General features: G+C 50.7%; 54 protein-coding genes, 1 other RNA gene, 1 riboswitch and 1 other annotated feature (2 of these 57 cut by a window edge). Of the genes, 35 read left to right on the top strand and 20 right to left on the bottom strand.

All coding sequences use genetic code 11. The features are described 5' to 3' along the window. From EDM59_RS09320 to EDM59_RS09310, 3 genes are all read left to right on the top strand, one after another. Positions 1 to 353, top strand: partial view of a DUF3109 family protein gene (locus EDM59_RS09320; protein WP_246010952.1) — the 3' portion only. 334 nt of this gene lie to the left of the window's left edge; the window shows 353 of its 687 coding nt (coding positions 335-687); its start codon lies off the left edge, out of view; the stop codon is at positions 351 to 353. 68 nt (positions 354 to 421) lie between these two features. Then, a complete protein-coding gene (locus EDM59_RS09315; RefSeq protein WP_092267970.1) occupies positions 422 to 931 on the top strand; it encodes an acyl-CoA thioesterase in 510 nt (169 codons plus the stop codon). A gap of 33 nt (positions 932 to 964) precedes the next feature. Next, positions 965 to 1888 (top strand): aldo/keto reductase, encoded by a 924-nt coding sequence (locus tag EDM59_RS09310; protein ID WP_122923296.1) that lies wholly within the window; start codon positions 965 to 967, stop codon positions 1886 to 1888. Positions 1889 to 1957: 69 nt separating this feature from the next. Here EDM59_RS09310 and EDM59_RS09305 read toward each other — a convergent pair whose 3' ends face one another. From EDM59_RS09305 to uvsE, 5 genes are all read right to left on the bottom strand, one after another. Further along, positions 1958 to 2380 carry a thiol-disulfide oxidoreductase DCC family protein gene (locus EDM59_RS09305; protein WP_122923295.1) on the bottom strand — a complete coding sequence of 141 codons (423 nt, stop codon included), beginning with the start codon at positions 2378 to 2380 and terminating at the stop codon, positions 1958 to 1960. A gap of 98 nt (positions 2381 to 2478) precedes the next feature. Continuing rightward, a complete protein-coding gene (gene hutH / locus EDM59_RS09300; protein ID WP_122923294.1) occupies positions 2479 to 3987 on the bottom strand; it encodes a histidine ammonia-lyase in 1509 nt (502 codons plus the stop codon). A 256-nt stretch (positions 3988 to 4243) separates the two neighbouring features. Further along, complete coding sequence (locus EDM59_RS09295) at positions 4244 to 4630, bottom strand: hypothetical protein (RefSeq protein ID WP_148040827.1); 387 nt, start codon at positions 4628 to 4630, stop codon at positions 4244 to 4246. A 30-nt stretch (positions 4631 to 4660) separates the two neighbouring features. Continuing rightward, complete coding sequence (locus EDM59_RS09290; protein WP_148040826.1) at positions 4661 to 4996, bottom strand: hypothetical protein; 336 nt, start codon at positions 4994 to 4996, stop codon at positions 4661 to 4663. A gap of 463 nt (positions 4997 to 5459) precedes the next feature. Beyond that, positions 5460 to 6392, bottom strand: a complete 933-nt coding sequence (uvsE, locus tag EDM59_RS09285) for a UV DNA damage repair endonuclease UvsE (protein WP_122923291.1) — start codon at positions 6390 to 6392, stop codon at positions 5460 to 5462. Positions 6393 to 6772: 380 nt separating this feature from the next. Here uvsE and EDM59_RS09280 point away from each other — a divergent pair, with 380 nt between their 5' ends. The 9 genes from EDM59_RS09280 (at position 6773) to EDM59_RS09245 (ending at position 16065) form a co-directional block, all read left to right on the top strand. Further along, on the top strand, positions 6773 to 9040 hold the full coding sequence (locus tag EDM59_RS09280) for a bifunctional diguanylate cyclase/phosphodiesterase (protein ID WP_246010951.1): 2268 nt from the start codon (positions 6773 to 6775) through the stop codon (positions 9038 to 9040). A gap of 163 nt (positions 9041 to 9203) precedes the next feature. Continuing rightward, complete coding sequence (locus EDM59_RS31015; RefSeq protein WP_170184315.1) at positions 9204 to 9341, top strand: hypothetical protein; 138 nt, start codon at positions 9204 to 9206, stop codon at positions 9339 to 9341. A 17-nt stretch (positions 9342 to 9358) separates the two neighbouring features. Next, positions 9359 to 10891 carry an amino acid permease gene (locus tag EDM59_RS09275; protein ID WP_122923289.1) on the top strand — a complete coding sequence of 511 codons (1533 nt, stop codon included), beginning with the start codon at positions 9359 to 9361 and terminating at the stop codon, positions 10889 to 10891. 156 nt (positions 10892 to 11047) lie between these two features. Further along, complete coding sequence (locus tag EDM59_RS09270) at positions 11048 to 11467, top strand: hypothetical protein (RefSeq protein ID WP_246010950.1); 420 nt, start codon at positions 11048 to 11050, stop codon at positions 11465 to 11467. Positions 11468 to 11804: 337 nt separating this feature from the next. Beyond that, positions 11805 to 12980 carry an amidohydrolase gene (locus EDM59_RS09265; protein ID WP_183192848.1) on the top strand — a complete coding sequence of 392 codons (1176 nt, stop codon included), beginning with the start codon at positions 11805 to 11807 and terminating at the stop codon, positions 12978 to 12980. A 27-nt stretch (positions 12981 to 13007) separates the two neighbouring features. Next, complete coding sequence (locus EDM59_RS09260; RefSeq protein WP_122923286.1) at positions 13008 to 13835, top strand: DUF3100 domain-containing protein; 828 nt, start codon at positions 13008 to 13010, stop codon at positions 13833 to 13835. Then, positions 13832 to 14269, top strand: a complete 438-nt coding sequence (locus EDM59_RS09255; protein WP_092267982.1) for a hypothetical protein — start codon at positions 13832 to 13834, stop codon at positions 14267 to 14269. The genes EDM59_RS09260 and EDM59_RS09255 overlap by 4 nt, the downstream gene beginning before the upstream one ends. A 230-nt stretch (positions 14270 to 14499) precedes the next feature. Beyond that, complete coding sequence (locus EDM59_RS09250) at positions 14500 to 15291, top strand: ABC transporter ATP-binding protein (RefSeq protein ID WP_122923285.1); 792 nt, start codon at positions 14500 to 14502, stop codon at positions 15289 to 15291. Between the two features lie 84 nt (positions 15292 to 15375). Further along, positions 15376 to 16065 carry an MBL fold metallo-hydrolase gene (locus EDM59_RS09245; protein WP_122923284.1) on the top strand — a complete coding sequence of 230 codons (690 nt, stop codon included), beginning with the start codon at positions 15376 to 15378 and terminating at the stop codon, positions 16063 to 16065. Between the two features lie 62 nt (positions 16066 to 16127). Here the strand turns inward: EDM59_RS09245 and EDM59_RS09240 are convergent, their stop codons facing one another. The 3 genes from EDM59_RS09240 to EDM59_RS09230 all read right to left on the bottom strand — a co-directional run bounded on the left by EDM59_RS09240 (position 16128) and on the right by EDM59_RS09230 (position 19660). Next, positions 16128 to 16754: a peptidylprolyl isomerase gene (locus tag EDM59_RS09240; RefSeq protein ID WP_122923283.1), complete on the bottom strand. Its 627-nt coding sequence runs from the start codon at positions 16752 to 16754 to the stop codon at positions 16128 to 16130. Between the two features lie 207 nt (positions 16755 to 16961). Further along, a complete protein-coding gene (locus EDM59_RS09235; protein ID WP_092267986.1) occupies positions 16962 to 17651 on the bottom strand; it encodes a tetratricopeptide repeat protein in 690 nt (229 codons plus the stop codon). Between the two features lie 80 nt (positions 17652 to 17731). Next, positions 17732 to 19660 (bottom strand): beta-propeller domain-containing protein, encoded by a 1929-nt coding sequence (locus EDM59_RS09230; protein ID WP_122923282.1) that lies wholly within the window; start codon positions 19658 to 19660, stop codon positions 17732 to 17734. Positions 19661 to 19837: 177 nt separating this feature from the next. Between EDM59_RS09230 and EDM59_RS09225 the strand changes: the two genes are divergently transcribed. From EDM59_RS09225 to EDM59_RS09215, 3 genes are all read left to right on the top strand, one after another. Next, positions 19838 to 21370, top strand: coding sequence for a fumarate hydratase (locus tag EDM59_RS09225; protein ID WP_122923281.1), 1533 nt, complete (start codon positions 19838 to 19840; stop codon positions 21368 to 21370). 197 nt (positions 21371 to 21567) lie between these two features. Continuing rightward, on the top strand, positions 21568 to 21945 hold the full coding sequence (locus tag EDM59_RS09220) for a LysM peptidoglycan-binding domain-containing protein (protein ID WP_122923280.1): 378 nt from the start codon (positions 21568 to 21570) through the stop codon (positions 21943 to 21945). 138 nt (positions 21946 to 22083) lie between these two features. Further along, the gene (locus tag EDM59_RS09215) at positions 22084 to 22272 is read left to right on the top strand and encodes a hypothetical protein (protein ID WP_092267990.1); all 189 of its coding nucleotides are present in this window, start codon (positions 22084 to 22086) and stop codon (positions 22270 to 22272) included. A gap of 79 nt (positions 22273 to 22351) precedes the next feature. Here the strand turns inward: EDM59_RS09215 and EDM59_RS09210 are convergent, their stop codons facing one another. Both EDM59_RS09210 and yfkAB read right to left on the bottom strand, forming a co-directional pair. Next, positions 22352 to 22612, bottom strand: a complete 261-nt coding sequence (locus EDM59_RS09210) for a small, acid-soluble spore protein, alpha/beta type (protein ID WP_122923279.1) — start codon at positions 22610 to 22612, stop codon at positions 22352 to 22354. 32 nt (positions 22613 to 22644) lie between these two features. After that, on the bottom strand, positions 22645 to 23760 hold the full coding sequence (gene yfkAB / locus EDM59_RS09205) for a radical SAM/CxCxxxxC motif protein YfkAB (RefSeq protein ID WP_122923278.1): 1116 nt from the start codon (positions 23758 to 23760) through the stop codon (positions 22645 to 22647). A 76-nt stretch (positions 23761 to 23836) separates the two neighbouring features. On the opposite strand from yfkAB, the gene EDM59_RS09200 reads away from it, so the two are divergent. The 3 genes from EDM59_RS09200 to EDM59_RS09190 all read left to right on the top strand — a co-directional run bounded on the left by EDM59_RS09200 (position 23837) and on the right by EDM59_RS09190 (position 25567). Beyond that, positions 23837 to 24514 carry a DUF1385 domain-containing protein gene (locus tag EDM59_RS09200; RefSeq protein ID WP_122923277.1) on the top strand — a complete coding sequence of 226 codons (678 nt, stop codon included), beginning with the start codon at positions 23837 to 23839 and terminating at the stop codon, positions 24512 to 24514. Positions 24515 to 24679: 165 nt separating this feature from the next. Next, positions 24680 to 25039: an ArsR/SmtB family transcription factor gene (locus tag EDM59_RS09195; RefSeq protein ID WP_122923276.1), complete on the top strand. Its 360-nt coding sequence runs from the start codon at positions 24680 to 24682 to the stop codon at positions 25037 to 25039. A 12-nt stretch (positions 25040 to 25051) separates the two neighbouring features. Continuing rightward, positions 25052 to 25567, top strand: a complete 516-nt coding sequence (locus tag EDM59_RS09190) for an SRPBCC domain-containing protein (RefSeq protein WP_122923275.1) — start codon at positions 25052 to 25054, stop codon at positions 25565 to 25567. Positions 25568 to 25621: 54 nt separating this feature from the next. Here EDM59_RS09190 and EDM59_RS09185 read toward each other — a convergent pair whose 3' ends face one another. Both EDM59_RS09185 and EDM59_RS09180 read right to left on the bottom strand, forming a co-directional pair. Continuing rightward, positions 25622 to 26512: a GNAT family N-acetyltransferase gene (locus tag EDM59_RS09185; protein WP_122923274.1), complete on the bottom strand. Its 891-nt coding sequence runs from the start codon at positions 26510 to 26512 to the stop codon at positions 25622 to 25624. Positions 26513 to 26723: 211 nt separating this feature from the next. Continuing rightward, on the bottom strand, positions 26724 to 27653 hold the full coding sequence (locus tag EDM59_RS09180; RefSeq protein ID WP_122923273.1) for a DMT family transporter: 930 nt from the start codon (positions 27651 to 27653) through the stop codon (positions 26724 to 26726). A 112-nt stretch (positions 27654 to 27765) separates the two neighbouring features. Between EDM59_RS09180 and EDM59_RS09175 the strand changes: the two genes are divergently transcribed. Continuing rightward, on the top strand, positions 27766 to 29202 hold the full coding sequence (locus EDM59_RS09175; protein WP_122923272.1) for an aminotransferase-like domain-containing protein: 1437 nt from the start codon (positions 27766 to 27768) through the stop codon (positions 29200 to 29202). Between the two features lie 105 nt (positions 29203 to 29307). On the opposite strand, the gene EDM59_RS09170 is transcribed toward EDM59_RS09175, so the two are convergent. Together EDM59_RS09170 and EDM59_RS09165 are read right to left on the bottom strand one after the other, a co-directional pair. Continuing rightward, complete coding sequence (locus EDM59_RS09170) at positions 29308 to 29841, bottom strand: gamma carbonic anhydrase (RefSeq protein WP_122923271.1); 534 nt, start codon at positions 29839 to 29841, stop codon at positions 29308 to 29310. A gap of 9 nt (positions 29842 to 29850) precedes the next feature. Further along, positions 29851 to 30162 carry an iron-sulfur cluster biosynthesis family protein gene (locus EDM59_RS09165; protein ID WP_092268000.1) on the bottom strand — a complete coding sequence of 104 codons (312 nt, stop codon included), beginning with the start codon at positions 30160 to 30162 and terminating at the stop codon, positions 29851 to 29853. Between the two features lie 138 nt (positions 30163 to 30300). Here EDM59_RS09165 and rnpB point away from each other — a divergent pair. The 3 genes from rnpB (at position 30301) to EDM59_RS09150 (ending at position 34018) form a co-directional block, all read left to right on the top strand. Beyond that, positions 30301 to 30682, top strand: an RNA gene (gene rnpB, locus EDM59_RS09160) — RNase P RNA component class B. A 267-nt stretch (positions 30683 to 30949) separates the two neighbouring features. Further along, positions 30950 to 33289 carry an S-layer homology domain-containing protein gene (locus EDM59_RS09155; protein WP_246010949.1) on the top strand — a complete coding sequence of 780 codons (2340 nt, stop codon included), beginning with the start codon at positions 30950 to 30952 and terminating at the stop codon, positions 33287 to 33289. A gap of 132 nt (positions 33290 to 33421) precedes the next feature. Beyond that, positions 33422 to 34018, top strand: coding sequence for an IseA DL-endopeptidase inhibitor family protein (locus EDM59_RS09150; RefSeq protein ID WP_246010948.1), 597 nt, complete (start codon positions 33422 to 33424; stop codon positions 34016 to 34018). Positions 34019 to 34060: 42 nt separating this feature from the next. Here the strand turns inward: EDM59_RS09150 and asnB are convergent, their stop codons facing one another. Next, positions 34061 to 35908: an asparagine synthase (glutamine-hydrolyzing) gene (gene asnB, locus EDM59_RS09145; protein WP_122923268.1), complete on the bottom strand. Its 1848-nt coding sequence runs from the start codon at positions 35906 to 35908 to the stop codon at positions 34061 to 34063. 132 nt (positions 35909 to 36040) lie between these two features. On the opposite strand from asnB, the gene EDM59_RS09140 reads away from it, so the two are divergent. The 10 genes from EDM59_RS09140 to EDM59_RS09095 all read left to right on the top strand — a co-directional run bounded on the left by EDM59_RS09140 (position 36041) and on the right by EDM59_RS09095 (position 46193). Beyond that, the gene (locus tag EDM59_RS09140) at positions 36041 to 37792 is read left to right on the top strand and encodes a LytS/YhcK type 5TM receptor domain-containing protein (protein ID WP_122923267.1); all 1752 of its coding nucleotides are present in this window, start codon (positions 36041 to 36043) and stop codon (positions 37790 to 37792) included. Then, positions 37792 to 38523, top strand: a complete 732-nt coding sequence (locus EDM59_RS09135) for a LytR/AlgR family response regulator transcription factor (RefSeq protein WP_122923266.1) — start codon at positions 37792 to 37794, stop codon at positions 38521 to 38523. The genes EDM59_RS09140 and EDM59_RS09135 overlap by 1 nt, the downstream gene beginning before the upstream one ends. Positions 38524 to 38668: 145 nt before the next feature. Next, on the top strand, positions 38669 to 39019 hold the full coding sequence (locus EDM59_RS09130; RefSeq protein WP_122923265.1) for a DUF485 domain-containing protein: 351 nt from the start codon (positions 38669 to 38671) through the stop codon (positions 39017 to 39019). Further along, the gene (locus tag EDM59_RS09125) at positions 39016 to 40542 is read left to right on the top strand and encodes a solute symporter family protein (RefSeq protein ID WP_122923264.1); all 1527 of its coding nucleotides are present in this window, start codon (positions 39016 to 39018) and stop codon (positions 40540 to 40542) included. The genes EDM59_RS09130 and EDM59_RS09125 overlap by 4 nt, the downstream gene beginning before the upstream one ends. 93 nt (positions 40543 to 40635) lie before the next feature. Beyond that, positions 40636 to 42198, top strand: coding sequence for a solute symporter family protein (locus EDM59_RS09120; protein ID WP_246010946.1), 1563 nt, complete (start codon positions 40636 to 40638; stop codon positions 42196 to 42198). 46 nt (positions 42199 to 42244) lie between these two features. Beyond that, on the top strand, positions 42245 to 42556 hold the full coding sequence (locus EDM59_RS09115; protein ID WP_122923262.1) for a hypothetical protein: 312 nt from the start codon (positions 42245 to 42247) through the stop codon (positions 42554 to 42556). Between the two features lie 170 nt (positions 42557 to 42726). Then, complete coding sequence (locus EDM59_RS09110; RefSeq protein WP_122923261.1) at positions 42727 to 43788, top strand: HD-GYP domain-containing protein; 1062 nt, start codon at positions 42727 to 42729, stop codon at positions 43786 to 43788. A 130-nt stretch (positions 43789 to 43918) separates the two neighbouring features. Further along, positions 43919 to 44782, top strand: a complete 864-nt coding sequence (locus EDM59_RS09105; protein ID WP_122923260.1) for a universal stress protein — start codon at positions 43919 to 43921, stop codon at positions 44780 to 44782. Between the two features lie 111 nt (positions 44783 to 44893). Next, positions 44894 to 45736 carry a deoxyribonuclease IV gene (locus EDM59_RS09100; protein WP_122923259.1) on the top strand — a complete coding sequence of 281 codons (843 nt, stop codon included), beginning with the start codon at positions 44894 to 44896 and terminating at the stop codon, positions 45734 to 45736. A 52-nt stretch (positions 45737 to 45788) separates the two neighbouring features. Further along, positions 45789 to 46193, top strand: coding sequence for a hypothetical protein (locus EDM59_RS09095; protein ID WP_122923258.1), 405 nt, complete (start codon positions 45789 to 45791; stop codon positions 46191 to 46193). 90 nt (positions 46194 to 46283) lie between these two features. Here EDM59_RS09095 and EDM59_RS09090 read toward each other — a convergent pair whose 3' ends face one another. Further along, entirely contained in the window at positions 46284 to 46835 is a 552-nt protein-coding gene (locus EDM59_RS09090; protein WP_122923257.1) for a dihydrofolate reductase family protein, read from the bottom strand. Positions 46836 to 47004: 169 nt separating this feature from the next. On the opposite strand from EDM59_RS09090, the gene EDM59_RS09085 reads away from it, so the two are divergent. Next, on the top strand, positions 47005 to 48261 hold the full coding sequence (locus EDM59_RS09085; RefSeq protein WP_122923256.1) for a hypothetical protein: 1257 nt from the start codon (positions 47005 to 47007) through the stop codon (positions 48259 to 48261). Between the two features lie 527 nt (positions 48262 to 48788). Here EDM59_RS09085 and argS read toward each other — a convergent pair. The 3 genes from argS to EDM59_RS09065 all read right to left on the bottom strand — a co-directional run bounded on the left by argS (position 48789) and on the right by EDM59_RS09065 (position 51603). Further along, on the bottom strand, positions 48789 to 50501 hold the full coding sequence (gene argS / locus EDM59_RS09075; protein ID WP_122923254.1) for an arginine--tRNA ligase: 1713 nt from the start codon (positions 50499 to 50501) through the stop codon (positions 48789 to 48791). Between the two features lie 68 nt (positions 50502 to 50569). Beyond that, positions 50570 to 50807 (bottom strand) — a binding site (T-box leader). Positions 50808 to 50850: 43 nt separating this feature from the next. Next, a complete protein-coding gene (locus tag EDM59_RS09070) occupies positions 50851 to 51345 on the bottom strand; it encodes a hypothetical protein (protein ID WP_122923253.1) in 495 nt (164 codons plus the stop codon). Between the two features lie 156 nt (positions 51346 to 51501). Next, positions 51502 to 51603: a YjcZ family sporulation protein gene (locus tag EDM59_RS09065; RefSeq protein WP_092268017.1), complete on the bottom strand. Its 102-nt coding sequence runs from the start codon at positions 51601 to 51603 to the stop codon at positions 51502 to 51504. A 212-nt stretch (positions 51604 to 51815) separates the two neighbouring features. Then, positions 51816 to 51916, top strand: a riboswitch (SAM riboswitch). A gap of 188 nt (positions 51917 to 52104) precedes the next feature. Between EDM59_RS09065 and metH the strand changes: the two genes are divergently transcribed. Further along, positions 52105 to 55551 carry a methionine synthase gene (gene metH / locus EDM59_RS09060; RefSeq protein ID WP_122923252.1) on the top strand — a complete coding sequence of 1149 codons (3447 nt, stop codon included), beginning with the start codon at positions 52105 to 52107 and terminating at the stop codon, positions 55549 to 55551. Between the two features lie 29 nt (positions 55552 to 55580). Further along, positions 55581 to 57449 carry a bifunctional homocysteine S-methyltransferase/methylenetetrahydrofolate reductase gene (locus EDM59_RS09055; RefSeq protein ID WP_122923429.1) on the top strand — a complete coding sequence of 623 codons (1869 nt, stop codon included), beginning with the start codon at positions 55581 to 55583 and terminating at the stop codon, positions 57447 to 57449. Between the two features lie 58 nt (positions 57450 to 57507). Here EDM59_RS09055 and EDM59_RS09050 read toward each other — a convergent pair whose 3' ends face one another. After that, positions 57508 to 57671, bottom strand: partial view of a phosphotransferase gene (locus tag EDM59_RS09050; RefSeq protein WP_122923251.1) — the end only. The gene runs 823 nt beyond the window's last position; the window shows 164 of its 987 coding nt (coding positions 824-987); its start codon lies off the right edge, out of view; the stop codon is at positions 57508 to 57510.

Genomic DNA, 57671 nt, shown 5'->3' with positions numbered 1-57671 from the left:
CGATCCACGCCTATGCTGAAAGGACGGGGAAAGAGCTGTTTCCCCTCAAGCCATTTAGCTGTCAGCTGTATCCGCTAGATCTCATCGATACAGAAGATGCTATCTTACTCACCGCCGTGACGCCAGAGACCTCTTCCTTTTCACGCTGGGGAACAGATTATTTGGAGCATTTCTATTGTGCGAGCAAGGAACGCAGGCAGCAGGCGGACCATGTAAACGCTGAGCTGTTTTCGCTGGATGGCTACCGCCCGGCTTATGAATGGAATATGCCTTTGCTGCGCTACTTGCTGAAGGGACATGCCGAACAGATCGAAGGCCTCTTGGCACAACGTTCTGTGAATGTGCCTTGCTAATTGGAACGTGCGACCCCTTGTGTTATGATGGGTACGGCATGTAGTAGATTCGCAAAGGAGTATCAGCTATGAATATCAAGACAATGCAAGATTCTCGTACGATCCAGGCTTCTCTGGTTCAACCATCCGATACGAACTATCACGGTACGATCTTCGGGGGCTCCATGATGGCGTACATCGATGAGGTCGCAGCCATCGCCGCGATGCGTCATTCACGCCGCCCTGTCGTGACCGCTTCTATAGACTCCATCGACTTTTTGGCTCCCGTAAAAATGGGACATTCCATTTGTTTGGAAGCCATTGTAACCTCTACGGGACGCACCTCGATGGAAGTATTTGTAAAAGTCATTTCCGAAAATTTGCAAACGGGTGAGCGTATTTTGACGGCCACCTCCTTCCTGACGTTCGTTGCGCTGGATGAAGCGGGCAACCCTACTGAGGTGCCAGGCATCGTAGCCGAAACAGATGAAGAAAAACGTCTGATGGCATCCGCCGAGGAACGCAAGAAAATGCGCAAAGAGCGCAAGGCGAATACGCAAGCGTTTATCAGCGAGTTGACGATTGAGAAAACCATTTGATCAAAGTGGCTTTTGAGAAGAGGAGGGACTGGCATGAAGTACCGCAGACTGGGGAAAACAGAACTGAAAGTATCTGTAGTGGGAGTAGGTACGTGGCAGTTTGGTGGAGAATGGGGAATGGACTTTACCCAGCAGGAAGTCGACCAGATTCTCGATAAGGCAAAGGAACTCGGGATCAATCTGATCGATACGGCAGAATGCTATGGAGATCACCTGTCCGAGCGTTTGATCGGCGGCTATCTGCAACAGGACCGCCGAGAAGACTGGATCGTCGCTACCAAATTCGGTCATCAATTTCATGACAAGTTTTCCCGAACCGATCAGTACGGCGCAGCAGAGGTACTGCAGCAGCTGGATCAATCCTTGGCTGCTCTGCAAACGGATTACATTGACCTGTATCAATTCCACTCGGGTCCTGATTCGGCATTTGATAACGACGCTCTGTGGACCATGCTCGATAAACAGGTACAGGCCGGAAAGATCAGACATCTGGGTCTTTCCATCTCGAAAAACGGCAATCTGTATCAGACGAGCAAAGCATCGTCTATCAACGCCAAGACCATTCAGGCGGTTTACAACCGACTGGATCGCATTCCAGAAGAAGGGGTGTTTGCTTCCTGCGAAGAGCAAGATCTCGGGGTTTTGGCACGTGTTCCTCTGGCAAGCGGATATTTGAGCGGGAAATACAAGCCAGGCTCTGTTTTTGCCGGAAATGATGTGCGTCACAGACACGATCAGCAGCACGTGGCGAATCTGCTGAAGCAGGTGGAGGATATCAAGCAAAACGAGGTGCCAGAAGGAATGGACATGGCACAGTGGGCTTTGGCATGGTGCCTCAAGCATCCTGCGGTAACTACCGTGATCCCGGGTAGCAAGAGCCCTGCTCAGGTCGAAGCGAATGCCAAAGCGGCAGAATTCGTGAGTGACGATCATCCACAAGCGGTTCAGCTCTCATAACGGATTAGGAAGCATGGTAAAGGGGCCGTATCAAAGGATACGGCCCCTTTCTATGAGCGAAGCGTACGATTACTCTAAAAAACGAGAGCGGATGTCAGGGGTGGGAAGCATACAATGCTCGGCCTTGCCCATCCAGCGGTATCGATTCCGTGCGATAAAATCATACCCTATGTCGCGCACGCTTCTAGGAAGCAGCCCCGCCACGAAGGACAAAGCTGGCCATCCACCACGAAGCTTGCGTCCGACGCGTAAAATGGCATCAGATTTCGTGTAAAGGGTGCCGTTTTCAATCAGTACGACGGATTGCAGGTGATTCTCATGATGAAAAGCAGCCAGCAGCTCGCGGCCCTTCTCCGATTGCAAAGAAGCGAAATGGATGCGCCCTTTTGGATCGCGCTGCAAAATGAATTGGACAGCGCCGTGACATAAATGACAAACGCCATCGAAGAGCAGGATCGATGCAGGCTCGCCTGAAGCGTGGGTTGGTTTCATAGACGCAGCCCTCCCAGTTCCATGAGAATAATCTTTACGCCTCCATCATATCAAACACACGCTGGAAAAAGAATGGGGAGCATACTCGCTCCTCGCTCCTATTCCCAAAAAAGAGTCCCCTCGCGAACGAGCTGCTCTGCTTTCGCAAGGTCCGGGTGCATTTCCCGGTCTTCCGTAAGGCGAGGAATGACATTGCGCAGCTGCTGATAAGCGCGCCCCGTACCCGCACCGAGTTCACCTGTACCAAACTCGATAGCTTGGGCGGCCGCCAAATATTCGATAGCGAGTACCTTCGCTGTATTGCCAACGACGGTTCGCAGCTTTCGAGTGGCTGTCGTCCCCATGCTCACGTGATCCTCCTGATTGGCAGAAGAAGGGATGGAGTCGACGGAAGCTGGATGGCACAGAACTTTGTTTTCAGAGACGATGGATGCTGCTACGTATTGCGTAATCATGAAGCCAGAGTGGAGGCCGCCGTTCTCTGTCAGAAAGCCAGGGAGACCGCTTAGCTGTGGATTCACCAGTCTCTCCGTACGACGCTCCGAAATGTTGGCGAGCTCGGCTATGGCAATCGCCATGAAATCGGCAGCGAAGGCCATCGGCTGCCCGTGGAAGTTTCCACCGGAGATAACATCGCCCGTTTCGGAGAACAGAATCGGATTATCCGTTACGCTGTTGCATTCCCGTGTGACGGTTTGCCATACGTACTCGAGTGTATCGCGGGTTGCGCCATGGACTTGCGGGATGCAGCGCAGGCTGTACGGATCTTGTACCCGCAACTCTCCTTGGGAGGAGATGCGCTCGCTGCCTGCCAGATGGAGCAAAAGCTTGCGAGCAGATTCCTGCTGACCTGGATGAGGGCGCACGAGATGCAGCTGCGGATCAAAGGCTTTGGGAATGCCGCGCAGAGCTTCTACGGTCATGGCAGAAATGACCTCGGCACTTTCCAGGACAATTCTAGCGTCGTACAGAGCAAGGCAAAGCTGTGCCGTCATGGCCTGTGTGCCATTGATCAGGGCGAGACCTTCCTTTGCCTGCAGACGTATCGGAGCAAGCCCTACCTGTTCGAGAGCGTCTTTTCCGGAAAGCCGTTGACCGTTTACCTCCGCTTCCCCTTTGCCCAGCATGACGAGTACCATATGCGCGAGGGGAGCGAGATCTCCGCTGGCGCCAAGAGAGCCTTGCTGAGGGATGATGGGATGAACGCCGCGGTTGCAAAGCTCCACGAGATGCAGGAGCGTTTCCTCCCGAATGCCGGAGTAGCCTTTTGCCAATGCGTTGATCCGCAAGGCCATGATCCCGCGTACGACCTCTACTGGGTAGGGATCACCCATTCCGCACGCATGACTCATGATGAGATTTTCTTGAAGCTTGCTCACGTCTTCCCCAGAGATCATCACATCAGAGAATTTGCCGAAGCCGGTAGTGATCCCGTAGATAACGCGCTGTTCTTCCACCATTCGGTCTACCATGGACCTGGAACGGCGCACGTTTTCGAGCGCTTCCTTCGTTAATTCAATGTGCGCACCACCCCTTGCGATCGCGACCACATCTTCAATTCGCAAGTGATTCCCATCCATTTTCATTCCATTTGCTTGTTGATTCATGTCCTGATTTTCCTCCTTTAGCTTAGCAGAGAACGAAAAGAAAGAGGGGTTAGGATACTAGATCCTAACCCCTCTTCCTGGGCATCTATGTGATTGGCAGACCGTTGAAGCCTTATTTCCCGGCATATGTCTTCCTCACTTTCGTTCAAATGCGGCTGTCTGATTATTTTAAGAAGTACCTCAATTGTAGCGTATGCATGCGCATAGTCAAGTGGTACATTGTCACGGCGACTACACTATTTTCGAAAAAACGGGCTTAGTCCATTTTCCTGATATAGGCGAGTGTCGTTTCTCGATCGGGATAAATGTCATACCATGTACTGTGTGATTTCACTTGAAAGGACGTGTTCCATTCCGTGGAAAGACGACGTAGAGTCCCTCCAAGCATGGCTCCAATGCCTCCCGCATTGCCGCGCAGACCGAAAGAAATGCCGAAGCCGCCTTCGATGATGCCATCGCCGAACGTACCGTCGCCAAATTTGCCATCGCCAAACGTCCCGTCACCGAATGTTCCTTCACCGAATTTGCCATCTCCCAATATCCCATCACCAAACCTGCCATCGCCAAATCGTCCATCCCCTAATTTGCCATCGCCGAATATGGAGGCACCAAGGCCGAAGCCAATCAAGCCACTTCGACCCATGCCGCAAAGACCGATCCTGCCCAAGCCGAATCAGTCGCTTCCCAATACACCGAACCGGATGCCAGCCAATCCAATGCCTCCAAACCGGATGCCAGCCAACCCAATGCCACCCAATCGGATGCCAGCGAATCCAATGCCTCCGAACCGGATGCCGGCCAACCCAATGCCACCCAATATGGGAATGCCAATGCCAAATCGCCGGCCGCCGAACGTTTCTCCTAACATGCCGCACAGAAGACCAAATTCCTCGCCAAATCGGATGCCGCTGCCAAACAGGAGACCACCGAATTCCTCTGCTAACAATATGCCACCAAACTGGGGATCTCCGAACAATCGTCCGCCGCAAGCGCATGGCGGTGTAGACATTGAGCTGTATCTGTTCAAATTCCAGTTCCACATGGATCGGATGCAATACTATCATCACAAATGCGAGCAACACCGCGACAACCGCCGAAAGTACAGTGAATATCGCAAGCATTATAAGCACCACCAGCGCAGGATGAAGCATTACCACGATCGATGCCAGACATGGGATCATCGGGGAAGCAGCTCAGCAGGCAGAGGTTCTTCCTCCCATGGCCATAGGGGATCCTCTTCTGGCTGCGGATGCGGTTGTGGTTGTTCCCATTAGAAAGTGCAACAGACGCCGCTTGGACAGTGGCGTCTGTTTTGTTAACGTATAGGAATTTATAAGCGTTTACGTTTAGAAATTCCGGAGCGCATGACGAAGTGCCTCAGCGTCCGCGTCGGGCATTCCCTCGGTAAAACTTTTCACTAAAACGCGGTCGCTCCACTATGGAAGAGCTCGATAGAGGTTTTCTTATGTGATTCAGGAAAGAGAAGCTGTTGCTTCAACGTCCATTCCACGCTTTTGTAATTCGCGGCGCAGTGTGAAGAGGGCATCATCCTTGTTTTTGCATTCCAAGATAATATCAACATGGTAATGGGCGAGCGGAGAAATCAATTCGATAAATTGATCTGGGTCGATGTTGTCCGCGTGGGCACGAAAGTCTTTTTCTGATTTTGGCGAGGACATATGCATTTTTGGCGTTCGCGTTCCCCACGTCTGAATGATGCGCGGCACGTAATCGACCCAATTCTCTCCGTCGTTGAGGCATTTGTGATGGTGGTAATCAAAAACCATCGGAATGCCAAGGCGTTCGCATAGCGTGAGTACATCCACCATGGAAAAGGAAGAATCGTCGTTTTCGACCACAAGCCGTTTTTTTACTTCCTCCGGGAGCTGTTCGAAATGGGCTGCAAATCGTTCAAGAGCCGAGGCCTTATCATCGATGATGCCGCCAACATGGGTAACCAGAACGGAGTTGTCATCCAATCCCAGCAGATCAAATACACGGGCGTGATATTGAAAATCTTTGATCGTGGACGCAACGACGGATGGCTTGTCACTGTTTAGTATGCTGAAATGACCGGGATGCGCTGTCATACGGATGCCGTTGTTGCGAATAAACTCGCCTGCTTTTTGAAAATCCCAGGCGAATTCCTTTGCCCAGTCCCACCTTTCGGCTACTGCGTGGGTAGCTAATGGGACAAATTCCGAAGGCAAGCGATACAAAAAAATATGGTTATCCACATTGTAGGCGAGCAGATCCATCAAATTGAAAAAGTTGGTCTGCAGGATCTGTCTCAATTTCTTCAGGCGTGCCTGTGGTTCAAGCTTGTTCAGCTGGGCGACAGTCGTTTTCTTGTTCGGGTTGTTTTTCGTTTTTACACTGATGCAGGCATAACCCAAACGAATCAAGGAACTCCCTCCCTTTATACGGCGTCGTCTATGCTGTAGTATCCCCGTGCAAACCGAGATTTAGCGGGCTGAAAAGTTCCCAGTAAAACCAGTCGCACCAGCAGACTGAGTTCTTGTCAGTTGAAAACAAAACGGATAAGATAGGGGAATATTACCATACCGGTCCGGCTACTGCCATGAGTGCCGCGATTCCGAGCTAGACTCCGAACAAAAAGGGGAGTGTAATGAACACGCTCAGTTATTCTTATAATTTTGCCCTCGTTATCTTTTCTTATCTCCTTGCGGTATTGGCGTCTTACACGGCATTGAGCCTGAGTACGCGCATCCATGGCTCTCAAAAAAGGGGACGGATTTTCTGGCTCTGCGCTGGAGCAATCTCTATGGGGTTCGGCATTTGGGCCATGCATTTTGTCGCCATGCTAGCCCTCCATCTGCCGGTTGAGGTTCAGTACGATGTGGCGATCGTTGTTCTGTCGATCGTTTTTGCCATGATTGCTTCCGGGATCGCTTTATGGGTGATCAATACCAAGACCATGACGAAGAAAAGGCTTGTCATCGGTGCTCTTTTTATGGGAGTGGGAATCGCTTCCATGCATTATACGGGAATGGCTGCCATGAAAATGGATGCCGTTATCGAGTATGACTGGTTCTTTTTCGGACTGTCGATCCTGGTGGCGATCGCTGTTTCCTTGGTTGCACTTTTGTTGACGTTTCGCTTGCGCTATGCCTCAGATGCCAAAGGTGTCGGACTCAAGCTGGCTGCTGGACTGCTCATGGGAGCTGCTGTCGTAGGAATGCACTACACGGGAATGTACGCAACGACTTTTGTAGGCGGGAATCACTTATCAGGACATCCGGCGGGGGTCATGTCAGCTGATATGAGGCTGATTGCTTATTCAGTTGGGGTCGTCACCCTGTTTATTCTAGGTGTGACGCTGGTTTCTATTTACATGGACAAGCTCTTTGCTCGAAATACACTGCGAGTCATGGTAAGCGACCAGCGATACAAATCCTTGTTTGAGCATAATTACGATGGCGTCATGTTTTATTCCATCGATGGAAAAGAAAACGTATTAAATCCGGCAGCGAAGGATTTGACAGGAGCAGAGCGGTTGCCGCTGGATTCGTTGACAGCTTTGTGCAGTTCGCAGGATGCAGAGCAGGTGACGAAGTTTTTCGAGGAAGCTGTGAGGGGAAACCCCAATAACTACGAAGTTTGCATGAGAACCGAAAAAAAGCATGTTCATTTGAATTTAACCAATGTTCCCGTTTTTGTAGACGATGCCGTTACTGGCGTTTTTATCATTGCGCGCGACATTACGATTCAGAAGCAGGCAGAAGCCAAAATCAATTATTTGGCTTTCCACGACGCGCTTACAGGTCTGCCGAACCGCAGATACGTGGAAGAAAAGCTGGATGCCATGATTGAAGAAGCACGCCAAGGCGGATATAGCGTCTACGTAATGTTTCTCGATCTGGATCGCTTCAAGCTCGTCAACGATTCTCTCGGACACGATTACGGCGATCTTTTGTTAAAGGAAGCAGCTATGCGCCTGAGCAACTGTATCGGTAAAAGAGGCGTTGTGAGCAGGCTGGGTGGGGATGAATTTATGGTGATACTGGCAGATGTTCCTGAGGAAACGGTTGCACAGGTAGCGGATTCCTTGAATCGGACCATCGAGCAGTCCTTCCTCATCAATGGTCATGAGCTGTACATTACCACGAGCATCGGAATTTCTCGCTACCCACTGGACGGAGATGACCGCCACGGGTTGATGAAAACGGCGGATACGGCCATGTACTCTGCCAAGGAGCGGGGAAAAAACAGCTATCACATGTATGCACCCGATCTGCAGCAAATAACCAGCGATAAAATGTTCATTCAAAATGAATTAAATCGGGCATTGGCATTGGGCGAGCTGGATTTGTACTATCAGCCGCAAATCAGTGTCGGCAACGGGGACATCGTCGGCATGGAGGCATTGTTGCGCTGGAATCATCCAGAGCGAGGGCTTGTATCACCTGACCAGTTCATCGCTGTTGCGGAAGAGACCGGTTTGATTGTGCCGATCGGTGAGTGGGTTCTGCAGACGGCGTGCAAGCAAAACAAGGAATGGCAAAACCAAGGCCTGCCTCCCATTCGCATGGCAGTGAATTTGTCGGCACGCCAATTTTTGAAAAAAGACTTTACCCAGATGGTTGCGGATATTCTGGAGCAAACGGGGCTCGCTCCTCACTATCTGGAGCTGGAAATCACGGAGAGTACCATGATCGACGTGCATCGGGCGTGCAGTACGCTGGCAGAGCTGAAGCAGCTTGGTGTACATATCGCCATCGATGATTTTGGGACAGGCTATAGCTCATTGTCCTATCTGAAGGAATTTCCCTTAAACCGCCTGAAAATTGATCGCTCGTTTGTCCGGGACATGAAGCAAAGTCCGAGCAACAGAGCGATTGTCTCCACGATCATTGCCATGGCGCATCATCTGGAGCTGCGCGTCATTGCGGAAGGCGTCGAAACAGACGATGAGCTTGCATTTTTGCAGGAGCATCTATGTGAAGAGGTACAGGGGTACTTGTTCAGTAAGCCGCTTCCCCTGGACGAAATCACGACCTATATGCAGCAGCGAAAGCAAAAAATTTCATAAGGCTCCTATGGTAGAACGCAGGAAAAAGCTCCTGCGTTTTTTTGTGCAGATCAGCTCCATCAGAGAGATCCAGAAACTGGTATAGCTGCTCTTTTCAAACGTACAATGTACTAATCTTGCTGACATGCCATTTGACTCATCTAAGAGGAAGGGAGGGGATACAATGCTCGGGTTGGGGATCTTGTTGGTTGTCGTGACAATTGGAGTGGCAGTGGCGATCGGGTATCGGGCAAACGAAAGCGTACGCCGTTTTGACGAGGAAGAGCACGAAAGCTTTATCGGATCGAAGAACAATTCATGAGCAAAGGAGGGGACGGAATGCAGCACGAAAGAGAAGATCAGTTATTAGAAGACAAAAGGGACTTGAACAAGTTTGGATACGCGCAGGAGCTTTTGCGCGATATGGGGGGATTCTCCAATTTCGCCATTTCCTTTTCCATCATTTCCATTTTGACTGGCGCTGTTTCTTTGTACGGACACGGGTTGCTATACGGTGGCTCCGGGATGATGGGCTTTGGTTGGACGATCGTCGCACTTTTCGTTATCTTGATTGCAGCCTCGATGTCGGAGCTTGCATCAGCGATTCCGACAGCTGGGGCACTGTATCACTGGGCGGCGATCCTGGGGAGCAAAAGATGGGGCTGGTACACGGCTTGGATCAACCTCATCGGACAGATCGGGATTGTAGCCGGAATTGACTATTCCTTTTCGTTGTTTGCCGATCCACTCTTGGCAAGCGCATTTGGCTACACCTCGACGGAAACAACTACGCTGATTCTTTTCGGGATTACCCTTTTGCTTCATGGCACCTTCAATCACATCGGGATTCGTCTGGTAGCGCGCCTGAACGATTTTTCCGCTTGGTATCACATCGGCGTGGTAGTCATCCTCGTCGGCAGCTTAGTTTTCTTTTCGCGTCATGAGCTGCAGCCACTCGACTATTTGTTCCAGGTGGGGCAGACGTTTTCTGACAAGCCCTACGCCCTTGCTTTTCTGATTGGACTTTTGCAGGCGCAGTGGACGTTTACTGGATATGATGCATCTGCTCACACCATTGAAGAGACGATTCATCCGCGAGTTCGTGCAGCGTGGGGCATTTTTACATCGGTGGCCTTTTCTTTTATCTTCGGTTTTATCATGCTCGCCTTCGTTACCCTGTCCATCAAAAATGCGGCGGCGGCTAGTGAAGCGCCCAATGCGTTCATCTACGTCATCAGCGAGGCATTAGGAGGTACTTTCGGTTCGGTGGTGCTGTGGCTGGTGACCTTTGCGATGTGGTTCTGCGGCTTGGCATCGATCACATCGTTTTCGCGCATGCTCTACGCATTTTCCCGCGACAAAGGGATGCCCTGGAGCCGTCATTGGGCTGAAATCTCCACGAAATACAGAACGCCAGCCAAAGCCATCTGGCTGGTTATCATTTTGTCTTTTGCCCTTGCCTTGTTTGACTACATTGTAAAAAGAGTCAATCCGGAGACGACGTATACGACGTTAGCCTTTTTGACGGCAGTAAGTGTTGTCGGTCTGTACGTAGCGTACGGCATTCCACTCTACCTCAAGCTGCGTGCTGAAGCGAAAGGAGTCTTCCAGCGCAAGCATTATGGCCCATGGAATTTGGGGAATTGGAGCAAAACGATCAACGTGCTCAGCTTGCTGTGGATCATTTTCATCTCGATCATGATGGTGATTCCGCCTAACCAGACGGCTGGCTACGCCTTGATCGCCATGTTTGTCGTGCTGTTGATCATGGATTTGGCCTATTACAAGAATCACTTCCCGGGTCCACAAGCAGCGCTGAGCAAGTCCGAGGAAGAAATAAAAAGTCAGGAAGCCAAATTTCGCGACTCCTAATCAAGCACGATAAACGGTCCAGCACTTTGTCGGGGCGATCCGGCAGAGTGCTTTTTTGTATAGGGAGGAGCGAGGCGCGGGGAACCTATCAAAAGAAAGAGACTACCGCCAAAAAGGAGCAAGTGAATGCAAAAAGCAAGGAGAGCACTATGGGTGATGGGTATCGTATCGGGATTGCTGTATGGACCAGCTTGGGGGGAGTGGGGAGTCTTAGTCGCGGCTGCACAGGAGACGACGAATCGTTATGAGGTAGCCGGCATCACGAATCCGCAAGCATTTGAAGCTTTCTATGGAAAGCTCCAGACTTGGGTGGCAAAAGGGAATAAAGCTGCCATCGCAAACCATGTGCAATATCCGCTTCGGGTGAACAAGGATGGACAGAGTCGTTTGATTGCGACAGAGAAGCAATTCCTTGCCGAGTATGACCGGATTATGACGGAGAAAGTGAAGCAGGCACTCATGCAGCAGGATGTAAAGAATACGTTTGTCAACTATCAGGGAGTCATGGTGGGAAACGGAGAGCTGTGGCTGAGGGAGAAAGAAAAGAAGTTCATCATCGTGGCAGTCAATCAATGAAATCAAATCGAGAAACCAGCCTCTTCCAGAGAAGGAAAATATCATTGGCTGGTTTTTTTGTGTTCATATCCTGAAAGGGGTTTCACGAGAGTTTAGTTTAGTAAAAATATCATTTAAATTTATTTTATCATTCATAATGTTTGTTTAGCGTGGACATGTTCAGTTAAATTGACTAAACTATCTAATAAATCGGAAAGAATAGGAGGCTCACTAAAAACGGTGTCCACCTAAAAAGGACATTTGTCATTTCTATGTAATCATGGTATATTCACAAAAGGTTATTATTTTTAATTATACTTAACTATTGTGAATGATCGACAAAAAGGAGTGGTTGACCTTGAATTGGAATGCAGAGTCATTGGCAGCGGAAGTCGCAGATCAAGTCGTCGCATGGCGCCGCTATCTGCATCAAAACCCTGAGCTCTCTTTTCAGGAAAATAAGACATCTCAGTATATTTACGAAACATTATCTTCCTTTGGAAATCTGGAGATTAGTCGTCCCACTGCTACGAGTGTTGTGGCACGTCTTATCGGTGCACAGCCTGGTCCTGTACTTGGAATTCGCGCCGATATCGATGCTTTGCCGATTCAGGAAGAAAATCAAGTGCCGTATGCTTCCTCCGAAGCTGGTGTGATGCATGCATGCGGCCATGACGGCCATACTGCTATGCTTTTGGGGACGGCCAAGATTTTGTCTCAATACAAGGAACAGATCAAGGGTGAGGTTCGATTCTTTTTCCAGCATGCAGAGGAGCTGCCGCCAGGTGGAGCTGCGGAGATCGTCAAGGCAGGCGCTGCCGACGGCTTGGATTCCATCATCGGGATCCACTTGGCGTCTTACATGCCAGTGGGGAAATTCGGTGTTCTCTATGGAGCGCTGACATCATCCACAGACCGTTTCGATATCACGATCAAAGGAGTGGGCGGGCATTCCTCCCAACCTGAAATGACCGTAGATCCTATCGTGATCGGGGCGCAAGTCATCAACCATTTGCAGCAAATTGTTTCCCGCCATGTGAGTGCCTTGGAGAAGGTGGTCATTTCCGTAACGATGCTGAATGCAGGGACCGCTTACAACATCATTCCGGATACTTTGACATTAACCGGATCTACGCGCTGCTTTGACGCAGAAATCCGCAAGAATATTCCGATGTGGATCGAACGTATCGTCAAAGGCGTAACGGATGCGCATGGAGCTTCCTACGAGTTCCGTTACTCCTTGGGCTATTCGTCCGTCATCAATGACGCTGCTGTCACGAAGCTGATGGAAGAGACCATCCGTGAGGGCTGGGGCGAAGAAGAAATCATCTATATTGACCCGCTTATGCCGGGAGAAGATTTTTCGGCCTATTTGGAAAAAGCACCAGGCTGCTTCATTCAATTGGGAGCGGGCAACCCGGAAAAGGGATTCACGTATCCCCATCATCATCCGCGCTTTGACTTCGATGAAGATTGCCTCGCTCGAGGAGTAGAGCTATTCCTTCGTGCAGCTGAAAAAGTGGTAATGAAATAACAACAAAGATCGTACGGGGGGTACATCATGACGGAGCAACGCGTTAATGTATTCAAGCTGCACTTCATTGTACTCGTACTGGTAGCTCTCACCGAGTTTATCGGTACGAAAAAAATCAACATCGGAATTGGCGTAATCGCTCTGTTCCCAATGCTTTATGCACTGGTGCTCGGGGGCTTTATCAGCTGGCCGAAATTCAAATGGCTCAAAGAAAACGAAATGAATGTGGCATCCAATATTTTGGGACTTTCTTTCTTCCTGTTTATTTGCAAATTGGGGGCAAACATCGGTCCTGAGCTGCCGAAGCTGATGGGCTCTGGCGTATCGCTTTTGTTCCAAGAAGTAGGTCATATCGTCGGAACAATTGCCCTGGGGCTGCCGATTGCCCTGTGGCTCGGTTTGAAACGGGAAGCGATCGGGGCAACGTACTCGCTCGACCGTGAACCGAATCTCGCAATCGTGGTAGAAAAGTTCGGCGCGAACTCTGCAGAAGCCCGTGGTGCGCTCGGGGTCTACATCTGCGGTACGCTGTTCGGTGCGATCTACATGTCCATTCTGGCCAGCTTGCTTGGAAGCAGCGGGTTGTTCCATCCGATCTCCCTCGCGATGGGAGCGGCAGTTGGTTCCGGTAGTATGATGGCAGCAGCGACAGGCTCTCTGGCGGTTATTTTTCCAGACGCGGCCAAAGACATTGCTTTCTACTCTGGTGCTGCCAATCTGATGATGAGCATCATCGGTACGTATGTATGTATTTTTGTGTCTCTCCCACTCACCCAGCGCCTGTATGCATGGCTCGAGCCAATCATCGGACGCAAGAGTAAAAACAGCAACGTAGGGGGGCAAAAAAGCGCATGAATCAAATACTGACGATCTTACTCATTGGCGTTATTGCACTCATAGGTAACTGGATTGGCTATCAGGTGCCTCCGATGGAATCGCTGCCAGGTATTCTTTTGCTGGCACTCATTACCGTGATCGGGATGGGCTTCACGAAAATCCTGCCCTTCAAGTCACCGGTTATCGTGTGGATTTCCTTGTTCGCGATGATTGCAACGTCTCCTTTCTTCCCGGGGAATGCATTCACCGCCGCGGCTATCGGTAAAATCAATCTGCTGGCGCTTGCGACACCGATCCTTGCCTACGCAGGGCTGTCGCTGGGGAAAGATATCCACTTGTTCAAACAGCTCAGCTGGAGAATTGTTGTCGTTTCCCTGGTAGTGTTCACGGGAACATTCCTTTTCGCAACTCTCTTTGCAGAAATTATCTTTAAGATCCAAGGGAAGTTCTAATTGCAGGAATGACCAGAAAGCCTCCATGTGCGTTTATGCACGGAGGTTTTCTTTATTCCGTCTTTACGTGCAATCAATCAAGTCAGGACCATTCCCGTTTGAAGCAGAAGCTTGTCGAAGTCAAGCTCTCTCGCGGCGCAAAATGAATTGATCGATCAGGAAATGACGGTTATACTCGTAATAATCAGAACATTACGGGACTCATAGAGAGAGACAGGAGTGGAGAAATCATGATTATCGATGTGAAAAATGTCAGCTGGCAGCGCGATGAGACGACTATCCTGGACCAGATTAACTGGCAGGTCAGTGAAGGGGAGCACTGGTGTCTGGTAGGGTTAAACGGTTCCGGAAAGACGAGTCTACTGAAAATTATCAGCGGATACACGTGGCCGACAAAAGGGGAAGTCAGTGTTCTGGACAATCTCTATGGAACCGTTGACCTGCGGGAGGTTCGCAAATCGATCGGGTGGGTGAGCACGTCGCTGATGTCGCAGCTTCACGAGCATGAGACGGCCTTTCGCGTGATTCTGAGTGGCAGGGAAGCGACGATTGGGCTGTACTCAGCTCCAACAGAGGAGGACAAGCAGCAGGCACAGGAGCTGCTCGAGATGTTTCGCTGTGTGCATTTGAAGAATCGGCCATACGGCGCTCTGTCCCAAGGGGAGCGGCAAAAAGTGCTGATCGCCCGTGCACTCATGGCGAAGCCTCGTCTGCTGATTTTGGACGAGCCATGTACAGGACTCGATTTGCTGTCCCGAGAGCAGCTGCTCGCCATGATCGAGCAGATCGCAAAACAACCGGGCGGACCCGCACTGGTCTACGTCACCCATCATATCGAAGAAATTTTGCCTTGCTTTACCCACACGCTGCTCTTAAAGGATGGCAAAGTGTATCAGGCAGGTGAGAACGATCAGGTCCTGACAACGGACGAGCTGTCACGGTTTTTCGGAGTGAGTGTAAATATCCACCGCTCTCAGGGACGTTCCTGGATCAGTCTCGGTGAAGAGGCGATCGTTCGCTAAGTTTATTGGCGAAAGCACGCGAGCTTATGATTGTGTATAATAGGTGTAAGGAACTGAATCTGGGAGGAGAGGAGAGATGGAGGCATGACCAATGTGGTTGCACCGATCGCAGACTCCACCTGGGCGATCATCACCTATGAAGAAGCATGGAAAAGCTACATCAATAGCTATGTGATCAAACAGGGTGACGCGTTTGTGTTGATTGATTCCCAATTGCGGAAGCATCGGGCCTTTTTTCAAAAATCGCTTGAGGATATCGGGGCATCGGCAGATAAAATCGAGTATGTATACTTTACTCATCGCCACCCTGATCATATCGGCAATGCCGACTTGTTTCCATCCCGGATCAACTGGATTCATCTGGATGATTACTACGAGCTGGACGATTTTTCCCAAACGCTGTTCGGCCATACGTTTACCGGTTCTGGGGGAGATCTTCCATCGCTTCGTTTTCGACAATTGTCCTATCACACAGAAGGATCTGTCGCCTTATTCGACCCGCAATCGAAGGTCTGCTTTACAGGCGATCACCTTTGTTTTCCGGATGCGGAGCTTGGCAGCGTGGAAGGGGATTTGCCCGACGTTCGCGAGGCGTATAAGCAATATATTCAGATGTGGAAGGCAAAAGAGCCGGAGCGCGCTGTTGAGTATGCGGAAGGTCTGGAAATTTTGCTGGATTGGCCCATCGAAATATTGGCGACAGGACACGGACCGATTTTGAAAGGGAATATCGTCCCTTTTATACAGGAGATCCTGACGATTGTTCGCGGATAGCAAGCAAAAAGACTTGGACGGCTGATACTTCTCGCCGACACAAGTCTTTTTATTGTGGATGCTTATTTTTTCTTCTCTTTCTCTACAAGAGCCGGGTCGAGAATTTCGACATTGTATTTCTTGTGCAGATCTTCCAGCCATTTGTCGATGTTGGTTCTTCTGTTTTTATCTTTTACTTTCTCGGTAATGTCAGGACGAGCTTGTTCCAATGTTTGCTTTTCATACTTGTCCTTATTTTTCTCGTAGTACGCCTTGATTTGATCCTCGGTGACAGGGAAGGCTTTCTCGAGCAGCTTGTCCCGCAGCATGATCAACCCTGTTTTCTCACGGAATTCGGCTTCTGTCGCCCCTTTTCCGTCCAGGTACTCTTGGAATTTATCGGCAGTGCCCAACTTTTCCTTAATCGGATTAATGACTTTGTCCAATTCCTCATCAGTCACGGTAACGCCTTGGGCTTTTCCTTCGAGACGGTAAAGCTCAGCAGCTACCAGCTGTGTCATGGCGTTCGGACCCGATTTGAGCTTGATGGAATCATATACTTGATTTTGAGTAATCGTGGTATCACCAATCTTGGCTACCACTGGATCGGAGGAAGCTGTCCCAGTACCTTTTGCTTGAGACACGCCGATGACAGCGAGGCCGAGGATTAATACGGATACAGTGAGAATGGATACATCGAACTTTTTCATAGAGTTGACCCTCTCTTTCGTGCTTATCTGCCAAACAGTATAGGGTGTACATACGGGAGAAATATGTAACCCCTTCTTACAAGAATTCCACATTTGCTAGGAACTTATGGGAGCGCATTGACACAGCAAAAATACGACTCCAAACAAAGGAAAAACCGCACAGCCAAAACGATTGTGCGGCTTGTGATTCCAATTGACTTCTATTTGCTATCCTGCTTGCGTGGATGCTTTTTGCCATTCTTCCAAACGTTTCTCCAGCTCAGTACGATTCAAATGCAGAAAACTGGATGAAGATTTGCCCATTAATTGACGCAGGTGGGTGAGGGCGCGTTCGTAATTTCCTTTTGCCGCTTCGATCTCAGCCAGACAAAATAGTCTCCATTCACGGCCCGAGCGTTTAGAAGCGATCAGCTGATAGGCTTCCCACGCACTTTCGACTTCTCCCAGACGAGCGTGCGAACAAGCGATGAGAGCCAGCGAATCTGTCATGCCTTGATCGCGCTGATAGATGCGAAAAGCGACTTCCAGCGCTTCGCTGTAGCGACCGGAGGAATAGTAGACGATGGCCAGGTTGTAGAACAAATAGTGAATCATGGCTTGGTTGAACAGGGAGGGCTGATCCTTGCAAACATGAATTCCCTGTACGATGAACTTTTCCGCTAGTTCATAATTGCCCGTCATGATTTCATGGGTGGATTTATCCAGCATAGCGACTGCACGCGAACGATTTTTTCGGTACGAGGCATCTAGCCAGCGGAGCCTTACGTTTGCGCGCCGCTTGTTCAGATTGGCCATATATTGAAAGCGGAAAGGCCAATGCAGTCGGATAAACATGACCACGAGCACGACCGCAACCCCCGCCAAAGTTGATGTCAGATTCAGATTCAAATAATCCACGGAGTTGACACCCTCTCTTCCCAGCTGCTTCTACTCATCCATCTTAGCACAGAACCTGTCAGCATGACAGAGAGTTGCCTTTATTTCGTCAGAGGAAGAGTAGCGAGCTGGCGTTTGCCAGATAGATCCTGGGCAATCACTTTCCCTTCAGAGACCGTGTAGAGCGTGTCGTTGATGGTGAGAATCCGATTGATATTGTTCTGGCTGTTGTACCAGCCGTCGCCCGATTTTTTCATTTCTTCATCAGACAGATGGGTAATCTTACTTTGGAGCGTAAAGCCAGATTGCAGATTTAATTGGTAGACATACGCTCCTTGGAAGGCGAACTGTCCATATGCGTGGATGTCGTTTTGCGCTTTTTGCTCGGCAGTCCATTCCATGACGGTCACAGGGAAGGCGAGCAGCTCTTTTTCCTTGGAAAAGAGGAGAGCTTTGTGGTTCGTCAAAAGCTCAGAATCTGTCCCGCGGTCGCCGATGACGGTCTTGTACTGCTCTTTTGGATGATTGACGTCGGTTACATCGAAGAGCGCGATCTTCATCCCTTGATAGAAAGCCATATCCTTGTCCGATTCCGCGTCCTTCCCGAAGCCGATGATGTGATTTTCATCATACGGATGCAAGTAATCACTGTATCCAGGAATTTTCAGAGCACCTAGGATAGAGGGAGAAGACGGCTTCGCCAGATCGATGACAAACAGAGGATCTACCTTTTTAAAGGTGACCATGTAAGCGCGGTTTCCCATGAAACGAACGGAGAAAATGCGCTCGCCGGGGGCGATGCCTTCCAGCTTCCCATAGGTCTGCAGCTTCTGGTCAAGCACGTACAGATTGTTTTTGGACGTGTTTTCATCCGTACGCCACATGTCCCCGGTAGTCGTTGCGATGCGCAGGTACCCGTCGTGCTCGTCGAGGGAAAACTGGTTGAGAATACGGCCAGGAACGGTTCCTTTTCCTGAGTACGTAAGCAAACCGTCTGCCATTCCAAAGCGATATACGGTAGTATCGGACTTCAGCGGTACCGGCATGAACTGAGCTGTCTGAGCATTTTTCGATGGGGCTTCATACTCTGTGACGGCTACATACAAATGATCTGTCGAAGCATACACATTTTCCCCAGCTCCCAAATACGTGTGCAAGGACATTTTTTGCTGCGGGCGATCCAGATTAACCCCAGCTACCATTAAATAGTCGGGCTGGACGTTTTCAGGAAAGTAGCGGATGTCCGAATAGGGAACCGTTTGATACTGATCACTCTGGGCACTGTCCCGATAGAGCGGGCCGGGAAACTCCTCTTTGCCCTCGAAGATCTCGTACGTGTTTACATACTGATTGGCCGTTACGTAGAGGTTCGCACCAATTTTACGAGAAGTGAGGTATTGGCCTTCTACCTCCACCTGACGGGTCAATTGTGGGTGGGATTTGTCACGGATGTCGTAAATCATGGCTTTGACCGTTTGCTTTTCGTGATAGGTAGGAAGTCTTCGTTTGGAAACGAAAGGAGCCGGCTGGTTGACAGACTCCCTATTTTGACCGATAACGACCAACTGATCACCATCTACATACAGCTCTACAGGCTGAAAGAGTCCGTTGTCGTAGGTGATGCGGCTGCTGATTTTCATACGTGTGGCCGGGTACGCCTGAATGATTCGCACTTCCTGGGCAGTCGCTTGATAGATGTGAGAGCCATCTGTTTTGACGATGTCCGCTTCGTCTACTCCTTGCACCTGCGTATTGGTCGTCGAAAAATCAACGGAAGCCTCTCTGGTCTTTGCTTGCGGAGCGGCAGAGACCGCGGCGGACTCCATGACAGGTGCGTAAACGATGGTGTTTTGGTTTTGCCATTGAGTCTCCAACAGCTTTTTCAGCTGAGTGTAGGATCCGACGACGGGGAGGCCTTCCTTGGGATGGGAGGGTGCTTCTTCACCCATCGCGCCATTTCCCCCGAACAACGGGATGATCGCCAGCGTAAAGCTTGCAGCGACGAGCAGAGCGCGCCAGCTTTTTTTCATCGTATTCCCCCTATTCGTTCTTTTGTTTCTCTGTAGTCACTGTCTATAAGACGAAGAGCTTCAGCAAATGTTTCACACTTCTTGCGGCACAATCTACGGACAGGGGAGGGAGCGTGTGCTATAATAATAGGCGGTTTATGATACCAACACACCACTTCGTCAAAAGGGGCGTCATAGATGGAAAAGTTGAAACAAAGCATCCTGGAGCTGATTACCGATACGTCCACGAACCTGCCACCGGACGTGCGTCGTGCGGTCAATGCCGCAAAAGTGCAAGAAGATTTGGGCACTCGCGCAGCGCTTTCTTTGTCGACAATTGCACAAAACGTAGTCATGGCAGAAGAAAACGTTTCTCCCATCTGTCAGGATACAGGTATGCCGACATTTGAAGTAAAAACACCGGTTGGCGTGAACCAGCTGATTATCAAGAAGGCTATCAAGGAAATGATCGCGGAGGCGACCAAAACAGGGAAGCTGCGTTCCAACTCCGTAGATTCCTTGACAGGAGCAAACACAGGGGACAACCTCGGACCTGGTACTCCTGTCATTCACTTCGAGCAATGGGAAGAAGATGAAATTGAGATCAAGCTGATCCTCAAAGGTGGCGGCTGTGAGAACAAAAACATTCAATACTCCCTGCCTTGTGAGCTCGAAGGTCTCGGCAAAGTAGGCCGCAACCTGGATGGCATCCGCAAATGCATTCTGCATGCGGTATACCAAGCACAAGGTCAAGGCTGCTCTGCAGGCTTCATCGGCGTAGGAATCGGTGGCGACCGCACATCTGGCTACGCTCTCGCAAAACACCAGCTGTTCCGCAAAGTGGATGATGTGAATCCGATTCCGGAACTGGCTGAGCTGGAAAGCTACATCATGGAAACCGCAAATCAGCTGGGGATCGGTACCATGGGCTTCGGCGGAAACGCTACCTTGCTTGGCTGTAAAGTAGGGGTAGAAAACCGTCTGCCTGCAAGCTTCTTCGTATCGGTAGCGTACAACTGCTGGGCATTCCGTCGCCAAGGTGTACGCCTGAACGCGGAAACAGGCGAAATTCTCCGTTACCTGTACAAAGACGAAGAAGTAAAAATGGACCTGTCTCCAGTGGCAGTAGCTGAACAGAAAGAAGAGCGCAGAGAGGTTGTCCTGCAAGCTCCTATTTCCGAAGAGCAAATCCGCAGCCTGAAAGTGGGCGACGTGGTGATCATCAACGGCGAAATGCACACAGGACGCGATGCGCTGCACAGCTATTTGATGGAAAATGATTGCCCAGTTGACCTGAACGGTGGCATCATCTACCACTGTGGTCCGGTTATGCTGAAAGACGAAGCAGGCCAGTGGCATGTAAAAGCCGCGGGTCCGACTACCTCCATTCGCGAGGAGCCATACCAAGGCGACATCATTAAAAAGTTTGGTATCCGTGCCGTGATCGGAAAAGGCGGTATGGGTGCAAAAACACTGAAAGCACTGGGTGAGCATGGAGCTGTTTACCTCAATGCAATCGGTGGAGCCGCACAGTACTACGCAGAATGCTTGGAAAAAGTAGAAGGTGTAGACTTTATGGAATTCGGTATTCCAGAAGCCATGTGGCATCTGCGCGTGAAGGGCTTTGCTGCGATCGTTACGATGGATTCGCATGGCAACAGCTTGCACGCAGACGTAGAGAAGTCTTCCTTTGAAAAATTGGCGCAATTTGCTGCACCGGTATTTAAATAAGAAGATTGGAAAGCCTCTGGCACCTGTGTGGGTGCTGGAGGCTTTTTTCGTATGCGCGCCTGTGCAAGGGGAAAATGGCACGGCGTATATACTGGGTGTTTGACCATTCTTCTGAAAAATGGGTATTGGTTTAGGTTCGGTGTTTGCGGGCGGGCATAGGTTAATAGCGAAAGGATACCGAGAAGGAGTGATCGCGAGTGAACTATGTAGTCCGTGCGGGTGATACACTCAACAGCATCGCTGCCCGCTTTGGGGTACCTGTACAAGAATTGATCCGCGTAAATAATATCGCTTATCCTTACTACATTTACGTCGGACAGACAATCTACATCCCAACAGCTGCGACGCCTGCCCCAACCCCGCCGCCCATGAGTGATTTCGACCGTCGTTTGACGCGTGTAGAGTATCGAGTAGATGCGTTGCGCGATGACTACACCAAGCTGAATGACCGCGTAGATCGGCTGGAAACGAGAATGACACGTCTGGAAAATCGCGTAACCAATCTGGAGCGTCCACCGGCACCAGCACCTCGTCCACGCCCGACTACAACCCCGACACCTCGTCCAAGGACATAATGATAGCTTCGTACGGAAAATGCCCGAAAGTTGCCTTCGGGCATTTTGTGTGTCCTTTATTTTTTTTCTGTATTCACGATTTCCCTTATACGGGTTTCTGCATAGGGTGATAGGAGAGGACCAAGAGGAGGTGCGGCCATGTTTGGACTGAACGGGAAAACGGTGAAACACCACTTCATGGGCGTCTATGGAAAAGTGGTGCAGATTCGTGAACTGGTGGAAGTGCTGGATAACGTCTTTGATTCCTTCCACAAGGTGAACTCGATCAGCAAAACGATGCTGGGACCACGTAAGCCTAGTGCCAAAAAGCTGGATCGACTTCGCTAAACGAGTCACGTAAAGAACCCCGCTGCCAAAAAAAGCAGGGGGTTCTTTCGTCGTATTCATCAGAAAAACGGACCAAGCTCTAAGGGTGCTGATTCTTCTGCATCGCTTGCATGCCTATTTTGACCATTTCTTTCACCATGCCGCCACCCAATCTTCCCCCAATCCGGCCCGCATCGTGGGAGCTGAGCTGGCCGTTATATCCTTTTTGCAAAGGGACATCCAGCTCACGCGCTATTTCATATTTGGCGGCATTCGGGTCGGCAACCTGAGCGACTCGTGCTTTCAAGGCGTCCAGGCCGGATTGGGAGTTCGCGACTAGAGGGCGTCTGCGTCTGCTCATGTCATAATCACCTCTACCCTTAGGTTGCCCGTTTAGACCAAAGCCTTGCGTTCTGTAAAGTTTGTTTCGGGATAGTAGGTATTGGCAACGAGCAAGTTCGGACCCGCACAGCTGGCGACTAGACAGAAGCAGTTGATTTTTTGGTTTAGGGCATGAGCTTGCCACTTATCAAACATGGTCTGGAGGCGGTCGCTCGAAATATTGCCAAGCGGTTCCACATCACCAAAGTCCGTGACGATGACATCGCCAGTAAAAATGTTGATGTTCAAGCGATTACGTCCGTCCGGGTCGTTGCGCGTCGTCACATTGGGGGCTTCCCGCAGGCGCTTGATCAGCTGCCGATCCTCTTCTATGGAGCTGCATGCGAAAAAGGGCAGAGTGCCAAAGAGCATCCACAAATCCTCGTTGCGAATATCGAGCATCTGATGGACGGCGGCCCGCAATTCATCCAGGGAAAGGACATCCAGATCACGGGCGAAATCACTCGCATACATAGGGTGAACCTCGTGACGGCGAGCGCCCATCTGCTGGATTTGCTCATGAAGCTTCGCAAGCTTCGGCCAAGTGCGATGGTTCAGCATCGTCTCCGCTGAGACAAAGACACCCGCGTCCGCCAGCTTTTTCGAGCTCTCCATGATACCTGTAAAGAGGGCTTCCGCCTGTTTGGATGAAACCGACTGTCTCGCTTTTGCGTAAACAATATCATGGAATTCTTCTGGCGTAGACCAGTTCCATGAAATGTGCATGACATCTATGTAGGGCAGGATCAGCTCGTAACGAGAAAAGGGCATCGTCATGTTGGAGTTGATTTGGGTTCGCAAGCCGCGTTTTGTCGCGTACTTCAGGATGGGCAGGATGACCTCTTTGACCGTACGTTCACTGTACATCGGTTCTCCGCCTGTTATACTGAGAGTGAGCAAATCGCTGGCTTCATCCAATCGACGAAGGATGAGGTCGACGGGGAGAGCAGGATCGTCTTTGTAACGCAAGGTATCACCAACAGCACAATGCTCACAACGGAGATTGCACAGATTCGTTACGGTAAATTCGACGCTGGTCAATTTGTAATTGGGTGGTGTCGCATTGAACAGCGGCTCCCATGGATCTTGCCTTGGTGTAAGTGGTGTAGTTGGAACCATGCGGATCAATTGTTGAAACCTCCTTCATTCTGCGTACATTCAACCTATTATAACGACATTCGAGCGGAAGGAGAATAGCTAACAGATGATTATGGGGATGTCTTTTAGTCGTGGAGTGCTGTTTCACGATCGAAATGTGCTGGCTTGTGCGGAAGTAAAAGACGGAGTTATCCATTTGTGGGCGGAAAAAATAACCATTCGAACCATCGGCAAGCTATGGCTTCGGATTTTTTTCTCCTTTCCTTGGTATTATCAGCTATTTCATTTTCTGTTGGCTGCTTATGTGGTTGCAGCTTTCTTGTACCCTTCCCTGGAGGTCGTTGACCCCATGTGGGTGGCTGTCTACATAGGAGGCTTTCATTTCGTCTTTCCCAGTGTCATGAAAAAGTTTCATGGAGCGGAGCATAAAGTATTTAGCCACTACGGGAAAAAATCAATGGATGCACTCGGGGAGGTTGCGAAGGCGAATATCGTCAATGCAGGCTGCTCAACAAATTTAGTCGTTTGGTTTTTCGTCGGTTTTTTGCTCACGGTCTTGCTGCTCCCATTGGAATGGAGTGTGGCTGCCGGTATAGCGACTCTGCTCGCTGGAATGTTCGGTGAACGCTATCTGCGCAAATACTGCGGGTTTGCGTATAAGCTTTCAGAGTTTTTCCAGAAGCATTTTACGACCAAGGAGCCGGATCGGATTCACCTGGAGACAGCCTTGCGTTCCTACATCTTATTCGAGCATATCCGGGAAAAAGAACGGCAGGTGGCATAGCAAGCGAGCGTGTAGGGGCATCGGCACCGAGCCGTTGCCTTTTTTGTTTTTTATAATATTCCTTTACAAGAATATTCCCTATGGTGTATATTATAGTCAACACATAGACGACGAGTGCGATTAGGGGGACGATACCCAAGAAGATCGGATGACGAGGTGAGCAGCATGCCAGGGAAAAAGCCTGTCATGGAAGTAGCGACGTTGAGTGCTTTGGCCGAACCCAATCGAATGCAGATCGTTGAGCTTTTGCGCGACGGTCCTTTGACGGTAGGGGAAATCGCCGACCGGTTGGGGTTGCGCCAGCCCCAGGCTTCCAAGCATTTGAAGGTTCTGAGTGAAAACGGAATATTGGAAGTGAAGGCAGAGGCCAACAGACGTATTTACAAGCTGAGGTCGGAGCCTTTTCAAGCACTGGATACTTGGGTTAAGTCCTTCCAAAGTGTCATGGAAAGCAGATTTGACAATTTGGAAGAGTATTTGCGGGAATTGCAGGGCAAGGAAAATAAAAATCAAGCAAATTCTTGAGGAGGAATTACAATGGCAAACAGCGCAATGGTTTCACGTGTTGAGAACGAACGGGTACTGGTGCTGGAGCGCGTATTCGATGCGCCGCGTGAGCTTGTCTTCCAGATGTTTAAAGAGCCTGAGCATCTCAAGCGCTGGTGGGGACCGAGAGGCTGGGAAGTGCCCGTCTGCAGCATTGATTTCCGTCCAGGTGGCATATGGCATTACTGCATGAAGTGCGTCGATCGGAACCAGGGTGATTTTTTCGGGATGGAATCCTGGGGGAAAGGCGTTTATGCAGAAATTGTAGAGCCGGAAAAGATTGTCTACACGGACTACTTTGCGGATGCCGAAGGAAATGTGAACGAGGAAATGCCATCGACGGAGGTCACCCTCGAATTTATGGATCTTGAGGGCAAAACCAAGCTGGTCAATCGTGCGGTATATGTGTCCGCAGAGGCTCTCAAAACCGTCATCGATATGGGAATGCTGCAGGGCATCACCGAGACATGGGATCGTCTGGAAGAGCGTCTGCAGGAAGGAAAGTAACGCGAATAGGTACGGCCGCCTGGCGACGAGAGCAGGCGGCCTTTTTCGTTCGGATTAGGCATGGGATGTCAGGGGAAACAGAATCGGCTGTTGATCATCGAATAAGAATGGACGGACGAACAGGGTATCGTGAGGCTTCGTAATCCTGGCAGAAACCATATTGTGATTGTCACTATCAGGCATAAAGTGAAACTGGATGGAATTCGTCTGTGCATGAATCAGATGGCTGACGACTTGCTCCACATCGAACGGCCGTTTACTAATGATATCGAAAACGTTCAACTGATGATCCGTCTGAGAAAAGAGGACAATCACATCCTCTTCTTCTACATAATAAACGTCATCTGGAAAAGCCAGCAGGAAATAAAACATCAAGAGGGACGGGTTATTCTTTATTCCCAAGCGTGTCGATACAGGTATTCTTTCATGAGCAAATTCCTGCATCAACGCAAGATCAGCCTCGTTGCTGCCGTCTAGCTTGCGCAGGGCGGATTTTTGGCGAGCATGCTTGGCAAGCTCCGCTGTATTTAGGAAAAAATGACTTTCTTGCACCTTCTCAAAACCGAATTTCGGATAAAAGTCGAGGACCGTATCATTTGCAAACAAATAAAGAAAATCATACTCTCCCTCATATTGATCGATGATATGATGCATCAATTTGGCGGACAGTCCTTGCTGACGATAGTCTGGATGCGTCATGACTGTGCCTATTTGGAGTGCCTGATACTCCTTGCCGTTTGCCGTTACGACCATTTTATTTATGGAAGCATTCGCAATGATTCGATCCTTGTCCATATAGGAGTGACAGATGTAATCGTCAGTCCAGAACCCCTTGTTGTACCAGGTGCGAAAATCCAGCTGAAATACTTGCATAGCGAGCTGATTAAAGCTCTCCCTGCATGTTTCATTTTGCCTGTAGTCGCTTATCAATAAATAGTCGCTCATCCTGCATCCTCCATTCCTGTCGTTGTTTGCGCCTCCAAAATTAGCGATTCCGTACTAGACAAAAAAGACCACAAGAAGAAGCTCTTCTCATGGTCAAATTTCCGGATGGAATCCACACGATCCCGAAAGATGCCCTGTTGGTAACCTTTTCATTGTATCCTGACTCTTTATCCTTGTCACTCGGAAGACAGGGCTTGGAGATGAAGGGACGCTACCGGTGATCACCAACGGTTGGCAGTATGCGCTGTCTTTGATTTACCACCTTTTTCAAATTGTCCAGATTGACCAGGATGATGCCTGTAATAATGGCGATCCCACCGAACAACGACAAAAGGGTAAGCGGCTCGTTATACAAAAAATGACCCAGGCAAAGAGAGATCAAGGGAGAGATATACAGCCACGTAGAAGGAAAGACCGGATTCGTTTTGGATACGAGCCAGTAATAGATCGTGTGCCCCATCATAGAGCCGGCAAAAATCAGGTAAAGCAGCGAGAGGGAAGCTTGAGGAGCGAACAGCGTCCCGATGTGTACGTCCTCGGTAAACAAAGACAGCAGAAACAGGAGAAGCCCGCCATGCATCATCTGGGCAGCATTCAGTGCAATGGGAGACGTTTCTCGAAAACGTGCAATGACGATTCGGGAGTACACCGTACCACTGGCATAAAAAATTTGACCGAACAAGACGACGAAGCACGCGATTAACCATAGCTTGTTAAAGCTGACGGTCAGGCCGGGCAGCAGCAGGATCATCACACCTGCCAAGCCAACGATGCAACCTGCCCAGGCTGTGATATTCAGCTTTTGACGTGAAATCCGAGACTGAAACAGCAGAATCATCAGAGGGGCTGTAGCGGATAAGATAGCCGCGATGCCTGAGCTTAGGTACTGCTCTGCCCAATATAACGAAGCGAAAACGCCAAAGGTCAGGCAAAATCCCGTAAGAAACATTTCTTTGCCGAGCAGCAGACGAAGATTCGCTTTCTTTTTCCAGACCATCCACCCAAACAAGATCAAGCCTGCCAGAAAAAAGCGTACGCCTGCGGAAAAGAAGGGAGTTGCACCTGCGTCGATCCCCACTTTAATGGCCAAAAAAGTCGTTCCAAAGATTAAACACATGACGACATACTGGAAAAGCACCATAACAATTCCTCCTTTTCCCTAGCATAAAGGAAAGGGAATAGAACAGATGGCAACGAACAGAACAGATAGAACCATGTGCATGCATAATGGAGAGGGAAGGGGTGGGGTAGACATGAAACGGGGTTTTCTCTCCCATGATCATTCAGACAAACTGTTTGAGCAAATTTACGATTATCTCCTGGAGCGGATTGTGCGCGGAGAGTGGAAGGAGCACGAAAAGCTCCCATCGGTGCGTACGCTAGCGCTGGAATTCAATGTGCACAGGCTTACGGTTTTTAAGGCATACCAGCTGCTGAAGCAAAATCAAAAGGTGTATGTAAAAGATAAATCAGGGTACTATGTTCAGCCGGGCAGCTCGTTGCCAGTGGAGGCTCGGCTAGACCCTATTATCTCTGCCTATGTACAAGACAGCCATCTTTCGGAAATTCATCAGGTCCAAGCCACGTATCAATTTTCAAAAGCGTTGCTCGAACCGAATCTTTTGCCCAATCTTTATTTCTCTGAATACGTGAAAAAAGTGTTTGATCTGTATCCGAAAGTTCTCGGAACCTACTCCACTACACAGGGAGATCTGGAGCTGCGAGAAGCCTTATGCCGCTATTTCGTTCAACGCTTCCGCTTCTATCTGTCAGCGGAAGAAATGCTGATCACAGCGGGCTCACAGGAGGCCATCGATCTGACCGCAAGAGTGCTGATTAAGCCGCGTGACGTCGTCCTGCTGGAGAGACCGACCTACAGTCCGGCTATCGATGTGTTCCAAAGACAAGGTGCGACCATTTTGCCTGTTGAGATCACAGAGAACGGATATGACCTGGAGCAGATCGAAAAGCTTATGCAGACACACAAGCCAAGGCTATTCTACCTGAATCCCACCTTTCACAATCCGACAGGCTATACGGTGCCGACGGAGCAAAGAAAACGGCTCGTGGAATTAGCCGCACACTATCATTGCCTGCTCATGGAAGACGATTCTTATCGGGACATGTATTTTGGAGAAGAGCCTCCTTTGCCGCTATTCTCGTACGATACATCGGGAGTGGTCGTGTACATCCGCAGCTTTAGCAAGTATATCGCTCCGGGCCTGAGCATTGCTTCGGTATCTTGCCGGGAGCCGATCATGAAGCTTTTGCTGCGTGCAAAATCGCTTTCTGACAGCGGAACCCCTTTTCTGAACCAAAAAATCTTTTTGCACTATTTCTTTTCGGAACGCATGCAGCAGCATCTGGAAAAGCTTCGAATCGCGCTGTCGGTGCGCAAAGAGCTCATGGAGGATGAAATGAGAGCTACCGATTGGCAATGGTCAAGCCCGGCTGGCGGGTTTAATCTGTGGGTGAAGCTGCCGGCAACGATCGGGATGGAAAGGCTGCTGGGGCAATGCAAGGAGAAGTCGATCACTTTTGTGCCCGGGTCGATCTGTGATCCGCAGAGGGAGCTCAAATCGTGGATTCGGCTGAGCTATTCTTACATGAGTGAACAACAGCTGAGGGAAGGGATCAGGCAGTTGATTCGCGTATACGAAGTAGAAAAGGAAAGATCGAGGAAGTGGTAGAGGCGACACACTTCCGCTTTATGGAAGGGGCAGCGCACTTTTTGCAAGGAGCCTAGTCAAAAGAAAAGAGAAAAGCCGCTCCGCAGCGGCTTTTTTGCAGGGAAGCTATTCACGCTCTAAAGGGGCTTGCTCCAACTGACGGTAGGTTTTCCCTTTATCGACATACGACTGGCGGATGCGGACAAGCTCTTTGTAATCGGCTTCGTTCAGCTCGCGCTTGACCTTTGCCGGATTTCCGACAACGAGGGAGCGGGGAGGGACTTTCATGCCCGGCGGTACGAGAGCGCCAGCTGCAACCATAGCATCCTCACCGATTTCTGCACGATCCATAATGATGGAGCCCATACCGATCAAAGCACCACGGCGAACGATGCAGCTGTGCAAGACGGCGTTGTGTCCGACGGTAACCTCATCTTCCAAGATCAGCGGATTGTTCGGGCTTTGATGCAAGGTGCTATTATCCTGTACGCTTACTCGGCGGCCGATCACGGTAGGGGCAATATCGCCGCGAATCACGGTGTTGTACCAGATAGAGGAGTCTTCGCCGATTTCTACATCGCCAGAGATGACCACCCCTTTTGCGAGGAAGACAGATGGATGAATACGCGGTTTGATATCTTCAAATGAGAGCAGTAACATAATATCCTCCTAATTCATGTATGTTGGGCAATCGTTTTGCAACGGCCGGGGATGAATGATGGAAAAGCGACCGGTGTTCGCATCGAAGTCGATGACGGTCCCTGTCAGTTGCTCCGCTTCTTCGTCTCTGTACAAAAAGCGAATCCCACTCAAATCCAGGACATGATCACGACTCGTCACTTCTGTGATCGCGATGCTGTAGGTGAAGCTTCCACAACCCGTTGTTGTCGGAATGAGCTTGATTCCCAGATCCTGCGCATCCGGTTCTTCCGCGATCAACAGGGAGAGGCGTGCTGCTGCGAGTGAAGTAATAGTAATCACGTTCAACCCTCCTTGTCACCTATTCATTGTACTACAGCTTTCAAAGAATGAACAATTTGGCTGGCATTCCAGAATTGGCTTAGTTGACCGATCAGGCGGCGTATGATAAAGTTACTATTACTGATTCTGATGTGCAGGAAATGTGGGTAGTCGCTGCTGCGGTCGTTTTCGATCGGCAGTAGAGGAAAGTCCAGGCTCGCCCAAGCTGAGATGCTTGGAGTGTTCGTACCTGGTGCAAACCAGGGCAGCGAGGTTCGCTTCGCTGACGGCGTGGAAAAGGCTCTCTCTGAGGCCTGAGTACGCTGAAAGTGCCACAGAAACGTAGCTTTTCTGGCGACAGAAAAGATGGAACGCGGTAAACCCTGCGAGCGAGAAACCCAAATTTGGTAGGGGAACCGTCCTGAAGGAACTGAACGTAGGGACGGATGGCGTCATTGACGTCATAGATAGATGGCTACCGCTCTATGTGCGAGGGGCAACCCGTTTGCAGCACGAGAGAAACAGAACCTGGCTTATAGCATTTCCTGCTGGAATGAAAGATAAAACCACCTGAGTTTTTCAGGTGGTTTTTTTGATTTGTTCAAAGAAAGATCGAGGTTGAAAATGAATGAAAGCGAGACTGGCATAAGTTGGCAGAGAGGCGGCATGCAACATTTCAAAGAGTATGCTCGTCAAATAGATCACTTGCCCCCTCTTTCAAAGAGAAATCAAAAAAAGGAGAAGCAAGGGTAAGAAAAGACAGAGAAAATACGGGCTATATGATTGCAATGGAGGGATTGAATTGAAAATGAACCAATCACGATCTGCGAAAGATCTGAAAAAAATAGTGACGACAGCAATGCTTGCGAGCATGCTGCTGGTCCCACATTCTGCTTTTGCGGCAAGTGCGCTGCCACTGTCTGACATCGCCAAGAACGCAAACAAGGATGCGATCCTGAAGCTGAACTACGCAGGTGTACTGAAGGGCTATACGGACGGAACCTTCAAACCGGACAAAGAAGTGACGCGCGCAGAGTTTGCCAAGATCGCTGTTTTGGCAATGGGCTATACCGATGAACAGGCAAATCTTTTGAAGGGCAAGACCGCTTTCAAAGACCTGCCAGCGAGTCACTGGGCAACTGGGTACATCAATCTGGCTGTATCCCAAGGAATTATAAAAGGATACCCAGACGGAACGTTCAAGCCAGACAACCAGGTGAAAATTGCTGAAGCGTTGACGGTGTACGTACAGGGCCTGAAAATCAGCGTGAATCCTGCTAGCACAGGTGAATGGTATTACCCGTATCTGCTGGCGGCTGACAAAGCGGGCATTTACGAGGCAAAAGAAACGCCGACGATCTCGGCCAAACGCGACATTGTTGCGAAATACACAGATCGATTTATGGAAACACCGGTATATGCAAATGGCGCCTATTACGACAAAGATGGCAATGCCGAGGGCACGGTCAAAAAGCTGCCTGTTGAAAAAGGGACAGTTGCTTCCTATGACAAAGCTTCCAAAAAGCTGAAGCTAGTTGGCAAAAGCAGTGAGCTCGCGATCCCTGATTCTGCGCAAGTCTACGGAAATATTGTAGTAGGGGCACAGGTCGAATACATCGTAAAAAGCGGAAAAGTCGGGTTTCTAACCGTATCGACGGCAGATGCCAATATCGTTGAGGGTGTTGTGAAGACAGGCTTGAACCCTACCACGGCCGTAGGGGACGAGAAAAAGTTCAAAGCGATCGTCGGCGGCAAGGAAGTGCTGCTGGAGGTAGAAAATGGGGTAAACGTATCCCGCAGCCAGATTGGACAAAAGTTCGTGGCGGTCATCGATGAGGATGGCAAGGTATCGTCTATCACCTTCTCGCAAAACACCACAACCGGGGTCGTGGAAAAAGTATCGTCCGTTAGCGGCTCCAGTGCGAAAAAGGAAATCAAAATCGATGGCGAGACGTACACGCTCACTTCCTCTGCATCCGTGAAGGAGAAAGCTCACCCGCAAGCAAAAGCGGCACCGAGCAGCTTCGCAGACATCGAAAAAGGCGATCTTGTGGAACTCACACTGGATGTCGATGGAAAAGTGACTGCTGTTACTGTAACCAAGCTCTCCGTCACCGACTCCATCCGGATCGACACGGAAGAGAATCTGATCAGCTTTGATGGGGGAGAGTACGAGGTACTGGAAGATACGGAGCTGTACGTCGATGAAGACGAGGTAAACGAGCTGGATGACTTGAAGGACGGCGAAGTGGCGATCCTGACCTTTGATGAAAACGGCAACCTGACCAAAGTGGAGCAAGGTGTCGGCGTCGCCAGCAACAAGCTGATCGAGGGCACAACCGCTTATCAATCCGGGAATCCTGCGAAGCTCGCTACCATCAAGGTCGATGGGAAATCCTACCAGATTCTGACAACGGCAAAGCTGACCATCGATAAACAAAATGTGTCTCCAACCTCGATTGGGGCCAACCAATTGAACGACTATAAAATCATCACATGGAAGTACAACGTCGGCACCAAAGATATCGTGGAGCTGACTTTGGAAAAACAAACGGTAGTAGGCTACGTAACCAAAAAGTCCGGCGACAAGATTACCGTAAACGGAAAAGTGTATCAGCTGGCTTCGGGAGTCACCATTGACAGCAATGCTGCTTCCAACGATAAGGAATATACACTGACGCTGAACAACGCTGGAAAAGTGAAAGCAGTTGCCGGCGCACCGAGAACCGTAAGTGGGGTAGTCGACTCCGTAGAAGTGCGCAAAGAGGATGGAAAAGTGGTATCTGCTGAAGTAGAGTTGAACGGTAAAAAGTACGATGTAACAGATGAGGACGCCGTAGCGGATCTGGACCAGTTCGAATACGCTACGCTGACCTTGAACCGTGACGGAGAAGTAACCGGTGCTACCGCCAAAGGGAAAAAGGCGCAGAGCGAAGTGAAATTCGTCGGGATTGAATCGCGCGTCAACGGTGACAAGTACGTCTTCTTTACAGATGTATCCAGCAGCCTGAAGCTGACAGAGGATGCACAGATCAAATATTACGATGGATCGGAACTGGACGAAGAGGATATCAAAACCACAGACAAGATCGACCTGTGGACCAATGAAAACGGTCAGGTATATGTGATCGTCGTCGCAGAACGATAAAAAGAAGGAAGGCGCCCACCATGTGGGTGCCTTTTTGTGCGGCATTTGTCCCGCTCCTCTTCTCCCCTTGGAAAAATGGTTAGCAAAAGGGCGTACTAGCATAAGCCCTTTTCCATAGGGTTTATGGAGGAGGTGAATTCCTTGGATGAATTGCGCATGTTCAAACAGTTTATCCATGCGGCCGAACAAGTCTGGACCCAGATAGCCACCTCGCCGAGAGGAAAGCCTGTTTACACGGTCAATGGCGTAGATTTTACCCCTTTGCCCGAGAGGTACAACTCGAAGCGAAAGATTTCCCGTATCTTTCGCCGATATTGGGGAAGACAGCTGAGTGAAACGTTGATCCGAAATCTGAATCTGCGTCTGGTTAAAGGGAAGCTGTGCATCCCGTACGGAGAGATTCCTGTCTTTCCCACGAATGTCCAAACTTTGCAGCTCAAATTAAACCAGCCGAATCAGAAGGTCGTATCTGCGGTATTAGCAGGAGGCAATAGGAAGGTACGCGTAGAGTATCGTTTTGTTCGCGTAGGAGCCACTGCCCCGTATATGATCATGAAGCGTTCAGGCAAGGAGTACGATCGACGCTATCGGCCACCTGCTGCGACAAACACAAAGGCAAAAGCAAAAGCGAAGCCCCCGGCAAAGCCATTGGTAAATCCGACAGCAGCTCCAAAGTCCAAGTCAAAATCCAAATCCAACGGAAGACAAAAGCTCCTCAAAACCCCGTAAGCCTGGGGTCGAGGAGCTTTGCTCTTGAAAGGCGCACATCCATTATGCTTCGATGGAAACGTGATATTCCCGCAGCCAGTAATCAAGCTGCCCCAGATAGGCAAACAGCTGCGGAGTGCTCATCAGCTGACCGAAAAACGGGATGCTGGACGCCTGTGCATCTGATTCCGCGATCCGCCGAATGGTAGGGACATCGATCAAGGGGAGCAAGGGAGAGGCAGGTTCTCCTAATATATCCAATAGCCAGGTGCGAACTCCCTCCGTGTAGGAAGGATTGTGCGTTTTCGGATACGGGCTTTTTTTGCGGTAGAGCACTTCATCAGGCAAAATGCCTTCCATGGCTTTTCGCAGGATGCCTTTTTCACGGTTACCGTACGTTTTCAGCGCCCAAGGGATGTTCCACACGTATTCGACGATGCGATGATCGCAAAAAGGGACACGTGCTTCAAGGCTTGCCGCCATGCTCATTCGGTCTTTTCGATCCAAAAGGGTATTCATGAACCAAGTAATATTCAGGTAAAACATCTCCCGGCGGCGTGCTTCAAAAGGATTTTCGCCAGGAAGCTGGGGGACTTCATCGAGTGTTTCTTCATAGCGCATCGCTACGTACTCTTCTGGTTTGACCCAGTCCCGAAGCTCTGGAGAAAGCCATGAGGCGCGTTCTTTCGTGGCTCTCGCCCAAGGGAAAGTGCCGGCATTCAGCATTTCTTCCCGATGGAACCAGGGATAGCCGCCGAATACCTCATCTGCACATTCACCAGAGAGGACGACGGTGGTTTCTTTTTTGATTTCGCGGCAAAACAGGTACAGCGAAGCATCCACATCTGCCATCCCCGGCAAATCGCGGGCGAGGGTGGCCGTTTTGAGCGCATCGATCAGCTCGTCGGTGTCAAAGACGATGTTGTGATGCTGGGTGCCTAAAAAGTCGGAAACCACTTTGACGAATGGAGCATCCTCATTGGGCTGAAAAGCACTCGCCTGAAAGTGACGGGCATTGTCTACATAATCGATGGAATACGTGTGCAGCTGCCCGCGTCCTTCTTTTTGAAAGGATTGTGCAGCCACGGCCGTAATGACACTCGAGTCCAATCCACCGGACAGGAGCGTCGAAACAGGAACATCTGCCACGAGCTGACGATGAATCGAATCGGTTACCAGCTCCCTTACTTTTCGGGCGGTTTCCTCTGCATCATCGGTGTGCGGGTGGCTTTCCAGCTGCCAGTAACGTTGTTTTTTCAAGCCATCGCGAGTGACGACGAATGAGTAGCCAGGGCGAACCTCGTGGACATCCCGAAAGACGCCATGACCGGGAGTACGGGCAGGACTAATCGCGAAAACTTCAGCCAGTCCTTCGCGCGAGAGCACCGGCCTTACATCGGGATGGGCGAGCAAGGATTTCAGCTCGGAGGCAAACAGGAAAGAGCTCCCGCGCTGGGCGTAAAACAACGGCTTGACGCCCATGCGGTCACGTGCGACGAAAAGGCGCTGGTAGCGTTCATCCCAGATGGCGAAGGCGAAAATGCCATTGAGGCGAGCTACGCATTCCGTACCCCATTCGAGGTACGAGTGCAGCAGGACTTCCGTATCGGAATGGGATTGGAAGGTATGACCGGCAGCTAGCAGCTCCGCGCGCAAATCTTCCGTATTGTACAGCTCCCCATTGTAGATCATGGTACATGCATAGTCGTTATGGATGGCCGCCATCGGTTGTTGGCCTCCAGCCGGATCGACAACGACTAAGCGACGATGCCCAAACGCTGCCCGAGGAGTGAGCCAAAAGCCTTCTGCATCAGGGCCGCGATTCGTCAAACACTGGGTCATGGCATGTAAAACAGGACGCTCCTGGGAAAGGTCTTTTTCCCAATCAATCCAACCTACGATTCCGCACATATCAATTCATCCTTCCCATGAAGCATTGCACCCACAGCGTATGCAAGACGCCTAGTTTGATTGTCTGTCCAGCAGGGAATTTGCAGCAAAAGGCGGAATTTATAGAAGATTTCAACATGCTGGGAGGACGCAGTGGACAATCTCACTTTATTGCTCATCGAGAGAATGGGCATTTTGCTAACGCTCGCATTTATCCTCACGCGAATCCCCTTGTTTCGCCAACTGCTGGATCGGGAGGTTCATGCGGGGACATCCATATCGTATTCCTTGATGTTTGGACTCTTCGGCATTGCGGGCACTTATGCGGGTGTTGTTGTAAAAGAGGATTCGTTCTCGCCTGCTTTTTGGATCTTTGCTCTCTCCCCGGAAGATGTCATAGCCAATTCAACGCTGGTAGGAGTCGTCATTGGCGGGCTTTTGGGCGGTCCGCTGGTTGGGCTGGGAGCGGGACTCATTGCTGGCGCTCATGTATACGGAATGGGCGGCTTTGCCGCATTGCCGATCGGCATGTCCATTCCGGTGACGGGGTTGCTGGCGGGGTATGTCGCGAGGTTTTTCTCCCAGGAGCGGGTCATTTCTCCATCCAAGGCATTGTTCATCGGCATGTTTGCACCCGTCATCCAAATGTCGCTCATGCTGATAATGGCAGGACCTCCTGATCTGGTCCGAACCGTGGTCAACGTGATTGGTGTTCCGATGGTGTTGACGAATAGCATTTCGATCGCCATTTTTACGACGATGATCCGCGTTGCCCTGCAGGAGCAGGAGCGCTCTGCAGCGTTGGAGGCAGAGCGTGCCTTTACGATTGCAGAGAGAATTTTGCCCCACCTGAAAATGGGCTTGACCCCGCAGACAGCACAGGCTGCTGCCTTGCTGCTGCAGCGTGAAGTGAAGGCGGCTGCAGTGGCCGTAACCGATCGGGAGCAGCTCTTGGCACATGTCGGCGCAGGAGCGGAGCATCACCTGCCGGGTGCAGAGATCGTAGGAGATCTGGACAAAAGAGCTCTGTTCAGCGGTGCGATCGAGAAGGGATTGAGCCGGGAAGTGCTCGGATGCGGTGTCAAAAACTGTACGCTGCAAGCAGCGATTCTCGTTCCGATCCGCGAAGGCGGGAGTGTCGTTGGCCTGATCAAGCTCTATTTCCGCAGGCCGCAGCAGATCGGAAAAGTCCAGGAAGCGCTGGCAAAGGGCTTGAGCAATCTGATTTCCAACCAGCTTACCGTGGCGCTGACGGAAAAAATGAAAGGCTTGATGAAGGACGCGGAGCTGCGCATGCTGCAAGCCCAGATTCACCCGCACTTTCTGTTCAATACGCTCAATGCCATCGTCACTTTGATTCGCATCGATCCACAGCTGGCGAGGCACATGACCGTTCAGCTCGGTACCTTTATGCGGCTGACACTAAAGCTGACGGCAGCGCCGCTCGTCTCTGTCAAACAGGAGCTGGATCATCTGTTGGCTTATTTGGAAATCATCAAGGTCCGTTTTTCCGAGCAGTTTGCTGTACGCTGCGATATTGGCGAAGGGGTAGAGGAAGCGCTCATCCCGCCAGGCACATTGCAGCCCCTTGTAGAAAATTGCATCCAGCACGGGCTGAAGGATAGGCCAACAGGAGGAGAGATCGTCCTTACAGTGAGAAGAGAGGGGAATCTCGTGTGCTTCCACATGGAGGATAACGGCAGCGGAGTCTCTCCTGATTTACTTCCGGTACTTGGCAGAGTTCCGACTGAGAGCAAAGAGGGCAATGGGATCGGTGTGCACAACGTCAACCAGAGACTTGTCAGCTTGCGTGGACCGGACGCGCAGCTGATCTTTCGCAATAAGCCAGAGGGTGGGTGTGTCGTTACCTTTTCCATTCCGATTCAAAAAGAGGAGAGTGCCTGATGAAGATTCGCATTATGATCGCGGAAGATGAAAGGCTCGCGCGTGAAGAGCTTGTTTATTTGCTCCAACAGGAGACGGATGTAGAGCTGCTGGCAACCGCGACAAACGGGAGAGAGCTTCTGGAGCTGGTGGATGCCAATGAGCCGGATGTGGTCTTTCTCGACATCAAAATGCCGGAGCTGGAAGGTACGCAGGCAGCGCGCATGCTGGCATCGCGCAAGCAGCAGCCACTGATCGTCTTTTGTACCGCACATGAAGAGTTTGCGGTCGATGCCTTCAAGCTGTACGCCGTCGATTATCTGCTCAAGCCTTTTGAACCAAAACGCATCCAGGAGACGATGCAGCGCGTACGCGAGCGGCTTGTCAAAGCAAAAGCGGAACAGACGGCACCAAGCAAGCGCTCCAAGCTCCTTGTAGAAGAAAACAACAGACTCGTCGTCATCGATCCAGCCACGATCGTATACGCCGTTCGCGAGGAGCGTTTTGTTCAAATCCATACGCAGACAGAGACGTACACGACGAAAATGACATTGACACAGCTCGCTGAAAAACTGCAGGCGTACGATTTTTTCCGCACCCATAAAAGCTACCTCGTCAATCTGCAATTTGTCAGCGAGCTTACTCCTTGGTTTAATGGTGCCTACAATTTGACGCTCAAAGGAGATGCCCGAACCAAGATCCCGGTGTCTCGCACCTCCGCAAAGGATTTGCTGCGGAAGCTGGAGGAGTAGTCTTCCATTTTTTTGCAAATGGGGAGGCAATGCAAACCGTTGACGCACCATCCACGACATTTGGCGCAGAAAACCGCCATAGGATCGCCATAATCTCTACAATAGAGGAAGCGCTTACAATTTGTATTGAAGAGGGGAGATTCCAATGGGCAATCCGGTTTCCGCGCAAAAGGGCGGGGCGTCGGGCAAGTCTGCTACGCACTACGCAGCGGTCATCCAATCTGAATCGTTTCAAGAATTGCTGAAACGAAAAAAAGCGTTCATTTTGCCTTCATCTATCTTTTTCTTCGTCTTTTACTTTTCGCTCCCGATCCTCACTTCCTACTTCACTGTCTTGAATACAAAAGCGTTCGGAGCCATTTCATGGGCGTGGGTCTTCGCATTTGCACAATTTATCATGACGTGGGGACTCTGTATCCTGTACACCAAACGGGCAAAAGAATTTGACGATTTGGTCGAGAAAATCAAGCAGGAGACAGGGGGTAGAAAAGAATGAACGTAACCGCATTTTTACTCTTTTTAGCGATTGTCCTGATGACACTGGTGATCACCTATTACGCTTCCAAGAAAACGAATACGACGAGTGAGTTTTACACGGCTGGCGGCGGCTTGACAGGGTGGCAAAACGGGCTTGCGATTGCGGGCGATTACATGTCTGCAGCGTCGTTCCTGGGGATTGCCGGGATGATCGCACTGAGCGGCTTCGACGGCTTCTTCTACAGCATCGGGTTCCTGGTTGCTTATCTGGTCGTGCTGTATCTGGTGGCAGAGCCTCTGCGCAACCTCGGAAAATATACGATGGCAGACATGATTGCCGCGCGGTTTGACAATAAACAGATTCGCGGTGTGGCAGCACTGAACACGATCTCGATCTCGATCTTCTACATGATCGCGCAGCTCGTAGGGGCAGGAGCTCTGATCAAGCTGCTGCTAGGTCTCGAGTATACGACCTCCGTATTGATCGTAGGTGCCTTGATGACAGTCTACGTCGTGTTTGGCGGCATGACGGCGACTTCGTGGGTGCAGATCGTAAAAGCAGTTTTGCTCATGCTGGGTACCTTTGTCATCTCCATGATGGTCTTTGCGAAATTCGATTTCAGCCTTATGAAAATGTTCACTCATATGCAAACAGCAACACCGCTAGGCGAGCAGTTCCTGAACCCGGGCAACAAGTTCAAGATTGGTCTCGATACGATTTCACTGAATCTCGCACTGGTTTTGGGTACAGCCGGCTTGCCGCACATCCTCATTCGCTTCTTTACCGTGAAGGATGCAACGACCGCGCGCAAATCAGTCGTTTACGCTACGTGGATTATCGGTATTTTCTACGTCATGACGGTGTTCCTCGGGTTTGGTGCAGCCGCTTTCGTGGGTGCGAGCAACATGGATGCAGCGGGTAATATGGGCGCTCCGCTCTTGGCGCAGTCAATCGGCGGCAACTTCCTGTTCGCGTTTGTTTCCGCAGTAGCCTTTGCGACGATCCTCGCCGTAGTGGCAGGGTTGGTGCTCACAGCCGCTTCCGCCTTTGCCCATGACTTTTATGGACACGTACTCCGTCATGGCAAGGCGACCGAAAAAGACCAGATGAAAATGGCGAAATGGGCATCTGTGGGTGTATCTGTAGTCTCGATCATCCTCGCCCTGTTCGCTCAAAAGCTGAACGTAGCGTTCCTGGTGTCGCTGGCTTTCGCGGTAGCGGCCAGCGCCAACCTCCCCGTGATTTTGTTCACGATCTTCTGGAGACGGTTTAATACCACGGGTGCGGTTACGGGGATGCTGGTAGGACTGTTCAGCTCCCTGATCCTAGTGGCGATGAGCCCGAACGTATGGAATCCGGTGGCAGGAAAAGCGATCCTGGTAGGGGAAGCCCTGTTCCCGCTGCCGAATCCGGGAATTGTCTCCATCCCCCTTGGCTTTTTGGCTGCTTGGATCGGTACGATGCTCTCCAGCTCGCGCAACGACGCCAAGTACGATGAAATTTTGGTGAAAGCGAATACAGGAATGTCCGAGTCCGCATAGAAAAAGGTAAGACAGGAAGCTCGTGCCAACCAGGAGGCTGGGGTCATCCCCCGGCCTCTTTTCTATCTGCCGAGCTGGCAAGATTGGGAGGTGGTGCCTTTGACTACCATCATCTTTTTTTTAGCGGTCATTATAGGAACGATGGCCATCACGTATTCCGCGGCGAAGCAGACAGGGACGACCAAAGACTTTTACGCAGCGGGAAATCGGCTGACAGGGTTGCAAAATGGCATAGCGATCGCTGGCGACTACATGAGTGCAGCTTCTTTTCTCGGCATAGCCGGCACGATTGCGATGTACGGGTTTGACGGGTTTGTCTATGCGATTGGCTTTTTCGTTTCTTATTTGATCATTTTGTTTATTATTGCCGAGCCGCTGCACAATCTGGGGCGTTACACGCTTGCGGATGCGATCGCGGTGAGGTTTGGCAGCTTGTGGCTGCGTGGTGTGGTCGCTGTGACGACCCTCATGATCACTATTTTCTATATGCTTGCGCAGCTCGTCGGGGCCGGCGCTCTCATGCATTACCTGCTAGGCGTGGATTACACCAAGGCAGTCTTGGTTGTGGGCAGCCTGATGACTTTTTACGTCGTCTTCGGTGGAATGGTGGCAACATCCTGGGTGCAAATTATCAAAGCGATTCTGCTGTTGACCGGTACCCTTGTCCTTAGCCTGATCGTGCTATCGCGGTTTCACTGGAATCCCTCAGAAATGTTTGCGCACGTCAGTACCATCACGCCATTGAAAGAAAAGTTTTTGCAGCCTGGCAATCATCTCAATGAACCACTGGAAACGATCTCTCTACATTTGGCACTCATTTTGGGCACGGCTGGCTTGCCCCATATCATTTCACGCTTGTTTACGGTAAAAGACGCGATCACGACGCGGTATTCGATCTATACGGCCACCTGGATCATCGGCGCTTTTTACTTGATGACCATTTTCCTCGGCTTCGGCGCCAGCGCGTTCGTCGGCTATGAAGCACTTTCTGGCGTCGGGTTTGGCGGAAATCTGACGGTGACACTTTTGGCAAATGCGCTGGGTGGCGAGTTTTTGATGGCGTATATTGCAGCTGTCGCCTTTGCGACGATCCTCGCCGTCGTGACAGGTCTCGTGCTCTCGGCTTCTTCTGCCTTTGCGCATGATGTGTACAGCCATTTGATTCGGCGCGGGATGGCATCGGAGAAGGAGCAGGTCAGGGTCGCAAAATTTTCGTCCGTAGCGGTAGGATTGATATCCATCTGGCTTGCGATTGGGGCGGAAAAAATGAATGTAGCCATCCTCGTTGGGCTGACCTTTGCTGTCGCCGCTTCTTCCAATCTGCCTTTACTGCTTTGCACGTTGTACTGGCGCAGATTCACGGTCCAAGGAGCAATTGCCGGCGTGCTGACGGGTCTGATTTCCTCCGTCGTCCTCGTCATTCTGGGGCCCGCTGTCATGGATCTGGATCATGGCTTGATTCATCGTGCGCCGATCTTTCCTTTGACGAACCCCGGTCTGATTTCTATTCCCCTCGGCTTTTTGGGGGCGCTGGTTGGAACCTGGCTCAGCAAGACTGAAGCTTTGGCGGATGAACAGTTTGAGCGAGTGCTTTTCCAGGCGCACACGGGAATTCGGCAGTGGAAAGGGCAAAAAATGGAGAGAGAAGGCGCATAAAGAAGACCAGCCTGTTCCACCCTATCGATGAGGGAGGGGAAATGGCATGGGTACGAAAAAAGAGTCGAGCAAAGCCTCGCAAGCGGAAATGGATGTATACGAGCGAGCGCGTTTTGCTCTTGGAGAACTGATTGATGAGCTGCAGGATGCGCTGGACGAAGAGGACACGGAGAAATTTACGCGGCAAGGCTATGAAATGGTGGGTCAGTATTTCCGCAAGCCTGTCAATACAGGGGATTTGACCTTGATCTTTGCCTCGGTTTTGCAAGATATTTTGCACAAGCTGGAAATGACCCAGCAAGGAGACAATGTTTCCATGGTGCGTGACGAATACAGCGTGATGAAAAAGGAAGAATGAAAGCGACCCATCAAGGTCGTTTTTTTCGTTTCGCCCTAGACTTTGCTCCCCGGAAAAAAGTGAATTCGAAAGAGCAGGAATGGTCTGAGCATATTGAACTACGAAAGAGGTTTTCATAGTGGTAAACTAGGGAAGTATCAGAGGGGAGAAGCAACCAGGAGGAAGACCCCATGAAATACGTAAATGTGGAGCAAGTGGAACCGGGCGACGTGCTGGCCCGCAGTATTTATACGAGCGAGGGCTTGACCTTATTGCATGCTGGCGTTCAGTTAACTGTCGGAATGATTCATAAGTTGCGTCGTTTTGGTGTGACGATGCTGAGTGTGAAAGATCCGTTGCTGGATGAAGTAAAGGAAGAGGAAGTCATCACGGAGGCGACACGTAAAGATGCGATTCGCAATCTTTCTGCAGCGCTCCAATGCGTGCAGACTGGCAAGCATATGGATGTGCGCGGGATTCACAAGTCGGTGAACAGTATCGTTGACGAGACGCTGCGCAATCGCCGCGTGCTGTTAAATCTGGGAGAGATCCGGACGACGGATAACGCCATGTACATCCATGCGCTGAACGTCTGCATGATGGCGACTGTGATGGGAGTAGGTCTTGGCTATAACACGGCTCAACTAAAAGAGCTGTCGATTGGGGCTCTTTTGCATGATGTGGGCAAGCTCAGCGTGGACAAGGACGCTCCTGCCTATAAGGCCAAAAGCATGGAGAATCACCACACCTGGCTGGGCTTTCATCTGCTGCGAAAAAAGCATGAGATGAGCATCGTCTCCGCGCATATACCTCTTCAACATCATGAGTGGGTGGATGGGAGCGGTATTCCACGGGGACTAGTCGGGGATGAAATCCATGATTTTGGCAAGATCGTGGCGATCTGCAACTACTACGATAATCTGATTTCCCCTCTTTCCGAGGAAGAGGAGACATTGGCACCGTACGAGGCCTGCGAGAAAATCATGGGACTAGCAGAAAAGCGTTTTGATCACAAGATGGTGATTCATTTTTTACGTTCGATTGCCTTGTATCCGACAGGGACATCGCTAAAGCTGAGCACAGGGGAAATCGGGGTCGTCATTGACCAGAATCGCGGATTGCCAGCGCGGCCAGTGGTGAGGGTGATCCGTCGAGAACAGCAAGCGAGCAGGCACATGGCTGAGGAACACGAGATCCGCGACATTGACCTGGGTGAAGAGGTGACGGTGTTTATTTCCGGGGTTATGGAGTAAGGCGAAAGTCAGGGTTTTTTTCTTCCAAGATCAGGGATAGTCCCTACATACAGGGGAGATGGTCTGATCTACAATGAAAACAGGCAAGGGGCTGGCCCTTGACCATGATTAGAGGAAAGGACGTGTTTTTATGTCCCGTATTCTGGTACCCGTAGATTTTTCTGCACAATCCTTGCAAGCTGTCCGCTTTGCTGTCGCCTATGCAGCGGATCGTCATGAACTGACGATTTTGCATGTCATACAGCCGTTTCCTTCGCGCAACGTGGTAAATAAGCTGGGGAAACAAAATATCGAAAAGTTCCAATTGGAAGAAGCAAAAGAAGATTTGCAGCCAATGATAGCGATTTTGGAGGAAGCAGGTACTTCCTATCAGCTCGAAATCGTCTTTGGAATCCCTCACGAGGAAATCGCCAAGCACGCGACGGCGGATTATCGTGCAGTCGTCATGGGCACGCATGGGTATGGTCGAATGACAGGCTATCTGAAGCAAAGTGTCAGCTACCCTACGATTCATGATTCGAAAATTCCTGTCTTTCTCATATCGGAAGAGACAAATGCGGATGCATTCCCGTGGAGTAAGGTCCTCATTACCGTGGATGGCTCCGAACCGGCTATGGCTGCCCTACAGACAGCCCTGCAGCTGAGTGAGGGAATGGACGTCACTTATACGCTGCTAACCGTTGTTACTCCTCCTGTAGCGTACACAGGCATGTATGGCGCCGGATGGGAGGACACGGCAACACTCGAGGGCTGGGGAAAAGAGACGAACCGGGCTTACGAGGAATTTCTTGAGGCGAAGCAGGTTCCATTTGAAAGCAAGGTGCTGATCGGTGATCCAGCTACCCTGATTCGGGAAACAGCCAAAGCGGACCAAGCAGGTCTCATTGTTCTGGGGCATCATGGCTTGGGCGGAATTGCTGGAACCCTGGTGGGCAGCGTAACCTTCAAAACCATTCACCGTGCGCAAACGCCTTTGCTTATTGTAAAATCCTAATCAGATCAGATAAAAGTGCTGTCCTTTAGCAGGGCAGCTTTTTTGTGTTACCGCACTTCTAGCGCTTGGCAGGACTGGGGAAAATGGAAGAGAGGAAGCGAGGGTGAGCGGATGAAGATTGGAAGTCATGTGAGCATACGAAACGGTTATGAAGGTGCTGCCATCACAGCGAATAAACTGGGAGCGAAGGCGTTTCAATTCTTTCCGAAAAACCCGCGAAGCTTAGGCGTAAAGGCGTACGATGAACGAGATGCCGAGGCTTGCCGCAGCTTTTGCAGGCAGAAAGGGATAGCCTCGATCGCACACACCCCGTACACGGTCAATCTATGTGCGGAGGACCCAGACCTGTTTGAGGCCACGATCGCTTCGGTGCAAAATGATTTGCATATCGCTGAGGCTTGTGGTGCGATGGGTGTCGTCGTTCACTTCGGCCACTATAAAGGCAGCGATATATTGGAAGGCTACAAACGGATGATTGCGATGATCAACCGGATCCTGACTGGCTGGCAGGGGCAAGCGCGACTTTTGGTAGAAAACAATGCCGGCCAAGGAAATCGGATGGGAACGACTCTGGAGGAGCTGACGCAAGTACGACTGCTGGTAGAAGAACCGGAGAAAGTGGGATTCTGTCTGGACACCTGCCATGCATTTGCAAGTGGAATGTGGAAAGGAAATGACTGGGAGAAAGTGGCGGGAAGAATGCGGGAGCTCGACTTCTTTGCGAGCCTGTGCGCTGTACATCTGAACGATTCGCTATATCCAACCGGATCCTTCCGCGACCGTCATGCGAATATTGGACAAGGCGAGATCGGGGACGCTGCCTTTGCTGCTTTTTTGCGGACACCCGAATTGCAAGACTTGCCCCTCGTGCTTGAAACACCGAAGCAAGGGGAGGAAGGCCATCGCGAGGAGATCAAACATGTGCAAGCATTAATCGATCAGTGGCAGGGATGACCGACATGTGGTACAGTGTGAGTTGGAATGTGGTCCAAGAGGAGGAGTATTGATGAAGAAACGGATTAAGGTCACGATCACGGATTTTGAGCCGATCAAACAAAACCTGAACGATCCTGAGGAGCTGTCTCTTTACGAAGCTGCCAATGGAAATACATATGACGCCGAAATCGAGCATGACGGGTATGCGGTAGTGGACCTTTCGGAAGATAACTATCTCGAACTGGCTCCAACGGAATACCAGCTCATGATCGAGGAATGGACAAATGCAGGAAAAATAGGAGAGCTGACGCTGCAAACCAAGTCCGATCCGGCAGATGACAAAGCGCTGCTCTATCGCATGGTAGATGAGGCTGAAAATGAAGCGCAGGCACCGGTTTCGCTGCCCAAGCAAGTCGTGGAGCTGGTTAGCAAGACGTGGTTTGGAAAGAAACAAAAAGCGGATGTGGATGCGTAAAGCATCTCGATCAAAGTCAAACGAAGCAAGGAGCGATCATTATGGTCGCTCCTTTTCTATCTGTCTGGCACTTGATCGCGGGAAAGAAGACTATCGATAGTGAATATCGTACGTCGTTTTCAGTACTCCTGAATCAAATCTTTTCAGATCCTTCAACTCCAGGGTCAGGCGGGGCTTGAGACTTCCGAACATGGGTACTCCTACGCCCACCAGGATCGGGTTAACCTTCAGAACGAGCTGATCGATAAGCTGCTTTTCCAGCAAAGCGCCTGCGAGCTCTCCTCCGCCGCACAGCCATAGTTTCCCTTCTTCTTTTTCCTTCAAGTGTTGGATGAAGGCGACAGAATCCCCGCGAACGAGTTCGACCTCATCGTTTGAGTCAAACTGCAGAGAATTGGAAAAGATGTAATGCTTGAGCCCTTTGTATCCAGGCTCACCTGGCTTTGCACCGAATTGAAACCCGTATTCATACGTTTTCCTGCCCATTAATACCGCGGTGTATTGCTGAATATCCGCTAAAAAGTCCGGCACATGATCGCCTTCAAACAGGAAGAGTGTTTGGTCGATTTTTCCTTCCTGCATACCGGGATCGGCAATGAAGTAGTCAAGTGAAACTGCTACGTGATAAACAAGTGTCGCCATAGGAACGCCTCCTTTTATTCCGACACTTCATTCTACGTGCAATATTATGGAAATTCAATAAAGAGACGGAGCCTGGCAGCAGGCTGCTTAGCGAGGTGGTGGTTGGGATAGGCATGGAAGTTACTGGTTACATTATAGGGAGACTTCATGCTGCAGGAGAAAATAGCCAATGCCATATCAAAAGTTCCAGTCAGCTGATAGTAAACCTCGTTATTCCAAAGGGCAAATATCCGTATTTGGAATCAACTCAATCTATCCCCGCACTCCGTGGATTGCAGCTTGGTGGTCTGCTGCCTTTCCGGGATTTGGGCACATGTACATCGGCAAGTACCTGCACGGTTTCCTGCTGATTATCTGGGAGCTGGTGGTCAACAACCAGGCTCATATAAACATGGCCATTGCCTTATCGTTTCTTGGCAGGTTTGAAGAAGCAAAGGCTCAAATCAACCAGAGCTGGGGCCTTCTTTATGTGGCCGTATTTGTGTATAGCATCTGGGACAGTTACCGTTGCGCGGTTGAAATCAATAAAAGCCATTCTTTGGCTGAAATCGAAGACGCACCGATTACCCCATCAGCTGTTAGCTTTTTCGACGTGATGATTCTCGAGAAGAAACATCCTTGGGTAGGATTGGTTTGGTCCGCCTTATCACCTGGGTTGGGCCAATTGTATGGCGGCAGTACGGTAGTGGGCACATTCCTTTTGGCCTGGTGGATCTATGTTTGCTATAAGTCCGAGGCTATACGTGCCTGGCTCCATTCGTTTCTCGGAGATTTTAGCAGCGTGCCTGGTATAGTGGATTGGCAGTGGTTTCTTTTTTTACCTTCGATGTATGCTTTTGCAATCTATCAGGCGTATACCGCGGTAAATGAAAGCAATACGTTATATGATATTGAACAAATCCGATTTCTCAGAGCGAGGGCTGAACAGTTGTCACATCTACCCACAGCACAAAACGATGCCGTTGTACAAGTAATCGCCACATTTGAACATTCGCCCTTTGTGGAAATCGTTATCCACGATATAGAGAAGCTGGGAGTACCACCGCAAAATATCGTTGCTTTGCCTATGGAAAATCTTGAGTCTCAAACCCATATTATTGACTCTATCCATCGGGTGGATGGGAAAAGTATTCTGGATGGAGCCATGATGGGTGCCACAATCTTTGGGGTGCTAGGAGCCATCTATGGATTTGTCCTGTACTGGGGACCCATTATTTGGGGGCTGCTTGGCTTAGTAGGGGGATTCTTCTTGGGATTTATCATAGAGCTCTTGCTCCATAAAAAGAAAATGAAATTTGTTTCGAGTCGGAAAAGCGAGGTTCTTGTAGAGGTAACATGTCCTGCTGCTATGCAGGAGGCGTTGATCAAACTGCTGAAATCGCGTCGGGCAAATGGTTTCGTGATCGTGCCGCAGCGTTTCACATGAAAGAAAAGAGGATTCTTTTCCTGAGAAAGAGGCTACTGAAATAATTCGGTAGCCTCTTTTTCATGCGAGCTGGATGAGCGAACCTAGGGAAAGCGAGAGACATGGGTGAAAAAATGTAGCACCTATACTAGAATCGTTACGACAAAAGAAACGATCCATATGCCAACACTCAGTAGGCAGTATCTCCAGGGACTCGAGGCCTTTCGGGCGAAAAGAAAATTGGCTCCGCAACCAATGAGAAAGTAAAACAAGATGATCCAATACCCCAAGGGGCTGGGACTAGGAGCCTGACTACCACTAAGCGCACCACCCGTCATGAGGACAAAAATAAAAACGTAAAAGCCTGCAATCCCAAGGAGAACATTTAATGCAGCAGCAGATAGCTTCATCCACACAGGGATTCACCTCGCTTTCGTTGTTATCTGTTTGACGCATAAACATACGAAATGTTGTTAGGCGTGTAACGCGAAAAACCGCCGTCCCCAGCGAGTGGGGAGCAGCGGTTTTCATTTTCCAATATTTGTCTCTTACATTTCTTCCGGGGCAGCCAGACCGAGCAGGCGCAGACCTTCCTTGAGTACGGCTACTACGGCTGCAACGAGCTGGAGACGGGAAGCCTTGATGTCTTCTTCCTCCGCCAAGATGCGGACATTGGCATAGAACTTATTGAACGATTGAGCGAGGTCGATCACGTATTTCCCGATTTGGGAAGGATCGAAGTTGTCAGCGGCGCGTTCGATGACTTCCGGGAATCCGTTCAGCAGTGTAATGACTGCCCAAGCCTCTTTGCTATCCAGCGCGCCCTCTGCCAATGCAGCAGATGCAGGCTGGAAGTTGCCTCTGCGCAGCAGGGAGCAGGCACGCGCATGGGTGTATTGCACATATGGGCCGGTCTCGCCTTCAAAGGTCAGCATTTCTTCCAAAGAGAAATTGATGTCGTTCAGGCGGTAGTTTTTCAGGTCGTGGAAAATGACCGCGCCGACGCCCACTTGACGAGCGACTTCTTCTTTGTTTGCCAGCGAAGGATTTTTCTCCTCGATCACTTTCTGCACATCCGCGATTGCTTGGGAGAGCACTTCCTCCAGCAAAACAACCTTCCCTTTCCGGGTGGACATTTTTTTACCGTCCTTGAGCATCATCCCGAATGGCACGTGATGCATGTCGCGCGCCCACGCATAGCCCATTTTTTCCAGAACTTTATACAGCTGCTGGAAGTGGAGGCGCTGCTCGTTTCCTACGACGTATACGGCTTTCGCAAAATCGTAGCTCTCGTGGCGATAGAGGGCCGCAGCCAAATCGCGTGTTGCATACAGGGTTGCGCCATCGGATTTTTTGATCAGGGAAGGAGGCATGTCGTACTCGTCCAGGCTGACGACGAGCGCGCCGTCGGATTCAGTCAAGAGACCTTTTTCCTCGAGCAAGGTAACGACACGATCCATCTTGTCATTGTAGAAAGCTTCTCCGTTGGTGGAGTCGAAGGAGACATTCATCAGGTCGTAGATCTTCATGAATTCCTTCAAGGATTCGTCGCGGAACCATTTCCACAGGTGCAGCGCTTCTTCATCGCCGTCCTCGAGCTTTTTGAACCATTCGCGTCCTTGGTCTTCCAGGGAAGGGTTGTCCTTGGCTTCATCGTGGAAGCGAACGTAGAGCGTCAGCAGCTCCTTGATCGGCTCCGCTTTCACTTTTGCTTCGTCTCCCCACAAACGGTACGCCACGATGAGCTTGCCGAACTGCGTGCCCCAGTCGCCCAAATGGTTGATGCGAACGGGCTGGTAGCCTTGCTTTTCCATGATGTTGGCGATCGCGTTACCGATGACGGTCGAACGCAGGTGGCCCATGGAGAATGGCTTCGCGATGTTCGGGGAGGAGAGGTCGATCGGGACCTTGCGTTCTTGTCCGATGTGGCTGTCTCCATAGGCACTTCCTTGAGCGAGGATGGTGCCAATCACTTGCTTCGCAACAGCTGCTTGATCGAGGAAAAAGTTGACGTAGGGACCGACTGCAGTCGATTCACGCAAAGGGTCTCCACTGATTTTCTCTGCCAGCTCTGCTGCGATCATCGGAGGAGCTTTACGCAATGCTTTTGCTAATTGAAAGCAAGGGAACGCGATATCTCCCATGGCAGGGTTTGGAGGTGTTTCCAGCATGCCGTATACGGTTTCTTTTGGAAAGTTTTCTACCCCTTGCTGTGCGAGGGCGTCGGCGATTTTTTCCGCCACTTGGTGTTTGTAGCTCATGTGAATCTCCTTTCTGATTGGAAAGAGGGTGGGTGCTCCAAATAAAAAAACCTCTACGTCTCCTGTAAGAAAGAGACGAGAGGTTGTGCTCCCGCGGTGCCACTCCTGTTGTTTTTGCGTGAAAGCAAAAACCGCTTGACCTGCTGTATCGGGCAGTCCCGGCGTTTCCCTACACGATCTGCAAATCGCAAATGTTCAGGACGCATCTCCGAGGTGCGTTTCCTCTCATGCTCTGCATCGGGCTTTCACCATCCCCGACTCGCTAGCGTCATTCGCATGAGGTACTTTCCTCTTCAACGATTCAACGATATCTCTAGCATTATAACTGGTGAGGCTGCACTCGCGCAACTCACTCTTCCGGTTTATTTAAAATCTTGTCCAGCTGTGCGAAGTATTCTCTCGTCAGCTTTTCCTTTTCCTCGGCACTCATGTTTTCTGCATTCATCCATTGTTCTTTGAATTGCTCGAGCTGTGCCAGCATAGCCAGCTCTGCTGCAGCATCTTCTTCCAGATCGTAGTTCTCGGATGGATCGAAGGGGATCAGCCGGTTGTCGTTTCCGCTGCGCAGGTATGGATTGCGCCAATGATCGGGAAACTGGTAAGGCTGCTCGCCAAACATCAGTCCGAGCACTTCGTCAGAATCGAGGGGAAGAAAATAGTCGTAATCATCTCGACGTCCACCTGCGGATAAATTGAGATGGGAAAGGAAGTAATGCAGATAATGGTCACCCGTCTCCCGGTTTTTCACGATGGAGTAAGTCTCAAATTCACTTTGCTCCAGTTCCTTGATTTTTTCGAGAGACGATAAAAATTCGTCTTTTTCACGGGCATCTAGTGTGTCCACAGCGTTTCGCTCCTTTGTATTGCCAAGCCGCGATACATGTCATTTTTGCATTCAGTATAGCAAAAGCGCTTTAGAGTGACAATGAACGGAGGTTTTTTCGATCCAGGCAAACGCAAAAAGAGCCTAGAGGATCTAGGCCCTTTTCATACGCTATGACTAGCAGTCTTCGGAGCACCCAACAATTACCAGCAGGATAAACAGTACGAGCACCAATGCGAAGTTGTCACCAAAGAATCCGCCGCAAAAAGATGTACTCATGTTTGTTTCCCCTCCTTTCCGTTATGCTCTAGTCTATACACGAACACACAGATTGGCGTGGGCGAATGTCTAGATCAACCAAAAATGGGCGCATTCTTTTGAGACAAGAGTAAATATTAGACAAATTCTCAATTGACGAAGAGACAGGGGGGTGATAAGATACTTGCAAACATTCATGAAGTTTGACATTTCAACTCCATAACCATGTACGACTCTTATCCAGAGAGGCAGAGGGACTGGCCTGATGAAGCCTCGGCAACCGGTAGAAATCCGGTGCCAATTCCAGCAAAGCTACGGCTTTGAAAGATGAGAGGATGACTCAGGCGCTTCTGTATTTCGCGGACAAATCCTCTTCTACTTAAGAAGGGGATTTTTTTGTGCAGATAAACATGGATAAGGCTTTTATCCGGTATACGCACAACTAAGTGAGACAGGAAGACTTGCAACTACAACAGGGCAGTGTATGAAACGGCTAAGAAGAGGCCGAAAAGGAGCAAGCTGATGAAACCAACTTTTCGCGAGCAGCTTTCCCGAAAAATTCTGATTCTAGATGGCGCAATGGGAACCATGCTGCAACAGGCAAACCTGACAGCCGAGGATTTTGGCGGTGAGGAGTACGATGGCTGTAACGAGCTGTTGAATTTGACAAGACCGGATGTGATTCGTTCCATCCATGAAAAGTATTTGGAGGCAGGCGCAGACATCGTCGAGACCAATACCTTTGGCGCGACTTCTGTGGTATTGGCTGAGTACGACGTAGCCGATAAAGACCTCGAAATCAATATAGCGGCAACCCGGCTGGCGAAGGAAGCGGTGGATGCCTACTCGACTCCAGAATGGCCGCGCTACGTGGCAGGTTCCATGGGGCCGACGACTAAAACGCTGTCTCTGACAGGCGGCGTCACCTTTGAAGAGCTGGTGGAGTCCTACTATCGCCAAGCCAAAGGGATGATTCTCGGTGGAGCCGATGTGCTTCTTTTAGAGACCTCCCAAGACACGCTGAACGTGAAAGCGGGGGGCATCGGGATCCGCAAAGCGTTTGAAGAACTGCAAACCGAACTGCCGATCATGCTCTCGGGAACGATCGAGCCGATGGGAACTACCCTCGCCGGACAAAACATTGAAGCTTTCTATTTTTCCCTGGAGCACTTGAAGCCGGTTTCGGTCGGTTTGAACTGCGCGACAGGCCCGGAATTCATGCGTGACCATCTGCGTACGCTGTCCGGCTTGGCGGAATGCGGCGTCAGCTGTTATCCGAATGCTGGGCTTCCGGATGAAAACGGTCATTATCACGAAACTCCCCAAGGCTTAGCGGCCAAAATGCGCGCGTTCGCTGAGCAGGGTTGGCTGAACGTAGCGGGGGGCTGCTGCGGTACGACGCCAGAGCATATCCGCGCAATGGCAGAGGCGCTAAAGGATTGCAAGCCGCGTGAGCAAGTGAAGGAACCGGTCAGCGCCGTCTCTGGCATCGAAGTGGTTTACGTGGAAGACGACAATCGTCCGTTGCTCGTGGGAGAGCGTACCAACGTCATCGGCTCGAAAAAATTCCGTGACTTGATCGCGGCAGGTCAGTACGAGGAAGCATCCGACATTGCCAGAGCACAGGTAAAGCGTGGAGCCCACGTAATCGACATCTGCTTGGCTGACCCGGACCGGGATGAATACGAGGATATGGAAAAATTCCTGCAATTCATCGTAAAAAAGGTGAAGGCGCCGCTGATGATCGACTCCACCGATGCAAAAGTGATGGAGCTGGGTCTGCGTTACTCCCAAGGGAAGGCCATTCTCAACTCGATTAACCTCGAGGATGGGCTGGAGCGTTTTGAGGAAGTCGCACCGCTCATTCACAAATACGGTGCAGCAGTCGTCGTCGGGACGATTGAAGAAGCCGGGATGGCTGTAACTCGCGAGAAAAAGCTCGAGGTTGCCAAGCGTTCCTACGATATATTGGTAAATCAATACGGAGTAAAGCCGCAGGACATCATTTTTGACCCACTGGTATTCCCTGTCGGAACTGGCGATGAGCAGTACATCGGTTCTGCTAAGGAAACGGTGGAAGGGATTCGTTTGATCAAACAAGCGATGCCGGAGTGCAAAACCATTCTGGGTGTCAGCAACGTATCCTTTGGATTGCCGGCAGCAGGTCGGGAAGTGCTGAATGCCGTGTTCCTGTACCACACGACAGTAGCAGGTCTGGACTACGCGATCGTCAACACGGAAAAGCTGGAGCGCTATGCTTCGATACCGGAAAATGAACGGAAGCTGGCCGAGGCGCTGTTGTTCGAAACGAATGACGAAACGCTGGCCGCCTTTACGGAGTTTTATCGTCAAAAGAAGAAAGAAGTGAGCGTAGAGGTCTCCAAGCTGACGCTGGAAGAACGCCTGGCACGCTATGTCGTCGAAGGCTCCAAGGATGGTCTGACGGAAGACTTGAAGCTGGCTTTGGAAAAATATGCACCGCTGGAAATTATCAACGGACCATTGATGACGGGAATGGAAGAGGTCGGTCGCCTTTTCAACGGCAACCAGCTGATCGTGGCAGAGGTGCTGCAGAGTGCCGAGGTCATGAAGGCATCGGTATCGTATCTCGAACCATTTATGGAGAAATCCGATGCGGCAGCGAAGGGCAAGATCCTGCTGGCAACGGTAAAAGGCGATGTACATGACATCGGCAAAAACCTGGTGGAAATCATCTTGGCGAATAACGGCTACGATGTGGTGAACCTCGGGATCAAAGTCCCGCCTGAGCAGTTGATCGCAGCCTGCCGCGAACAAAAGCCGGATGCGATCGGTCTGTCCGGTCTTTTGGTGAAATCCGCACAGCAGATGGTCATTACGGCGCAGGACTTGCGCGATGCAGGAATTGACGTACCGATGATGGTAGGGGGCGCCGCGCTGACTCGGAAGTTCACATCCAACCGGATCGCGCCGGAATACCGCGGGATCGTGCTCTATGCAAAAGATGCGATGGATGGTCTGGACCTCGTGAACCGACTGCAAAATCCGGAAGAGCGCGAACGCCTGGTGGAGGAGCAGCAAAATCTGCTAGAAGCAGTCGCCACCGCCCAACCTGTCGTCGAGGAGAAAAAACCAACCCTCCCCGCACGCTCGGCCGTGAGCAAAACCGTACCTGTCCAAGTTCCACCAGATTGCGAGCGCCACATTTTGCGCCAATATCCGATCACGCATTTGCAGCCGTACTTGAATCTGCGGATGCTGCTCGGCAAGCATCTCGGGGTGCGTGGAAACGTAGATAAGCTGATTGAATCCGGAGATGAGAAAACGCTGGAGCTGTACGGACTGGTGGAGGATTTGCTGAATGACGCCAAGCAGCAAGGCTCGATTTCCGCACACGGGGTGTACCAATTCTTCCCGGCGCAATCCCAGGGAAATGAGATTTTGGTCTACGATCCGAACGATCACAGCAAGGTGCTGGAGCGATTCGAGTTCCCGCGTCAGCCGGAAGAACCGCATCTGTGCCTCTCCGATTTCCTCCGACCTGTGGAGAGTGGAGAAATGGATTACGTCGGCTTCCTGACAGTAACAGCGGGCGGAGGCATTCGCGAGCGTTCTACCGAGCTAAAGGAACGCGGAGACTATTTGCGCTCCCATGTTCTGCAGGCACTCGCGCTGGAGCTGGCAGAGGCTTTCGCTGAGCGGATTCACCACATTATGCGTGATGTGTGGGGGATTCCTGACCCGGCAGAGATGACCATGCTGGAGCGATTCGGAGCCCGCTACCAAGGGATCCGCGTATCGTTCGGCTATCCTGCTTGCCCGAATTTGGAGGATCAGGCGCAGCTGTTCCGCTTGTTGCAGCCGGAAAATATCGGCGTTCAACTGACCGAAGGCTTTATGATGGAGCCGGAAGCATCCGTATCAGCGATGGTATTCGCACACCCAGAGGCTCGCTATTTTAATGCCGGACCGTCGGTGTTTGAAGTATAAACGGAATCAAAAGGAGAGAAGTGATTGAGTTGACCACAGGCAAGAAAGATTTACGGGAGTATTTGCAGGATCACCTGCTGGTAGGAGATGGAGCGATGGCGACCCAGCTGCACAGGCTGGGCGTCCCACTCGGAGTGAGCTTCGAAGAACTGTCGCTGTCGAATCCGAAGCTTGTCCAAGAGGTTCATGATTCGTATTATGCGGCTGGAGCCAGACTTTTGGAGACCAATACGTATTCAGCCAATCGGGATTCCTTGTCCCGCTATGGTCTGGAGCATCGCGTGGCGAGGATCAATCGTTTAGCCGTAAAAATTGCCCGGGAATCCGCAAGAGACGATGCGTATGTCGCAGGGAGCATTGGCTCCATTCTGGCAGGTCGCGTGCGTAAAAAAGTGCTGGATGAATACCGGGACCAGTATGAGGAGCAAGCGATTGCCCTGCTTCACGCCGGTGTGGACGGAATTATTTTGGAGACGTTTCTCGACCTGGAGGAGCTGCTTATGGCGCTGGAGGTCATTCGTCCGTTGACGGATGCTCCCCTGATCGCCCAGCTGGCTACGCTCGAGGTAGGACGCACGCGGGATGGATACTCGCTGACAGATGCGTTTGGGCAGCTGAAGCAGGCAGGAGCGGACATCGTGGGTCTCAACTGCCGTCTCGGTCCAGCAGAAATTTTGCGATCGTTTGAACATACGCAGGTTCCGCATGGAGCGCTCTTGTCTGCTTTCCCGAATGCGGGCCGTCTCGGTCTTACAGACGGGGAGTACGCCTACAAGTCGACGCCAGACTATTTCGGCCAGAGTGCCTTGCGTTTGCGGGAGCAGGGCATCCGTCTGATCGGGGGATGCTGCGGAACGACACCTGAGCACGTCAAAGCGATGGCAGACGCACTGGAGTCGCTTGAGCCACAGGAGAGAATCAATCCGACGATCGTGCCTGGTGATCGTCCACAGGTGACGGTACAGAGCGTCCGTGATCAGTCGAAGCCGAGCATCGTGGAACGAGTCAAAACCGAGACGACGGTCATCGTAGAATTCGACCCGCCCCGTGATCTAGATGCGGAGTCCTTCCTGGATGGCTGCTGCGAGCTTCACCGCGCAGGGGCTGATGCCATTACCTTGGCCGACAACTCGCTGGCTACTGTACGGATGAGCAACATGGCGCTGGGCGCTTTGATGAAAAGCAGACACGGTATCGATCCGCTGCTGCACATCGCCTGCCGCGACCGCAACTTGATCGGACAGCAATCCCATCTGATGGGCTTGCACGCCCTCGGTATCGATCAAATTCTTGTCATTACCGGCGACCCGTCCCGTTTCGGTGATTTGCCAGGTGCTACCTCCGTGTTTGACGTGACCTCTTTTGATTTGATCCGCATGGTGAAGCAGTTGAACGAGGGTGTTTCGTTTGCTGGTCGTCCTTTGAAGCAAAAAGCGCAGTTCATCGTAGGTGCGGCTTTTAATCCAAACGTAAGACAAATGGATGCGGCGATTGCCCGTCTGGAAAAGAAGGTAGAGGCCGGGGCGGACTATATCATGACTCAGCCCGTATACGATGCGGAATCGATCAAGCAAGTGTATGAAGCCACCAAGCATATCGGCATACCGGTCTTCATCGGGATCATGCCGTTGACCAGCTTGCGAAACGCGGAGTTCCTGCACAATGAAGTGCCTGGTATCAAGCTTTCTTCTGAAGCACTGGAACGGATGAGAGCGGTGGAGCAAGGGGAAGCGGCAAGGCAAGAGGGGATCAAGATGGCGAAGGAGCTGCTCGATACCGCCGTTCAGTATTTCAAAGGCATTTACCTGATCACGCCATTCCATTACTCCTCGATGGCAGCTGAGCTGGTGCAGTACGTGCGACAGCAAAGTGCGCTCGTGAAGACAGCGACCCACTAGCCTATACAATCGACAGAACAGAGGCCCTTGTGTGAAGAGACAGGCAAATTGCCGCTCTTTACTCAAGGGCTTTCATTTCTTCGAGCATGTAAGCCGTTTTCCTGATTTCCTGTTTCAGGAATTTTTCAATATCCCGCTCCGACATCTCGAGGTACTGCTGCTGGCGTAAAAACCGTTCGGTAATATGGGGATAGGCGAGGTCGGTATACAGAAGATGCCGCT

Source organism: Brevibacillus nitrificans (assembly GCF_003710965.1).
GTDB classification, from domain to species: domain Bacteria; phylum Bacillota; class Bacilli; order Brevibacillales; family Brevibacillaceae; genus Brevibacillus; species Brevibacillus centrosporus.
Note: the sequence above shows the minus strand (reverse complement) of the source record. Positions and strands in the feature narration are given on the sequence as shown.

What these genes read in the sequence shown, in the direction of transcription:
- EDM59_RS09315 (WP_092267970.1), top strand. Translation starts at nt 422, where the DNA reads ATGAATATCAAGACAATGCAAGATTCTCGTACGATCCAGGCTTCTCTG.
- EDM59_RS09310 (WP_122923296.1), top strand. Translation starts at nt 965, where the DNA reads ATGAAGTACCGCAGACTGGGGAAAACAGAACTGAAAGTATCTGTAGTG.
- EDM59_RS09305 (WP_122923295.1), bottom strand. Translation starts at nt 2,380, where the DNA reads ATGAAACCAACCCACGCTTCAGGCGAGCCTGCATCGATCCTGCTCTTC.
- hutH (WP_122923294.1), bottom strand. Translation starts at nt 3,987, where the DNA reads ATGAATCAACAAGCAAATGGAATGAAAATGGATGGGAATCACTTGCGA.
- EDM59_RS09295 (WP_148040827.1), bottom strand. Translation starts at nt 4,630, where the DNA reads ATGGGTCGAAGTGGCTTGATTGGCTTCGGCCTTGGTGCCTCCATATTC.
- EDM59_RS09290 (WP_148040826.1), bottom strand. Translation starts at nt 4,996, where the DNA reads ATGTCTACACCGCCATGCGCTTGCGGCGGACGATTGTTCGGAGATCCC.
- EDM59_RS09280 (WP_246010951.1), top strand. Translation starts at nt 6,773, where the DNA reads ATGGGGTTCGGCATTTGGGCCATGCATTTTGTCGCCATGCTAGCCCTC.
- EDM59_RS31015 (WP_170184315.1), top strand. Translation starts at nt 9,204, where the DNA reads ATGCTCGGGTTGGGGATCTTGTTGGTTGTCGTGACAATTGGAGTGGCA.
- EDM59_RS09275 (WP_122923289.1), top strand. Translation starts at nt 9,359, where the DNA reads ATGCAGCACGAAAGAGAAGATCAGTTATTAGAAGACAAAAGGGACTTG.
- EDM59_RS09270 (WP_246010950.1), top strand. Translation starts at nt 11,048, where the DNA reads ATGGGTATCGTATCGGGATTGCTGTATGGACCAGCTTGGGGGGAGTGG.
- EDM59_RS09260 (WP_122923286.1), top strand. Translation starts at nt 13,008, where the DNA reads ATGACGGAGCAACGCGTTAATGTATTCAAGCTGCACTTCATTGTACTC.
- EDM59_RS09255 (WP_092267982.1), top strand. Translation starts at nt 13,832, where the DNA reads ATGAATCAAATACTGACGATCTTACTCATTGGCGTTATTGCACTCATA.
- EDM59_RS09250 (WP_122923285.1), top strand. Translation starts at nt 14,500, where the DNA reads ATGATTATCGATGTGAAAAATGTCAGCTGGCAGCGCGATGAGACGACT.
- EDM59_RS09245 (WP_122923284.1), top strand. Translation starts at nt 15,376, where the DNA reads ATGACCAATGTGGTTGCACCGATCGCAGACTCCACCTGGGCGATCATC.
- EDM59_RS09240 (WP_122923283.1), bottom strand. Translation starts at nt 16,754, where the DNA reads ATGAAAAAGTTCGATGTATCCATTCTCACTGTATCCGTATTAATCCTC.
- EDM59_RS09230 (WP_122923282.1), bottom strand. Translation starts at nt 19,660, where the DNA reads ATGAAAAAAAGCTGGCGCGCTCTGCTCGTCGCTGCAAGCTTTACGCTG.
- EDM59_RS09225 (WP_122923281.1), top strand. Translation starts at nt 19,838, where the DNA reads ATGGAAAAGTTGAAACAAAGCATCCTGGAGCTGATTACCGATACGTCC.
- EDM59_RS09215 (WP_092267990.1), top strand. Translation starts at nt 22,084, where the DNA reads ATGTTTGGACTGAACGGGAAAACGGTGAAACACCACTTCATGGGCGTC.
- EDM59_RS09210 (WP_122923279.1), bottom strand. Translation starts at nt 22,612, where the DNA reads ATGAGCAGACGCAGACGCCCTCTAGTCGCGAACTCCCAATCCGGCCTG.
- EDM59_RS09200 (WP_122923277.1), top strand. Translation starts at nt 23,837, where the DNA reads ATGATTATGGGGATGTCTTTTAGTCGTGGAGTGCTGTTTCACGATCGA.
- EDM59_RS09195 (WP_122923276.1), top strand. Translation starts at nt 24,680, where the DNA reads ATGCCAGGGAAAAAGCCTGTCATGGAAGTAGCGACGTTGAGTGCTTTG.
- EDM59_RS09190 (WP_122923275.1), top strand. Translation starts at nt 25,052, where the DNA reads ATGGCAAACAGCGCAATGGTTTCACGTGTTGAGAACGAACGGGTACTG.
- EDM59_RS09185 (WP_122923274.1), bottom strand. Translation starts at nt 26,512, where the DNA reads ATGAGCGACTATTTATTGATAAGCGACTACAGGCAAAATGAAACATGC.
- EDM59_RS09180 (WP_122923273.1), bottom strand. Translation starts at nt 27,653, where the DNA reads ATGGTGCTTTTCCAGTATGTCGTCATGTGTTTAATCTTTGGAACGACT.
- EDM59_RS09175 (WP_122923272.1), top strand. Translation starts at nt 27,766, where the DNA reads ATGAAACGGGGTTTTCTCTCCCATGATCATTCAGACAAACTGTTTGAG.
- EDM59_RS09170 (WP_122923271.1), bottom strand. Translation starts at nt 29,841, where the DNA reads ATGTTACTGCTCTCATTTGAAGATATCAAACCGCGTATTCATCCATCT.
- EDM59_RS09155 (WP_246010949.1), top strand. Translation starts at nt 30,950, where the DNA reads ATGAACCAATCACGATCTGCGAAAGATCTGAAAAAAATAGTGACGACA.
- asnB (WP_122923268.1), bottom strand. Translation starts at nt 35,908, where the DNA reads ATGTGCGGAATCGTAGGTTGGATTGATTGGGAAAAAGACCTTTCCCAG.
- EDM59_RS09135 (WP_122923266.1), top strand. Translation starts at nt 37,792, where the DNA reads ATGAAGATTCGCATTATGATCGCGGAAGATGAAAGGCTCGCGCGTGAA.
- EDM59_RS09130 (WP_122923265.1), top strand. Translation starts at nt 38,669, where the DNA reads ATGGGCAATCCGGTTTCCGCGCAAAAGGGCGGGGCGTCGGGCAAGTCT.
- EDM59_RS09125 (WP_122923264.1), top strand. Translation starts at nt 39,016, where the DNA reads ATGAACGTAACCGCATTTTTACTCTTTTTAGCGATTGTCCTGATGACA.
- EDM59_RS09115 (WP_122923262.1), top strand. Translation starts at nt 42,245, where the DNA reads ATGGGTACGAAAAAAGAGTCGAGCAAAGCCTCGCAAGCGGAAATGGAT.
- EDM59_RS09110 (WP_122923261.1), top strand. Translation starts at nt 42,727, where the DNA reads ATGAAATACGTAAATGTGGAGCAAGTGGAACCGGGCGACGTGCTGGCC.
- EDM59_RS09105 (WP_122923260.1), top strand. Translation starts at nt 43,919, where the DNA reads ATGTCCCGTATTCTGGTACCCGTAGATTTTTCTGCACAATCCTTGCAA.
- EDM59_RS09100 (WP_122923259.1), top strand. Translation starts at nt 44,894, where the DNA reads ATGAAGATTGGAAGTCATGTGAGCATACGAAACGGTTATGAAGGTGCT.
- EDM59_RS09095 (WP_122923258.1), top strand. Translation starts at nt 45,789, where the DNA reads ATGAAGAAACGGATTAAGGTCACGATCACGGATTTTGAGCCGATCAAA.
- EDM59_RS09090 (WP_122923257.1), bottom strand. Translation starts at nt 46,835, where the DNA reads ATGGCGACACTTGTTTATCACGTAGCAGTTTCACTTGACTACTTCATT.
- EDM59_RS09085 (WP_122923256.1), top strand. Translation starts at nt 47,005, where the DNA reads ATGCCATATCAAAAGTTCCAGTCAGCTGATAGTAAACCTCGTTATTCC.
- argS (WP_122923254.1), bottom strand. Translation starts at nt 50,501, where the DNA reads ATGAGCTACAAACACCAAGTGGCGGAAAAAATCGCCGACGCCCTCGCA.
- EDM59_RS09065 (WP_092268017.1), bottom strand. Translation starts at nt 51,603, where the DNA reads ATGAGTACATCTTTTTGCGGCGGATTCTTTGGTGACAACTTCGCATTG.
- metH (WP_122923252.1), top strand. Translation starts at nt 52,105, where the DNA reads ATGAAACCAACTTTTCGCGAGCAGCTTTCCCGAAAAATTCTGATTCTA.